The sequence below is a fragment of the Achromobacter sp. FW305-C-13 genome (genome assembly GCF_058783475.1).
In genome coordinates this window covers 1-57671 of sequence record NZ_JBYSYN010000007.1, presented here as the reverse complement: position 1 = coordinate 57671, position 57671 = coordinate 1, and the positions used below count along the sequence as shown (strand labels likewise).

Below are 57671 nucleotides of genomic sequence, written 5' to 3'. Positions count from 1 at the left end.
AAGGGCCGCATCTGGCCGGAAACCTACATGAAGCAGGGGCCGTACGAGATGTACACCCCCGCCGAACTGGCCTTCCAGAAGCGCTATGCCTTCGCGCAGCTGATCCGCAACGGCATCACCACCGCGTTGCCCATCGCGTCGCTGTTCTATCGCGTCTGGGGCGAGACTCGCGACGAATTCCTGTCGGCCGCCAACGCGGCGGGCGAACTGGGGCTGCGCGTGTACCTGGGGCCGGCGTACCGCAGCGGCCATACCTATGTGGATGGCGAGGGCAAGATCCGTTGCCATTACGACGAGGCGCGCGGCATGGCCGGCCTGGCCGAGGCCGTGGCGTTCTGCGACGAGATCGAAGGCCGCCACGACGGCCGCGTGCGCGCCATGCTGTCACCCGACCGCATCGAGACCTGCACGCCAGGCCTGTTGCGCGCATCGGCCGCTGCCGCGCGCGAGCGCGACATCCCGATCCGGCTGCATTGCTGCCAGTCGCGCCTGGAATACGACCTGGTGCTGGAGCAGCACGGCATGAGCCCGCCCGAGTGGCTGCAAAGCCTGGATTTCCTGTCCGAACGGGCCTTGCTGCCGCACGGCACCTACGTGTCCGGTTCGCGCCACATACAGCGGCCGGGGCGAGACATCGAAATCATCCGCGACGCGGGCGCCAGCATCGTGCATTGCCCGTTGGTGTCGGGACGCCACGGCGCAACGCTGGAGTCGTTCGCACGCTACCGCAAGATGGGGGTGAACATCGGCATGGGCACCGACACCTGGCCGCCCGACATGGTGTTGAACATGCAGGTGGGAATGATGCTGTGCCGGGTGGTCGAAGGCTCCACCGAAGCCGTGCGCTCGGAGGACTATTACGACGCCGCCACGGTCGGCGGCGCCGATGCCCTGGGCCGGCCCGACCTGGGCCGGCTGGCGGTGGGCGCCAAGGCCGACATCGTCGTGTTCGACTTCTCGCACGACCGCAACGGCCAGATGATCGACCCGATCCAGACGCTGATGGTCAGCGGCAGCGGGCGCGACGTGTCGCAGGTGATCATCGACGGCCGCTTCGTCATGGTGGATGGCCATATCGCGGGCTTTGACGCGCGCCTGGCGCAAGAGCAGGCGCAATCGCAGTTCGACGGCGTGATCGCGCGCTACCCCGACCGCACCTGGGGGCATCCCCCGGTCGACCAGATTTTCTCGTCCAGCTATCCGCGTCTCGCAAGGAGCCCGTCATGATGGCAATCCTACCGCGCCCGGCTGCGCCAACGGCCAACGCCGCACCCGCCTCGACCCCGACCTTGTCCGTGCGCGGGCTGTCGGTGGAATTCCCGACCCGCCACGGCATCCTGGTGGCCACGCGCGATATCAGTTTCGACATCCAGCCCGGCGAAATCCTGGGCATGGTGGGCGAGTCCGGCGCGGGCAAGTCCTTGACCGGCATGGCGGTGATCGGCCTGCTGGAGCCGCCCGGACGCCTGGGCAGCGGCGAGATCCACCTGGCGGGCAAGCGCATCGACAACCTGCCGCCCAAGGCGCGCCAGCGGCTGCGCGGCAAGGAAATCGGCGCGATCTTCCAGGATCCGCTGACTAGCCTGCACCCCTTGTTCACGGTCGGCGACCAACTGGTCGAAACCATCCGCCACCACGACAAGTGCTCCGCCGCCGCCGCGCGCGCCCGGGCGCTGGAACTGCTGTTGGCCGTGGGGATCCCGGCGGCCGACAAGCGCATCGACCACTATCCGCACCAGTTCTCGGGCGGCATGCGCCAGCGCGTGGTGATCGCGCTGGCCCTGGCGGCCCGGCCTGCGCTGATCATCGCGGACGAACCGACGACCGCGCTGGACGTGTCCGTGCAGGCGCAGATCACGGCGCTGTTGCGCCGGCTGTGCCGGGAACAAGGCACGTCGGTGCTGCTGGTGACTCACGACATGGGGGTGATCGCCGAGACCGCCGACCGTGTGGCCGTGATGTACGCCGGTCGCATCGTGGAAATCGGCCCGGTGTTGGACGTGCTGCGTCGTCCCGGCCACCCCTATACCCAGGGCCTGATGAATGCCATCCCGGGCCTGCGCCAGCGTGCCGCACGGCTGAACCAGATCGACGGCGCCATGCCGCGCCTGCACGCCATGCCCGACGGCTGTGCGTTCCATCCCCGCTGCGCCCAGGCCGGGCCACGCTGCGCGCAGACGCGCCCGCCGCTGGCCGCATCCCCCGCAGGCGCCACCGTCAGCGCCTGCTGGCTGCATCAAGGAGGAGTCGCTCATGCCGCGTAACGATGACCTGCTGCTGCGGGCCGAAGACCTGGCCTGCTGGTTCGACGTATCGCCGCCCTGGCTGGAACGCACGCTGTCGCGCCAGCCCGAGCAAACGCTGAAGGCGGTGGACGGCGTGTCCCTGGCGGTGCCGCGAGGCACCACGCTGAGCATCGTGGGCGAATCCGGCTGCGGCAAGTCCACGCTGGCCAAGCTGCTGGTGGGCCTGGTGGCCCCCACACGCGGCAAGCTGGAGTACGGCCGCAACCGCGCCGGCGGCGTGCTGCATCCCCAGATGATTTTCCAGGACCCCTATGCCAGCCTGAACCCGCGTTGGCGCGTGGGCAACATCGTGGCCGAACCGATCATCACGCTAGGCCTGCGTAGCACGCCCGCCGACACGCGGCGGCGGGTCGATGAACTGCTGGAACTGGTCGGCCTGTCCGCCAGCGACGCCGGCCGCTTCCCCCACGAGTTCTCGGGCGGCCAGCGCCAACGCATTTCGATCGCGCGCGCCTTGGCAACCGAAGCCGAGTTCCTGGTCTGTGACGAACCCACTTCCGCGCTGGACGTGTCGGTGCAGGCGCAGATCCTGAACCTGATGGGCGACCTGCAAAAGGAATTCGGCCTGACGTACGTGTTCATCAGCCACAATCTGTCAGTCGTGCGCCACGTGTCCGACAGCGTGGCGGTGATGTATTTGGGCAGGATCGTCGAGCAGGCGGCCGCCGACCAGTTGTTCGATTCGCCGCAGCATCCGTACACGCGGATGTTGCTGGACACGATTCCAGACCTGGAAGACCCCAGGCGCGACCGGGAACCGATGGGCGGCGAAGTGCCGAACCCGATCCAGCCGCCGGCGGGGTGCACGTTTCATCCCCGCTGTCCGGATGCCCGGCAAGAGTGCCGCGTGGAAGTGCCGGAGGTGAGCAGCGTGGGTGGGCGGCAGTTACGGTGTCATGCGGTGAGGTGGGAGAGGGGGGCGGTGGCGGCTTAGTTGTTGTGCTGCTGGGGAGGGTGTTCTTTTGACGCCTGGCACGTGGGTGGCCTGGGACGCGCGGGTCAACGATTGCGGTCCGGAGCCTTCGCTCCGGACTTCCCCGTCGTCATCCTCGTGGCGGCCTGCGGCCGCTGCCTTCGGATTCCCTCGGGCTTATCGACTCCCCGCGCCCCCCAGGCCACCCAAGCGCCAGACTCCAGCAGCTGTGCCCTGACGTCAGCCGGGGAGGGCAGCGTGCTTGGGGTTCCCACCAACGGCGGGTAGTGGTGGAAGATCTTGCGGGGCCGCTCCATGCCGGCCGCGCGGGCGGCCTCGTGGAGCTTACGCAGCGTCTTGCGTCGTGGCTATTTGCGCTGCGCGTGTGGGGTGGGGCTGTTGATCGTGTTCGTAGGATGGGTGGAGTGCGTTCGGGTAGGCCGACGAACGCCGGTGCGCGCCGCACGAAACCCATCATCGGCGCAGGTACATGTCATTGGAGTTCCCATGACAGGTATCGTCGATCATGACCGCATGATGGGTTTCGCGCGTTGGGCACTCTCATCCTGATGCCGGACTTGCCGCGCTACACCCATCCTACCGATGACGATGGGCCCGTCAGATGAGCGACAGTCTCCCCATTAGACGGGTGGCGCGCGTACAGACCGGGCCAAGCACGCGGCTGCCTGCCGCGCGCCACCCGTCGCTCCACCCCCAATGACTACGGGAACCCAAAGAAACCGACTCGTCACCCGCGCGCAAGCGACCACCGTGCGACGCACCACCAACGCGTATGCCGATTACGCCCGCCCGCGCGGGCGCAATCGGCGGGCCTCGCAGCACTCGTCAGTCATCCCACCCCTAGCAGCGGACCAATCCAAGACGCCGGCAGCCCGTCGGCGGGGGCGCCGTGGCTGCGAGCAACCTCGATGCGCCCGAGGGAATCTGAAGGGAAGGCCGTAGGCCTGGACGAAGATGACAACGGGGCAGTCCGGCGCCTGCGCGCCGGACCGCAATCGTGGGCGCGAGTGGCCATGGCGCCCCCGCCGATGGGCGACCGACGAAGCGCTCATCGGCCGCATAAAAAGCCGACCACGACCTACAAATCCCCCCCATCACTTCCCGTAAACCAAATCCCTCAACCCTAACGACAGTCCCGGCCAATAAGTAATCACCATCAAGCAAACGATCACGACACCCACAAACGGAATCAACGGCTTGATCAATCGCTCAAGCGGCAACTTCGCCACCGCGCACGCCGCGAAAAGATTCACCCCGAACGGCGGTGTGATCATCCCCAGTGCCAGGTTCACCACCATGATGATCCCGAAGTGCACCGGCTCCACTCCAAATTTGAGCGCCACCGGCAGCAGCAGCGGGGCCAGCACCACGATCGATGCCGACGTTTCGATGAACATCCCGATCACGAACAGCGCCGCGTTCACGCCCATCAGGAACGAGAACTTGGTATCGAAGATCTGCGACAGCCAGACGCCCAACGCATCCGGGATGCCTGCGCGGTTCAAGAGGAAGCTGAAAACGCCGGCGTTGGCGATCACGAACATGATCACGGCCGTGGACACCACCGACTTGTGCAGCGTCGCGGACAGTTGCTTGAATGTCAGGCGGCGGTAGATGAACTTGCCCACCACCACCGCGTACATCACCGCCACCACCGACGCTTCGGTCGGCGTGAAGACGCCGCCGTAGATGCCGCCCAGGATGATCACGGGCATCAAGAGCGCCAGCCAGGCGTTCTTGAACGCCGGCCACAGCGGCAGGCGGCCTTCGCCGTCGCGCTTGCCCAGGTTGTTGCGCTTGGCGTAGAACCACACGTAGAACATCAGCGCCACGCCGATCAGGATGCCGGGCATGACGCCGGCGATGAACAGTTCGCCGGTGGACGTATCGGTGGACACGGCATACAGGATCATCGGAATCGACGGCGGGATGATCACGCCGAGTTCCGCCGCACTGGCTTGCAATGACGCCGCGAACGGTGCCGGGTAGCCGTGCCGGATCATGGCCGGGATCAGGATCGCGCCCACGGCGAACGTCGTGGCCACGCTGGAACCGGCAACCGCCGCGAAGATCATGCAGGTCAACACGCAGGTGCAGGCCAGGCCGCCCTGGATGCCACCGACCACGCTCTTGGCGAATTCGACCATGCGTTCGGAAATGCCGCCGGCTTCCATCAGGTTGCCCGCCAGGATGAAGAAGGGAATGGCTACCAACGGGTACTTGTCCAACGCGGCGAACAGCTGCTGGGCGACGACCACCCAGGGCAAGCCCGCGGTGCCGACGCCCGCCAGGCTGGCCAGCCCGATCGACACGGCGACCGGCACGGACAGCCCGAAGAAAATCAGCATCGAGACAATCATTATTTGGGACATGGCGATATCTGCTGCTCAGGTTCTGTAAGGGGCGGCTTAGCCTTGCGCGTCGTTGCGCACGGGCACGTCTTCTTCTTCGCCGGCACACCAGCGGGCCAGCACGGCGATGGCGGCAAGCGTCGCGCCGACCGGGATCGCCAGATAGATCCACGAAATCGAAATATCCAGGCTGGGCACGGTCTGGAATCGCACGCGGTAGGTCATGTTGCCGCCGATCCAGGCCAAAAAGCCCAGGAAGCTGGCGCAGATCAATCCGATGATGGCCTCAAGCACACGGCGTTTCGTGCCGCCCAGCAGGTTGCGCAGCAGTTCCACGCTGATCATGGCGCCGTGGCGAAAGGCCAGGGCCACGCCCAGCAGCACGGTCCAGATCAGGAGGGCGCGGGTCAGCACCTCGCTCCAGTCGGCGGGCGAATGCAGCACGAAGCGGGCAATGACCTGATAGAACGCGGCGGCGGCGGCGGCCACCAGCAAAAGTTGGGCAAAGACCGAGACCAGTTTGAACAGGCCGCGGTCGAAAGCGCATAGCAAACGCATGATGAATCCCGGTAGCAAGGGGCGCAAAGGACTGAGGGGACGGCAAGCGGCGGGATATCGATCCCGCCGCAGGGCCGAACGGGGCGTGTGTCCCGGCTTACTTGGTGTCGCGGATCGAGTCGATCAGCTTCTTGTCGAACTTCTTGTAGTACTCGGGGTAGGCGGGCTCGACGGCGGCGGCAAACGCGGCGCGATCCACCTCGGACACCTGCATGCCTTCCTTCTTCAGCTGCTCGACGCCCGTCTTCTCGATGTTGTCCACGTAGCCGCGCATGGCCAGGGCGGAGTCCTTGCCTGCCTTGTCGAAGTTGGCCTTGTCGGCGGCCGACAGGCCGTCATAGACGTTGGCGGACATCAGCACCAGGGCGGGGCCGTACACGTGGCCCGTCAAGGACAGGTACTTCTGCATTTGCGACAGCTTGGCCGACGTGATCACCGACAGCGGGTTTTCCTGGCCGTCGATGGTGCCTTGTTGCAGGGCGGTGGCCACTTCAGGCCAGGCCATGGGCGTGGGCAGGATGCCGATCTGGCGGAAAGCCGTGATGTGGATAGGGTTTTCCGTGGTGCGGATTTTCAAGCCCTTGGCGTCGGCCGGCGTCTTGACCGGGCGCACGTTGTTGGTCAGGTGGCGAAAGCCCTGTTCGCCCCAGGCAAGCGCGACGATGCCCCGGCTGGGGAACTTGGCCAGCATGTCCTGGCCGATCTTGCTGTCCAGCACAGTGCGGGCGTGCTGCAGGTCGCGCAGCAGGAAGGGGATATCGAAAACCCCGGTTTCGGGAACAAAATTGAGGGTAGCGCCTGTCGAAACGATGGCCAGGTCGATGGTGCCGATCTGCAGGCCTTCGATCACCTCGCGTTCACCGCCCAAGGCGCTATTGGCGAATTGCTGTACCTTGTACTTGCCGCCGGAAGAGGCCTCGATGGACTTGGCCATTGCGTCGGCGCCCGCGCCGTAGTGCGACGAGGTCGACAGGGCGTAGGCCATCTTCAGGGTGGTCTGGGCTGCCGAGGGCAGCGAGGTGGCGGCCGCGCAGGCGGCCAGGATCGTGGCCGCAAGCCAGGATTTACGCATTGTCTTCTCCGGTTTTGGGTATCTTTATGGGCGGCTTTGCCTCCCGCCCCGGGATGATATCGGGATTCAGTTCCGTTTCAGACGGTTAGTTAACATAGATGAATGATGGATTTCCCTGATATGTCACAGGCCAAGCGCCCCGGTTTCTGGTCCACCCTGCGCCTGGGCGCCAGGATGATGATGCGCGACGCCCGGGCGGGCGAACTGCGCCTGTTGGTGCTGGCGCTGGTCGTGGCGGTGGCTGCGGTCACCAGCGTCGGCTTCCTGGCCGACCGCGTCGGACGGGCGCTGGAACGCGACGCCGGCCAGATGCTGGGCGCCGACTTGGTGCTGGACGCCGATGAACCCGTACCCGCCGCATTCCTGGATCAGGCGCGCGAGCGGGGCCTGAACTTGTCCAGCACCTGGCAGTTCCCGTCCATGGTCGGGGCGGGCGACGGCGCGCAACTGGCGGCCTTGAAGGCCGTGGAGCCGGGCTACCCCCTGCGCGGCGCCCTGCGCGTGGCCGAGGCCCCGTTTGCCGCGGATGCGCCCACCCGCGACATTCCGCCCGAGGGCGCGGTCTGGGTGGACGCCCAATTGCTGTCGCTGCTGAACCTGAAAGTGGGCGACACCCTGAACGTCGGCGACGCGCATCTGCGGATCGACCGCGTGATCACCTATGAGCCCGACCGCGGCATGCAGTTCGTCAATGTGGCGCCGCGCGTGCTGCTGCGCGCAAGCGACCTGCCGGCCACCGGCCTGATCGCGCCGGGCAGCCGCATCGGTTATGCCATGCTGGTTGCCGGCCAGCCCGACGCGGTGGCGGGATATTCGGCCTGGCTCAACCAGAATCTGAAGCGTGGCCAGAAGGTCGCCACGCTGGAGTCCGGCCGGCCGGAGGTGCGCCGCACGCTGGACCGCGCGCAGCGCTTCCTGTCGCTGGTGGCGCTGCTGGCCGTGCTGATTTCCGCGGTGGCGGTGGCGCTGGCCGCCGGCCGCTACATGACCCGGCACCGCGACGGGATCGCCGTCATGCGCTGCCTGGGCGCCGTGCAGTCGCAGGTCTCGCGCATGCTGACGCTCGAGTTCACGCTGGTCGGCCTGTTTTCGTCCGCGGCGGGTTGCCTCCTGGGTTATGCCGTGCACCAGGTGCTGGTGATGCTGCTGGGGTCGTTGATCGACACCCAGTTGCCCGCCCCGTCCGCCATTCCCGCCTTGCAGGGCCTGTTGACCGGGCTGTTGCTGCTGCTGGGGTTCGCCTTACCCGCCCTGGCACAGTTGCGCCATGTGCCGCCGGCGCGGGTGCTGCGGCGCGACGCCGACACGATCAGCGCCCGCAGCGCCTTCGGCTACGCGCTGGGCGCGACGGGCTTTGCCCTGTTGATCTGGTGGTTCGCCGGCGACGCCAAGCTGGGCGGCGTGGTGGCGGGCGGCTTTTTAGGCGCATTCGCCGTCTTCGCACTGGTGGCGTGGCTGTGCATCCTGGGCCTGGCTCGCGTGCGCGGCCTGGCCTCGGGGCTGCCCGCGTTGCGCTTTGCGCTGGCCGGGGTGGTGCGCCGGCGGGCGGCCACCATCACGCAGGTCTGCGCGCTGGCGGTCGGCCTGATGGCGCTGTTGCTGCTGACGATGACGCGCACCGACCTGATCCAGGGCTGGCAGCGCACCATGCCGCCGGACGCGCCCAACCGCTTCCTGATCAACGTGCAGCCGGACCAGCGCCAGGCCGTGACCGACGCGCTGACCCGCGAAGGCCTGGGCCGCATCACCTTGTCGCCGATGGTGCGCGGGCGGCTGATCGCCATCAACGGCACGCCTGTCGGACCGGACGACTACGAAGAGCCCCGCGCCAAGCGGCTGGTAGACCGCGAGTTCAACCTGTCCTATGGCGACGAGATGCCCTCGTCCAACAAGATCGAGCAAGGCCGCTGGCTGGCGCCCGGGTCGTCCGAGGTATCGCTGGAGTCGGGCCTGGCCAAGACGCTGGGCCTGAAACTGGGCGACAAGATGACCTTCGACGTGGCCGGCCAGCAGGTCGAGGCGGCCGTCTCCAGCACCCGGCGCGTGGATTGGGATACGATGCGCGTGAATTTTTTCGCCATCCTGACCCCGGCGGCGCTCGCCGACATGCCCCAAAGCTGGATCACTTCCTTCTACCTGCCGCCTGAAAAGGCGGCGGTGCTGCCCGCGCTGGTGCGCGAGTTCCCGAACCTGACCGTGTTCGACGTGGGCGCCATCCTGCAGCAATTGCAGTCCGTGCTGAATGAAGTGGGCAAGGCGGTCCAACTGCTGTTCCTGTTCACCCTGGCGGCCGGCGTGCTGGTGCTGTCGGCGGCGCTGACGGCCACCCGCGACGAGCGCATGCGCGAAGCCGCGGTGCTGCGGGCGCTGGGCGCCACGCGCAGCCAGCTGGCGCGCTCGCAGCGCATCGAACTGTGGGCCGTGGGCGGCCTGGCAGGCCTGCTGGCAGCCGCCGGGGCCACCGCCATCGCTTGGGTTTTATCAACCCAGGTGTTCGACTTCACCATTACCCTCAGCCTCTGGCCGTGGCTGGCGGGTATCGGCGCGGGTATGCTGGGCGCCTGGGCGGGCGGCGCCCTGGCCCTGCGCGGCGTGTTGCGTACGCCGCCGCTCGTCACCCTTCGAGAAACTTGATGACGTCCCGCGTCCAAACCATTACTGAACCCGTGGAAAATACCCGCAGCGTTTTTGACCTTCTTGGCGGCGAGCCCGGCGTGCGTGCGCTGGTCGACCGTTTTTACGACCTGATGGACATGGAGCCCGACCTGAAGGAGCTCCGCGCCGCCCACGGTCCCAGCCTGGACCAGGCGCGCGACAAGCTGTTCTGGTTCCTGTGCGGCTACTTCGGCGGCCCTGACCACTATATTGAACGCTTCGGCCACCCCCGCCTGCGCGCCCGCCACCTGCCGTTCTCGATCGGCCAGATCGAGCGCGATCAATGGGTGACCTGCATCGGACGCGCCATGGAAGACCAGGGTATCGCCCCGCCGCTGGTGGAGCGGTTGCTGGAATCCTTCTACGGCGTGGCCGATTGGATGCGCAACCGTGAAGGCTGACGATACCCGCGGAGGCGCCCAGCGCCAGGCCTGGCCCGCGCCGCTTGCCGGCGCCATGCTCAGCGACGCGTCGCGCCTGGCCGGATCGGGCCCCGAGATCTTCAACCCGGCGCATTACGGTGACCGGGCCCGCCCCGTGGACGCCGGCGGCCGCCAGGCGGCCTGGTTCGTGCAGGGGCAGGGCTGGCAGGGCGTGCTGCGGCGCTACCGCCGCGGCGGCATGATCGCCCGCGTCAGCCGTGACGCCTATCTCTGGAACGGTGAAGACCGCACCCGCAGTTTCCGCGAATACCGGCTGCTGGCCGCCATGCGCGCGCAGGGCCTGGCCGTGCCGGCGCCGCTGGCCGCCGCCTACTGGCGCCAGGGCCCCATCTACCGGGCGGCCATCGTGGTGGAACGGATCCCCGGCGTGCGGCCCTTGGCCCATGCGCTGGCCGAGCCGCTCTGGGGCGCGGTGGCAGAGGCCATCGTCCGCATGCACCGCGCGGGCGTCTGGCACGCTGACCTGAACGCCTTCAACATCCTGATCGGGGGCGACGGCCAGGTCTGGCTGATCGATTTCGACCGCGGCACCCTCGGTTCCCTGTCGGAGCGGCAGCGCCAAGGCAACCTGGACCGCCTGCGCCGGTCGCTCGTCAAAGTGGCGGGCGAAGAGGGCGACCGCTTCTGGATGAAGCTGCGCGACAGTTACTGGACCGCCTGGGGTATCGGCGTCCAGCCCTGATCCGGGCAAGGCGCCTATTTGCCGCCATCGGCCCCTAATTGCGTCGACCCGCCCCCAAAGTTGGGCGGGCGACCGCTAAAAGGCTTTATGATTTCGCCTTTTGGTAGTCCTGTCATACACGGCATATAGCAAAGGGGGCTCGTAATGGAACTAAGGGCGGGAATGCGCTGGGCGCTAGGCGCGGTGTTGGTCGCGGCATCGGCATCGTCGGCGGTCGCGCAGAACAAGGTCGTCAACGTCTACAACTGGGCCGAATACACGGCTCCGGACACCATTCCGGGTTTCGAAAAGGAAACCGGCATCAAGGTCCGCTATGACGTCTACGACAGCAACGACACGTTGCAGGCCAAACTGCTGGCCGGCAAGTCGGGTTACGACGTCGTTGTCCCGTCCACCCATTACGCCTCGCGCCAGATCGAGGCCGGCCTGTTCCAGAAGCTAGACAAGTCCAAGATCCCGAACTGGAAGTACCTGGACCCGGAAGTGATGGCGCTGGTGGCGACCGTCGATCCCGGCAACGAGTACGCGCTTCCCTGGGGCTATGGCACGAACGGCCTGGGCTACAACGTCACCAAGGTCAAGCAGATCATGGGCGACAACGTCGATCTGGCCAATTGGGACATGATCTTCAAGCCCGAAAACGCCGCCAAGCTGAAAGAGTGCGGCATTTCGATGCTGGACGAAGCCGCGCAGGTGTTCCCCGCGGTGCTGAAGTACTTGGGCAAGGATCCCAACAGCACCAACCCGGACGACTACAAGGCTGCGCTGGATGTCCTGAAGCAGATCCGCCCGTACATCCGCCAGTTCAGCTCGTCGGGCTATATCGACGAACTGGCCGTGGGCGACCTGTGCATGGTCTACGGCTTTTCGGGCGACGTCATGATCGCCCGCAAGCGCGCGCAAGAAGCCAAGAAGACGTATGAAGTGAACTACTTCATCCCGAAGGGCGGCGCGCCGGCGTGGTTCGACCTGATGGTCATTCCGAAGGATGCCCCGCATCCCGAAGAGGCCCTGGCGTTCATCAATTACATCGAGACGCCGAAGGTGCATGCGGCCATCACCAACACCATGTTCTACCCCAACGCCAACAAAGAGGCGCGGCAGTACGTGGTGAAGGACGTGGCCGACAACCCCATGATCTACCCCCCGGCGGAAGTCTCCAAGACCCTGTACGTGATCAAGGCGCTGCCCTTGAACGTGCAACGCCTGCAAAACCGGATGTGGTCCGAGCTGAAGTCTGGAAGATAAGTCATCATGAGCGATAGCCGTTACTCGGCGCCGCATACGGTAGACCCGGACGAATTCGTCCGGGTCTCCGATGTGGTCAAGATTTTTGGCGATGTGGTCGCCGTGCGTTCCGTCAACCTGTCCGTCAAGCGCAACGAAATCTTCGCGCTGCTGGGAAGCTCCGGCAGCGGCAAGTCCACCTTGCTGCGCATGCTGGCCGGTTTCGAGGAAGCGACCTCCGGGCAGATACTCCTGGACGGCGAAGACATCACCAGCGTGCCGCCGTACCGGCGCCCCGTGAACATGATGTTCCAGTCCTATGCGCTGTTCCCGCACATGACGGTCGAAGCCAACGTGGCGTTCGGCCTGAAGCAGGAAGGCGTGGACCGCGCCGAAATCCACGACCGCGTGTTCGAAGCCCTGGACCTGGTTCAGATGGCAGGCTATTCGCGCCGCAAGCCCAACCAGCTGTCGGGTGGCCAGCAGCAGCGCGTGGCGCTGGCGCGCAGCCTGGTCAAGCGGCCCAAGCTGCTGCTGCTGGACGAGCCCATGTCGGCGCTGGACAAGCAGATCCGCCAGAAGACGCAGATCGAGCTCGTGAAGATCCTGGAGCAGGTCGGCGTGACCTGCATCATGGTCACCCACGACCAGGAAGAGGCCATGACCATGGCGCACCGCCTGGCCGTCATGACCGAAGGGCAAATCGTCCAGTGCGGCACGCCGCAGGACGTCTACGCATTCCCGAATTCCCGCTTCGTGGCCAGCTTCATCGGGTCGACCAACATGTTCACCGGCACCATCGTCGTCGATGAACCCGACCACGTGGCGATCGAATGCGCGGAGCTCACGCGTCCGCTGTTCGTGAACCACGGCGTCTCCGAACCGCTGGGCATGGAAGTGCACGTGTCCATCCGGCCCGAACGCCTGGTGGTGTCGCGCGAGCAGCCCGAAGGCGAATACAACTGGGCCCACGGCATGGTCAGCCACATGGCCTGGATGGGCAGCTACGCGCTTTATCAGATCCGCCTGGATTCCGGCAAGACGGTCGAGGCCAGCGTGCCCAGCCTGCTGCTGGCCCAGATGGACGCCCCGGGCATCGACGAAGAGATCTTCGTCAGCTGGGACGCCGACAGCGCGACGGTGCTGGCGTCATGATGCGGTTTTCGCCCCGCGACTGGTTGCCCTCGGGCCGGGCGCTGGCGGTGGTGCCGCCGTTCGCCTGGCTGGTGCTGTTCCTGCTGCTGCCCTTCCTGCTGGTGCTGAAGATCAGCTTTGCCGAGGTGACCTTCGGCATCCCGCCCTATACGGCGCTGGCGGAGTTCAAGGACGAGGCGGTGCAGTTCAGCCTGCACCTGCGCGGCTATATCCTGCTGTTCACCGACAGCCTGTATTTCAAGACCTACCTGAGCTCGGTGAAGATTGCCGGGATCACCACGCTGATCTGCGTGCTGATCGGCTACCCCATCGCGTACTACATCGCCCGGTCCTCGCCCCGCGTGCGCAACCTGTTGCTGCTGGGCGTGATCCTGCCGTTCTGGACGTCGCTGCTGTTGCGCGTGTACGCCTGGGTCGGAATTCTGCGCAACGATGGCCTGCTGAACAACCTGCTGCAAAGCCTGGGGCTGATTTCCAGTCCGCTGGAAATCTACCGCACCGATGTCGCGGTCTACATCGGCATGGTCTATGCGTACCTGCCGTTCTTCATCCTGCCGCTGTATGCGACGCTGGTGAAGATGGACCTGCGCCTGCTGGAAGCCGCCTACGACCTGGGCGCCAAGCCCTGGCAGGCGTTCTGGCAGATCACCGTGCCGCTGTCGCGCCAGGGCGTGATCGCCGGGGCGATGCTGGTGTTCATTCCGGCCGTGGGCGAATACGTGATCCCCGAAATGCTGGGGGGCGCCAATACGTTGATGATGGGCCGCGTCATGTGGAACGAATTCTTCAATAATGCCGACTGGCCGATGGCTTCGGCGGTGACCTGCGTGATGGTCCTGCTGCTGCTCGTGCCGCTGGTCTACTTCCAGTACAACCAGGTCAAGCAGCAGGAACAGGCAGGCGGAGGCCGCAAATGAAGGGCCCCAACAAGACATTGCGCGCCGTGGTGCTGGGGCTGGGGTACTTCTTCCTGTATGTGCCCATCGTCAGCCTGATGGTGTTTTCGTTCAACGAATCGCCCACCGTCACGTCGTGGGCGGGCTTTTCCTTCCGCTGGTACCACGCGCTGTTCAATGATGACGCGCTGCTGCGGTCGGCCTGGCTGTCGTTTCGCATCGCGGCGATGACGGCGACGGCGGCCGTCATCATCGGCACCTGGGCCGGTTATGTGCTGGGCCGCATGGGGCGCTTTCGCGGGTTCTCGCTGTACGTGGGCATGTTGAGCGCGCCGCTGGTCATTCCCGAAGTCGTGCTGGGCATTTCGCTGCTGCTGATGTTTGTCGAACTGCGCGGCAGCCTGGGCTGGCCGGCGGAAAACGGCATCTTCACGATCTGGGTGGGGCACGTGACGCTGTGCATGGCGTTCGTAGCGGTCGTCATCCAGACCCGCATCCGCGACCTGGACCGGTCGCTGGAAGAGGCGGCGCTGGACCTGGGCGCCACGCCCATCACCGTGTTCTTCAAGATCACGCTGCCGCTGATCGCGCCGGCGCTGGCCTCGGCCTGGCTGCTGTCCTTCACGCTGTCGCTCGATGACGTCGTCTTGGCGTCGTTCCTGTCCGGCCCCAGTTCCAGCACGCTGCCGATGGAAGTGTTCTCGCGCGTGCGCCTGGGCCTGAAACCCGAGATCAACGCGCTGGCCACTTTGTTCATCCTGGCGGTGGGCACCTGCGTGATCCTGGCCAACCGCCTGCAATGGCGCAAGGAGTCCGAATCCAAATGAAGCAACAAACCACCCTGTATGGCCTGACCAAGTGCAGCACGTGCATCAAGGCGCGCGACTGGTTGTCGGAGCACGGCGTCGAGCACGCCTTCGTCGACTACCGCGACGATCCCGTGCCGGCTGCCACGCTGAAGGCGTGGTCGGAAAAAGTCGGCGGCTGGGAAAAGCTGGTCAACCGCGCGTCGATGACGTGGCGCAACCTGCCCGAAGACAGCAAGACCGCGCACACCGATGCCCAGTGGAGCAAGCTGATCGCGGAATATCCCGCGCTGGTGCGCCGCCCCGTCACGGTGACGCCGGACGGCGAGGTCACCGTGGGTTTCAGCGAAAAGCGCTACGGCGAACGGTTCGCCTGACGCGACGTCCGCAGCGATGGCATCCCCCATCCAGGCATCGGGCAACGCCGGTTCGGCGTTGCCCGATGCCTTTTTTGACCGCGACGCGTCCGAACTCGCACGCGATCTGCTGGGCAAGGTCATCCGCCATCGTGTGGACGGCCTGTGGCTGGCGGTGCGCATCATCGAGACCGAAGCCTACTACCTGGAAGAAAAGGGCAGCCACGCCTCGCTGGGCTACACCCACAAGCGCCGCGCCCTGTTCATGGATGGCGGCGTCATCTACATGTATTACGCGCGCGGCGGCGATTCACTGAACTTCAGCGCCGCCGGCCCCGGCAACGCCGTGCTGATCAAATCCGGCCATCCCTGGACGGACGCACGCTCCGGCCCCGAGGCCCTGGCGCGGATGCAGCAGCTCAATCCCGACGCGCAAGGCCAGCCACGCCCGCCGTCGCGCCTGTGCGCCGGGCAGACGCTGCTGTGCCGCTCGTTAGGGTTGAAAGTGCCGGAGTGGGACGCGCGCCGTTTCGATCCGGACGCGCTCTATGTCGAGGATGTGGGCGATTCCCCCCAGGCCTTGATCTGCACCACGCGCCTGGGCATCCCGCCCGGGCGGGACGAGCATCTGCATTACCGCTATGTAGATCCTGGCTACGCCGCGGTCTGCACGCGCAACCCGTTGCGGCGGGGGCAACGCGCCGGACATGACTACGTATGGGTGGACCGCCAGGGCATCGTGCTGCCCGAAGACCCGCGGCCAAACGCGCGCTAGGCGCCGCCCGTGTCCTGGATGCGCTCGAGCAGAGCGTCCCGCATTTCCTTGTACTTGCGCGCGATGCGCTTGCGGTTCAGCGACTTGCTCCACGCGTAGAGCGGGATCAGCGGCAGTACGCCGAATCCGTCGATCAGGTACAGGCCCTGCTTGCCGTCGGCGTTCTGGCCACAGGCGATATTGCTGGCCGACACGTCATGCAGCACGACGTGGGCGTCCGCCAGATCCGCAAAGAATTCGTCCAGCTGTCCGAAAAAACCGTCGTCAACCAGACCTTGCCGGGCCAGATCGGCTACCGTCGGGGCGATATTGCCCGCCGGGTCGGTGATCTTCTCGACTAGCAGGCCCAGCCCCAGCGTGGTCTGCGCCACGCCCAGGATGCGTGCCATGGGCACCTGCCACACGCCGGAGGGGCGGGTGGTCGTGGTGACGTATTCCGACAGTTCGTTCAGATAGACGCGGTAGGCGCTTTCCCGCTGGTACTGCTTGTACCAGCGCTTGAATGGCCGGGCTTCGAGGTAGACGGCACGGGCGCGCATGTCCATCACTTTGACGAGCAAAGACGGCGCGTGGGGGTGCTGGAAAATGTGGCGGTCGCCGCCCGTCGCAAGCGGACGCTCGGCGTTCAGATCCAGTGGTCCGAAAACCGACTGGAACGACACCGCGGGTCGACAGGAGGGAAGATCAGCGGGATTCAAATGAGATCAGGCGAGGGTTCAGAGTGGGAGAAGTTTAATCCCGTTGCGCACCCGCAGCGCCGAAGCAGGGGGCAAACTAATGTCGTTTGGTTACAACGCCGCGTTGATGCGTCCTACAATTCCGCCTTTGGAGAGGCCTCTTTTGAACGACATTCTGCTTTGGATTGCTGCCGGTGGTGCGGTATTAGCTTGCTTGGCTGCCGTGCTGGCGTGGCTGCGGCCTCCGGCCCGCGACGCCCGGCTGGACGCGCTGCTGGAAGGACTGGAACGCACCGAGCGCGCGCTGCGCGCCGACATCACCGAAGGCCAGCGCGGCTTGCGCAGCGAATTCGCGGAATCCACCCGCGCGTTGCGGCTGGAGTTGTCGCAATCGCATGGCGACCTGCGCGCCGGATTGTCGCGCGACGCCCAGGCCTCGCGCGCGGAATCGGCCGAGTCCCTGGCGCGTTTCGCCGCCGGATTCGGCGAGCAGCTGCAGGGGCTGATCCAGATCAATGAACGCCGCCTCATGGAGGTACGCGCCACGGTCGACCAGCGCCTGCAATCGTTGCAGACGGACAACAGCGCGAAGCTCGACGAGATGCGCCGCACCGTGGATGAAAAGCTCCATGCCACGCTGGAGCAGCGCCTGGGCGAGTCCTTCAAACTGGTGTCGGACCGGCTGGAGGCCGTGCACAAAGGCCTGGGCGAGATGCAGGCCCTGGCGGCCGGCGTGGGCGACCTGAAGCGGGTGCTGACCAACGTGAAGTCGCGCGGCACCTGGGGCGAAGTGCAACTGGCCCGGCTGATCGAAGACAACATGACGCCCGACCAGTACGCCAGCAATATCAAGCCGGTGCCGGGCAGCGACGCCGTCGTCGAGTTCGCCATCCGCCTGCCGGGCCGGGGTGACGGCGGCGAGCCGGTCTGGCTGCCGATCGACGCGAAATTCCCCAAGGAAGAGTACGAGCGCCTGATGGATGCCCAAGAAGCCGCAGACGTCGAAGGCGTGAAGGCGGCCGGTGCCGCCCTGGGCCGGGCGGTCGAAGTGCAGGCAAGGCTGATCGCCAGCAAGTACGTCGCGCCGCCCCATACGACCGACTTCGCCATCATGTTCCTGCCGACGGAAAGCCTGTATGCCGAAGTGCTGCGGCGGCCGGGCCTGCTGGACAAGCTGCATGATCTGCGCATCAACGTGGCCGGCCCCAGCAACCTGGCTGCCTTGCTCAACAGCTTGCAGATGGGATTTCGCACGCTGGCCATCGAGCAGCGCTCGTCCGAAGTCTGGCAGGTGCTGCGCGCGGTCAAGACCGAATTCGGCAAGTTCGGAGAAGCGCTGGCCAGCGTCAAGAAGACGCTCGACACGGCCAGCAACAAGATCGGCCAGACCGAAGTGCGCACCCGCGCGATGCTCCGGAACCTGAAAAGCGTCGAAGCCCTGCCCGAGGCGGAAGCGTTGCGGTTATTGGGGGCAGGGACGGATGCCGAAGCGGAAGGCGATGCCGATATCGACGTGAACGAAGACGCGGACGCCCCGCGCACGCCCGCCAGCGGCGCAATCTGATCCGTCTGCCCGGCCTGGGCAGTTGTGGTCGAAGCGGGGAAGGTCGCCCTGCGAGCTTGTTGCCCACGCGGACTGTCGATATCCTGGCATGTGCGGCATGTTGCCGTCGAACCCTGGAGCATCGCAAGCATGAGCACCGCTGAACGCCATGATTCCTCTTCCCTCGACGCGACGGCGCTGGGCGCCGATATCGCCCAAGGGGTTACGACCGCGCTTGCTGCGATGCAGCAGGCCGTGGACCGGGTGGCGGCGCGCAATCCCTCGATCAACGCGGCCTGCGGCATGCAGCCCGAAACCGGCCTGCGCCTGGCCCAGGCGCTGGACGACGAACTGGCGGCGCTGACGCCCGACCAGCGCGTGGCGCAATTGCAAAGCCGGCCCTTTTTGGGCGTACCGACCTTGCTGAAGGACCTGGGCACGGCGGCGTTGGGCTTGCCCAGCGCGATGGGCTCGGTGCTGTACGGCCATGTCGACTGGAATGTCGACGCCGAAATCGTCAAACGCTACCGCCGCGCAGGGCTGATCCCGTTCGGCCGCACCACCAGCGCTGAACTGGGTTTAAGCCCCACCACCGAATCGCCAGCCTACGGCCGCCCCACGCAGAACCCCTGGAAGGCCGGGCACAGCGCTGGGGGATCCAGCGGCGGCGCGGGCGCGGCGCTGGCCAGCGGCATGGTGCGGATCGCGCACGGCAGCGATGGCGGCGGTTCCATTCGCATCCCGGCCTCGTGCTGCGGCGTGCTGGGCCTGAAGCCGTCCCGGGGGATGATGCCGCTGGGGCCGCTCAAGGGCGAAGGCTGGGGCGGCCTGGCGACCGAACACATGATGACCCTGTCTGTGCGCGATTGCGCCGCGTCGCTGGATATCAGCGCGGGGGCCGACGTCGGCGCGCCTTATGCGGCGCCGGCGATACCGGCACAGTCCTACCGCGCCGTGGTGGCGCGGGTCTCGGCCGATCCCCACGCGGCCACGCGCCGCCGCATCGCATTCATCAACACCACGTACGAAGGCGGCGCGATCCATCCCGAAGTGGCTGCCGCCGTGGATGAGGCCGCGCGGCTCTTTGCCGGGCTGGGCCACGAGCTGGTGCAGGCAGCGCCGCCGGTAGGCTCCGAAGAAGTGCTGTCCCCGATGCTGCCGCTGATCGCCAGCGCCGCAGCCAACGCCATCGACACCTTTGTGGCGGCGCGGGGGCGCCGGCTGGCGGCCGACGAATTACAGCCCACCACCCTGGGCGCGCGCGAGTACGCCCGCGCCATTTCCGGCGCGCAATACGTGGCCTGCGTGGATACCTGCCACGAAATCACACGCCGCATCGGACGCTTCCTGCATCGGGACGGCACTCTGGGCTACGACCTGTTCCTCAGCCCCGTTTTGGCGCAACCGCCGGCGCCCATTGGCCGCTATGCCATGGACAACGCCGACTACCTGGCCTACCGTCTGGGCAAGAAGGGCGTGATCGGCTATTCGCCGTTCGCGCCTCTTGCCAACCTGACCGGCATGCCCGCAATCTCCATTCCGTTTGCCGTGTCGTCCGATGGATTGCCGATCGGCATCCAGGTCATGGGCCCGCTGGGCAGCGAAGCCTTGCTGCTGGAACTGGCGGCGCAGGTCGAGGCCTTGCGGCCCTGGGCGCTGGTGGCACCCATGGCCAGATAGCGGAGTTTCCACGGAGCAGCCATGTCATCGTTCGCGACGCATACCGTACAGAACCAGGTTCCGCCCCTGGAAGACTATTCCCTGTACGACACCGACCCCGCGTTACGCGAGGCGGTGCGGCGCGAGGGGGCTGACAACTGGGCGGGCGACCTGGCCGCGCATGGCGCCTGGCTGGGGCGCGCGCAGACGCTGGCCGCCGGCGCCGAGGCCAACCGCTGTCCTCCCAGGCTGGTCAGCTACGACCCGGGCGGCCACCGGATCGATCACGTGGAGTTCCATCCCGCCTGGAACCTGCTGATGGGCGGCATCCTGGCCCGCGGCCTGCACAGCCGCGCCTGGGCCCAGCCGGTGCCCGGCGCGCAGGTGGCGCGGGCCGCCGCCTACCTGATGCAGGGGCAGGTGGAAGCCGGCACGCTGTGCCCCACCACCATGACGTTTGCCGCAGTACCGCTACTGCAGCGCGAGCCAGCGGGCGCCATCGACTTTGCCGGCCAATGGCTGCCCGCCCTGTATTCGCGTGAGTTCGACGCGGCCGACGCGCCGCTGTCCGCCAAGCGCAGCGCATTGATCGGGATGGGGCTGACCGAAAAACAGGGCGGTTCGGATTTGCGCGCGGTCAGCACCCGCGCCGTGCCCCTGGGCGCGCCGGGCCGCGGCAACGCCTACGAGCTGGTGGGCCACAAATGGTTTTTCTCCGTGCCGCAGGCAGACGCGCACCTGGTGCTGGCGCAAACCGATGAAGGGCTGAGCTGCTTCTTCGTGCCGCGCTGGATTCCGGATGGTCCGCGCAACGCCATCCGCGTGCGCCGTCTGAAAGACAAGCTGGGCAACCGCAGCAACGCCAGCGGGGAAGTGGAATTCGAAGGCGCATGGGGCGTCATGGTGGGCGAATCCGGGCGGGGCCTGGCCGTGCTGCTGGAAATGGCCGCGACGACCCGGCTGGACTGCGTGCTGGGCAGCGCCGCGCTGCTCAGGCAGGCACTGGTGCAGTCCCTGCATCACGCGCAGCATCGCCAGGCCTTCGGCAAACCGTTGATCGAGCAGCCGCTGATGCGCAACGTGCTGGCCGACCTGGCGCTGGAAAGTGAAGCGGCCATGGTGCTGGCGCTGCGGCTGGCGCGGGCGGTGGACGCGCGCGCTGATGCCCCGGCGCGTGCCCTGGTGCGCGTGGGCACGCCCGCGGCCAAATTGTGGATCTGCAAGCGCGCCATCCATGCAGTGGCGGAATGCATGGAGGTCTGGGGTGGCAACGGCTACGTGGAAGAGGGGCCGATGCCGCGGATCTATCGCGAAACGCCGGTCAATTCCATCTGGGAGGGGTCTGGCAACGTCATGGCGCTGGACGTGCTGCGCGCCTTGCAGCGCGAGCCCGAGGCCCTGCCCGCGCTGGAGCAGGAATTCGCGCTGGCAGCCGGGCGGCATCGCGCCTTCGACGAGGCCGTGGCGCGCTGGCGAGCCTTGCTGGCCGATCAGGCGCAAGCGGAATTCCAGGCACGCCGTGTCGCGGGCGGGCTGGCGCGGCTGTGGCAGGCCGCCTTGCTGATCCAGCACGCGCCCGAACCCGTCGCGCAGGCGTTTGTCGCCAGCCGCCTGCACGCGGACGGCTGCATTTTCGGGGAACTGGCGGCCGGCGCCGACACTCAGGCGATCCTGTCGCGGGCCTGGCCTGCGGTCGCATGCTAAATTTCCTGGCTTGACCAACCTTCCCGTAGTCTTCTCCGCCATGCTCTCCCAACAAGAACTCAAGCAACAAGCCGCCGACGCCGCCCTGGAATTCGTTGAACAGGTCGCCGGCCCGGACGCCATCATCGGCGTGGGCACCGGCTCCACGGCCGATCTGTTCATCGATGGCCTGGCGCGTTTCAAGGGTCGCATCGCCGGCACGGTCGCCAGCTCGGAGCGCAGCGCGGCCCGCCTGGCCGGCCACGGCCTGAAGGTGCTGGACCTGAACGACGTGAAGACCATGCCGATCTACGTGGACGGCGCCGATGAAATCGACGCCAATCTGCACATGATCAAGGGCGGGGGCGGCGCGCAGACGCGCGAAAAGATCGTGGCGTCGGTCGCCGAGCGTTTCATCTGCATCGTCGACGAATCCAAGCTGGTCCAGACCCTGGGCAAGTTCCCGCTGCCGCTGGAAGTCATTCCGATGGCGCGCGAGTCGGTGGCCCGCGCCCTGGCGGCCATGGGCGGCCAGCCGCGCTTGCGCGAAGGCTTCGTCACCGATAACGGCAACATCATCCTGGACGTGGCGGGCCTGGCCATCACTGACGCGCCGGCGTTCGAAGCCCGTGTGAACAATCTGCCGGGCGTTGTCACCTGCGGCCTGTTTGCGCTGGCCGGCGCCGACGTGGCGCTGTTGGCTACCCAGAACGGCATCCGTCGCCTGGACCGCGCCGCGTAAGCGTCCCTGTCCCCGCGCGGTCTGCGTGTTGCCCCGTTTGCCCGCCTTGCGGGCGGCGGGGGCTCGATTCATAATCTTGTCACACTTGGGTCATAACCTTGCCGGTTGTGCAGGCCCATCTCGTAATTCTCTTATTTCGGGGCAATGCAATGAGATCAACCACGCAGGGAGCCCGGATGACGGAGCATACAAACAAGCAGTTCGACGCCGATCTGGAAAGCGTCCGTTCGCAGTTCTTGCAAATGGGCGGCTTGGTGGAAGCCATGATCCAGGAAGCGATCGACGCGCTGGCCACCGGCGACCTGTCGCTGGTGGAGAAGGTCCGTGAGCGGGAAAAGGAAGTCAACCGCCACGAAGTCGAAATCGACGAAAGCATCAGCCGCATCCTGGCCCGGCATCAGCCTACCGCCATCGACCTGCGCATGCTGATGGCCGTGTCCAAGATGCTGACCGACATGGAGCGTTCCGGCGACGAGGCCGAAAAGGTCGCGACTGTTGCCCGCCGCATCCACGAAGCCGAACTGCGCCACATCCCGGTGATCGAACTGCGCCACATGGCCGCCAATGTGCGCACCATGCTGCATCAGGCGCTGGACGCGTTCGCCCGCCTTGACCCGATCCAGGCCGCCGCCGTCGTGCGCAGCGACAAGGAAGTGGACAAGGAATGGAAGGGGGCCTTGCGCCACCTGATCACCTACATGATCGAAGACCCGCGCACCATCTCGCGCGCCATCGACATGATCTTTATTGCGCGCGCGCTGGAACGCATCGGCGACCACGCCAAGAACATGTCCGAACGCGTGATCTACATGGTCAAGGGCGCCGACGTGCGTCACACCGGCGTGAAGAACACCGAGCGCCTGGCGCGCGGTGAAGACGGTTCGGAAGACGACGAGCAGTAGCCGGGCCTCTATGCCCCAGGCCGCCATCGGCGGCCGCTGACAAACCCCAGTGCAGCATGCCCTGGGGTTTTTTCTTTGCCTGATCGGGGTTGCCGCCTGCGCCGACTACAGTGGCAGCGTAGCGCCCTGGCACAGGCGTGGGTCCGGCACGCCGGGCTTGCCGGCGTCGACACGGCCGGCCAGGCGACGCCCGAACGCCGGTAGCGCGGGGGCGCTGATTTCCAGGTCGTACCAGCCTTCACAGCCGGCGTATTTAAGTTCCAGCGCCCCGCCTGCCTGCACGTGCGCCATGGCGCGCCAGCCGTCACCCATGTGCGACTCCACCTTCACGGGTTGCGGCGTGTCGCTGTGATTGATCAGGCGCAGGCGCAGGCCCGAGGTGACGGGAACGAACTGCGCCTCCAGCATGCCGGCATCCCGCGCATCGCCCCGGAATTGACGATGGAAGCCGTCCGGCCCCAAGAGCCACAGGTCATAAGCGCCATGCTCGCCCAGGCGCCAGCCGTCATCCAGCCGCGCGCCGTGGCCTACGGTGTAGCGACGGGGCGCATGCGCCAGGTCCAGGCGGTCGTATACATGCAGCACGGCGCCCGCGCTGCCGGAATTGCGCAAGGTCAGGCGGTAGTGCTCGCCGTCGGCCGTCATGCGGCCCACGGCTTCCAGCGCGTAGGGCAGCGGGCAGGCGTGGCGGTTGCTGTCGGGATGAAGCGAACCCCGGTCGCCGGCAAAGTCGAACGCGGAGGTCAGGTCGCCGGCGACGGCGCGGCGCCACGGGCTGATATTGGGTTCGGCGACGCCGAAGCGAGCCTCCAGGAAGCGGATCACCGAGGTGTGGTCGAACACCTGCGAATTGACCCAGCCGCCGCGGCTCCAGGGGGACACCACCAGCATCGGCACGCGCGGGCCCAGGCCGAAGCCGCGGCCGTGCAGGCTGGCGGGATCCTCGTTGGACGCGGCGCTGGGGCCGTGGCGGGTGTCGTGGTATTCGCCATCCAGCTCCACCGTGGACAGTCCGCCCGAGCAGCTGTCGGTATGGCGGGCGGGCGGCGCGGGCGGCGGCATGTGATCGAAGAAGCAGTCGTTCTCGTCGTAGGTGACGAGGAACACGCAGCGGCTCCAGGTCTCCGGGTTGCGGGTCAGGATGTCCAGCACGCGCTCGGTGTATGCGCCGCCTTGGCGGGGCGACGACACTTCGGGATGTTCGGAATCAGCAGTGGGCGCGATGATCCAGGACACCTGGGGCAACGTGCCCGCGTCGACGTCGCGGGCCAGGTCATCCAGCGTATAGGTGGACAGGCCGCGGTCGCGCAAGGGGGCATCGGCCGCGCCGCTGGCGAACTGGCGGCGGTACTGCCTGAAGCCGGCCAGCGGGTTGTCGTGGAAGTTGTCCGCCATGTCCTGGTAGACGCGCCAGTCCACGCCGGCGGCTTGCAGGCGTTCGGGGTAGGTGGTCCAGGCGTAGCCTTCATCGGGCGAGCCCAGGCGATCGAAAGTGTTGACCAGCGCGGGGCCGCCGGCCTGGCCCTGCGGATCATTGGTGCCCGTCCACAGGAACAGCCGGTTGGGATTGGTGCCGGCGTGCAATGAGCAATGGTAGGCGTCGCACACGGTGAAGGCGTTGGCCAGCGCCGTCTGGAAGGGGACGTCGTCGCCGGTGTAGGCGCCCAGTCCCAGGCGGCTCTTGGCGGACAGCCATTGATCCATGCGGCCGTCATTCCATGCGCGCTGTGCATCGTCCCAGGTGTGCGGCGTGATGTAGCCCACCGGCGTGTTGCTGGCATATTGCGTGCGCAACGCATAGGGGCGGCAGCTTGCCTCGCCATCCGACTGCGTCAGCACGTTGCCGGCCGCCGTGGGCGCCGGGTGCGGGTCCGCGAAACCGCGCACGCCGGGCAGCGTGCCGAAATAATGGTCGAACGACCGGTTCTCCTGCATCAGGACGACGACATGCCGCACGTCGTGAAGCGTACCGGTCTTGCGGTCTGGGGCAATCGCCAGCGCGCGCGCGATGGACGGCGGCGGATCCGCGGGATGGGGCAAGCGCGATTCTTCTCTCATGACAGCATTAATACGGCCAACAATGTTCGAATCTTAAGCGCAGCAGGCACTGCCGTCTTGATGATGTGCGGGCAGTCCCTGAAAACGCGAAGCCCCTCGCTGGCGAGGGGCTTCGGTGGGGCGCGCCGGATGCCGTCTGGCATGGTCGGCGACGCGGATCAGGCCGAGGGCGGGACGTAGCCGTGGGCTTCTACCGTACCGTCTTCGAACAGGAAGCGTTCCATCTGTTCTTTCAGGTACTTGCGCGCGCGGGCGTCGGCCAGGTTCAGGCGGTTTTCGTTGACCAGGCGGGTCTGGATGGCCTTCCATTCTTCCCAAGCTTCCTTGGAAATGCTCTGCCAGATCTTCGTGCCGAGCTCGCCGGGGTAGGGAGGAAAGTCCAGCCCCTCGGCTTCACGCTTCAATTTCACACAGTTGACGATACGGGACATGGTTCGCTGCCGAAAAGATGGATAACGGCGTATTTTAGCGGGCTTGGCGTCCGGAGGGCGCCAAGCCCCTTCGAGCCCTGCGGTCAGGGCCCGTGGCGGCGGTTACAGCTTCTTGATGAAGACCATGCTGTTGCGCGAACGGTTGTAGTTGTTCTGCTTTTCGCGGGGCAGGTCGGTGACGCCGCCCTGCACGAATCCGCGCTTGATGAACCAGTGCGACGTACGGGTGGTCAGCACGAACAAGCGCTTGGCGCCGGTGGCCCGGGCGCGGGACTCCATATGGCGCAGCAGAATTTCACCTTCGCCGGAGCCCTGCCATTCCGGGTGCACGATCAGGCAGGCCATTTCGGCCATATGTTCGTCGGCGAACGTATGCAGGGCGGCGCAGCCGTAGATCACGCCGTCGTGCTCCAGCACCGTGAAATTCTCCACGTCGCGTTCGATCACGCTGCGCGGGCGCGGCACCAGGGTGCCGTCGGCTTCCAGCGGTTCGATCAGGCTCAGGATGGCGCCCACGTCGTCGATCGTGGCGGCGCGCAGATCGTCCAGCGTGTCTTCCACCACCATGGTGCCCACGCCGTCGTGGGTGAAGATCTCGAGCAGCACGCTGCCGTCCAGCGCGAACGGCAGCAGGTGGGCGCGGGCCACGCCGCGTTTGACCGCCAGCGACGCGTATTGCAGGAAGGCGTGGGTTTCTTCGTCCAGTTCGCCGCCGGCCAGCAGCGCGTCGGCGTCCACACGGGCCAGTTCGGTGTCCAGCGTACCGTCGTCGTTCAGCACGCCTTGCGAGGTGGACAGGAAGATCAGCTTCTCGGCGCGCAGCGCCACGGCGACGCTGGTGGCCAAGTCTTCCATGGCCAGGTTGAACGCGTCGCCCGTGGGCGAGAAGCCCAGCGGCGACAGCAGCACCACCGACGAGCCCTTCTCGATGGCGAACTTCAGTGCCTCGGTGTCGATCTTGCGCACCTGGCCGGTGTGCTTGTAGTCCACCCCGTCCAGCACGCCGGTGGGACGCGCCGTCACGAAATTGCCTGAAATGACGCGGATGTGTGCGTGCGACATCGGCGTGTTGGGCAGCCCCTGGCTGAAGGCGGCTTCGATGTCCAGGCGGATCTCGCCCGCGGCTTCCTTGGCGCATTCCAGCGCGGCGGCGTCGGTGGGGGACAGGCCGCGGTCGAACTGCTGCGTGAAACCCTTCAGGCGCAGCTGCTCATTGACCTGCGGGCGCGAGCCATGCACCAGCACCAGCCGGATTCCCAGCGACGACAGCAAGGACAGGTCCTGCACCAGCGTATTCAGCGCGCCGGCCTGCACCAGTTCGCCACCGAACGCCACCACGAATGTCTTGCCTCGGAATGCATGCACATAGGGCGCCACGTCTCGAAACCATCGGACGAACTGGGCGGGTGCGAATTCTGGGGCTTCTAGGGCGGAGACGGTGTCTGGTTCCAGGTCGGGCATGATGGACGGAGGGATTCCTGAGAGTCGGTAAAAACGCGGCGCTTTGCCGCGCCATAGCGCCGTCCGGTGACGGCGTGGCGAAATTATATGGCCGTCGGGGGCGGGCGCAGCCGGAAAATCAGCGCTTATTTCGTACCCGATTTCTACCGCGTCCGGCGGGCAAGCGGGCAGGGAAGCCATAGAAATTTATAATGCCCGGCTAACCGGACTATCGTACATGCCTGAATCCTCCCGCCCGCGGGCGCCCAAGACGGCTTCCCCGGGGGCTCCGGCCGCCGCGGCCGACGCCGCCCGTGCGGCCAAACGGGCGCCGCGCCCCGAGCGTCCCGAGCGCCCCATCCCTGCCGTGACCTACCCCGAAGACCTGCCCGTCAGCGCGCGGCGGCCGGAGATCGCACGCGCGATCGCCGGCCACCAGGTCGTGATCGTCAGCGGGGAAACCGGCTCGGGCAAGACCACCCAGTTGCCCAAGATCTGCCTGGAACTGGGCCGCGGCCGCCAGAAGATGATCGGCCATACCCAGCCGCGCCGCCTGGCCGCGACCTCGGTGGCCAAGCGCATCGCCGAGGAGCTCAATACGCCGATGGGCGAAGTGGTGGGCTACCAGGTGCGGTTCAACGACCGCACCGGCCCCAACGCGTCCATCAAGCTGATGACCGACGGCATCCTGCTGGCCGAGTCGCAGCGCGATCCGCTTTTGCGCCGCTACGACACGATCATCATCGACGAGGCGCATGAACGCAGCCTGAACATCGATTTCCTGCTGGGCTACCTGAAGCAGCTGCTGCCGCGGCGCCCGGACCTGAAGCTGATCATCACGTCGGCCACCATCGACGCCGAGCGCTTTGCCCGCCATTTCGCCGCATCCGAAGACAAGCCCGCGCCGGTGATCGAGGTATCGGGCCGCCTGTACCCGGTCGAAGTCCGCTACCGCCCGGTGCGCGAGGAACTGGCCGAGGACGAGGCCGCGCCCGCGGCCAAGCCCGGCCGCGACCGCGAGCGCATGTCGGGCGACGAAGAACGCGACCTGATCGACGCCATCGTGGACGCCGTGGACGAATGCGCCCGGCACGGCCCGGGCGACGTGCTGGTGTTCCTGCCCGGCGAACGCGAAATCCGCGAATCCGCCGAAGCCCTGCGCAAGCGGCACCCCGCCGGCACCGAGGTGCTGCCGCTGTACGCACGCCTGTCGCAGGCCGAGCAGGAACAGATCTTCCATCCGCGCACCAACGCGCGGCGCATCGTGCTGGCCACCAACGTGGCCGAAACGTCGCTGACGGTGCCGGGCATCCGCTTCGTGGTCGACAGCGGGTTGGCGCGCATCAAGCGCTATTCCTGGCGCAACAAGGTCGAGCAACTGCGGATCGAACCGATCAGCCGCGCCTCGGCCAACCAGCGCGCCGGCCGTTGCGGCCGGGTGGGGCCGGGCCTGTGCATCCGTCTGTACGACGAGCTGGACTTCAACAACCGCGCCGCCTTCACCGATCCGGAAGTGCTGCGCTCGTCGCTGGCCTCCGTCATCCTGCGGATGAAGTCGCTGAAGCTGGACGATATCGAGCAGTTCCCCTTCGTCGAGGCGCCGCCCGGGCGCGCGGTGGCCGACGGCTACCACCTGCTGCAGGAGCTGGGCGCGATCGAACTGGCGTCCGCATCGGACGATGAGGGCGAGGCCTCGCGGACCGGCGCGTCGTTCGTACTGACCGAGACGGGGCACGAATTGGCCAAGCTGCCGGTGGATCCGCGTATCGGCCGCATGATCCTGGCCGCGCGCGAACACCTGTGCCTGTCCGAAATGCTGATCATCGCATCGGCCCTGTCGGTGCAGGACGCGCGCGATCGCCCCATGCAGGAACGCGAGGCTGCGGAAGCGGCGCACGCCAAGTTCGCCGACGACAAGTCGGAATTCATTTCCTTCCTGAAACTGTGGCGCTGGTATGGCGAACAGGTGCAGCACAAGGCGTCCCAGCGCAAACTCGTGAACCTGCTGCGGCAGAATTTCCTGTCGCCGATCCGGCTGCGCGAATGGCACGACGTGCACACCCAGTTGTCCGCGCTGGTGGGCGAGCAGGGCTGGCGCGTCAATCAGGCGGAAGCCACCTACGAACAGCTGCATCTGGCGCTGTTGTCCGGCCTGTTGGGCAATATCGGCTTCAAGAGCGACGAGGGCGGCCATTACCAGGGCGCTCGCGAAATCCGCTTCCATATCCACCCGGGTTCGCGCCTGGTGAAGAAGGCGGGACGCTGGATCATGGCGGCCGAACTGGTCGAAACCACACGGCTGTACGCGCGCTGCGTCGCCCGGATCGATCCGGTGTGGCTGGAAAAAGTGGGCGCCCACCTGATCCGCAAGAACTGGTCGGACCCGCGCTGGGAAAAGAAGGCCGGGCAGGTCGTGGCCAACGAGCGCGCCACGCTGTACGGGCTGACCATCTACACGGGCCGCCGCATCCACTACGGCCGCGTGAACCCGACCCATGCGCGAGAACTGTTCATCCGCCAGGCGCTAGTGCCCGGCGAGATCGACACGCGGCTGCCCTTCGTGGCGCACAACCGCAAGCTGATTGCCGGCATCGAAAAGCTGGAGCATCAGACGCGCCGCCCGGACATCCTGGTGGACGACGAACTGATCTTCGCCTTCTACGACCGCCAGTTGCCTGCAGACATTTCCCAGACGGCGTCACTGGAAAAGTGGGTGTCCAGCCTGGACAAGGCGGCCGCCGCCAAGCTGATGCTGACCCGCGACGAGCTGATGCGGCACGAAGCCGCCGGCGTCACGACCGATGTCTTCCCCAAGAAGGTGGAATGGCAAGGCGTGTCGATGGCGCTGGACTACCACTTCGAACCCGGTTCGCCGCGTGACGGCGTGACGCTGTCGGTGCCGCTGTTCGCGCTGAACCAGATCGACCCTGACCGCTGCGAGTGGCTGGTGCCGGGCATGCTGAAGGAAAAGGTGCACCTGCTGCTGAAGTCGCTGCCGCAAAAGCTGCGCCGCCATTGCGTGCCGCTGCCCGACTATGCCGCCGGCTTCTACGAGCGCTGGTTCGAACGGCAGGCTGACCCGCAGCAAGGCCTGGTGGATGCCATCATCGCCGATATGTGGGACCAGGTGCAGGTGCGTCCGGCCGTGGGCGATTTCAAGCTTGAAACCTTGCCCGCCCACCTGTTCATGAATTTCCGCGTGGTCGACGAACATGGCCGCATGCTGGCCGCCGGGCGCAACCTGGCGCAGTTGCGGGCCGAATTCGGCAAGCAGGCGCAGGCCACTTTCCAGCAACTGGCGGCCAGCGATACGCAGGTTGCCCAGGCGCTGGCGCACGAGAACCTGACGACATGGTCGTTCGGCCCCTTGCCGGAGATCATGGAGATCAAGCGGCGCGGCCAGTCCGTCATCGGCTATCCAGCCCTGGTGGACCGGGGCACGCATTGCGACCTGGACGTGTTCGACGACCCGGACGAGGCGCGCAAGCACCATCGCGCGGGCCTGTTGAAACTCTTCCGGCTGGGGCTGCGCGAGCAGGTCAAGTTCCTGGAAAAGAACCTGGCGGACCTGACCAAGATCAGCATGCTGTACATGACGCTGGGCACGCAGGAAGAACTGCGCGACCAGATCATCGATTGCGCGCTGGGGCAGGCGTGCCTGGCCGAGCCGTGGCCGGTGAACGAGCAGCAATTCGACGCGCGCCGCACTGAAGGCAAGGGCCGTCTGGGCCTGCTGGCGCAGGAAGTGGCCAGGCTGGCCGGCGCGGTGCTGACGGAATACGCGGCGCTGCAACGCAAGCTGCCGCAGGCCAAGCCGCATGCGGCCGCCTACGCGGACCTGCAGCAGCAGATCGGCGCGCTGATGCCGAAGATGTTCATCCGCGACACGCCTTATTCGCAACTTTCACACTATCCGCGCTACCTGAAGGCGGCAGTGGCCCGCATTGACAAGTTACGGGCGGACCCGGGACGCGACGCAAAACTGGTCACGGAAATGGCGCCGCTGGTGACGCAGTATCAGCGGGCGAGGGCGGCATTGAAGGGCGCGCCGGATCCGCGGCTGGACGAGTTCCGGTGGTTGCTGGAGGAACTGCGAGTGGCGTTGTTTGCGCAGGAACTTCGGACGCCGATGCCGGTGTCGGTCAAGCGGTTGATGAAGAGTTGGGAGTCTTTGAAGCGGTGACGCGTTGACGGTGGGGGGTGGCGTTTCGTGCTGCTTGTTTCGTGTGTGGCGCGTGGTGCTTCGTAGGCCGCTGGTCGGCGGGGCGGCCTGACTGCGCGCGCCCACGATTGCGGTCCGGAGCCTTCGCTCCGGACTCTCCCGTCGTCATCTTCGTCCTCGCCTTCGGCGACTCCTTCAGATTCCCTCGGGCGCATCAAGGTTGCGTGCAGTCAGGCCGCCCCGCCGACCACCTGCCGCCGTCTTGGCCTGGCGCGCCGCCAGGTCCAGGATCCTGGACGAGTCTTACGGTGCCCGCCGATTGCGGCCGCGCGGGCGGCCGTAATCGGCATACGCATCTTCAGGTTCTGTTGGCCCTGTCGTTTCTCTGGCAGATCCGTCGATATCGTCAATCGTAGGATGGGTGAAGCGCGGCAATTCGGACACAAGAGCCGGGCTGCCCATCGCGCGCAACCCATCGCTCCATCCCCCGGTGCAAGACACCGCGCAACCCATCACCCCACCCCCCCGACGCAAGACACCGCGTAAGCCCCCAAAGGCCGCCCGCGCGGCCGGCCGGGGGCGGGCCCCGCAAGATATTCCTCACCCTCTCCATCCGGGGCAAGAACCCTAAGCACCCGGTCCTCCCCCACTGACGTGAGATTGCACCTGACCGAGCCTGGTGTGGCGGGGGCCTGGGGGGCGCGGGGCGTCGATAAGCCCAAGGGAATCCGAAGGCAGTTGCCGCAGGCAACAACGAGGATGACGCAGGGGCAGTCCGGAGCGAAGGCTCCGGACCGCAATCGTTGCCCCGCGCCCCCCAGGCTCCCGCCAGGCCAGGCGTCTCAAGAACGCCACCAAGCAACACCCCAAACCCCAAAAACCCACAAAACCCCTAATTCAGACCGCCGTCATCTCGTTATGCTCCAATTCGCTGGCCTCTCCCCTTGCGCCCTGGAACATCCCCGATATGTTCGAGTTATTCAGCCCCCGGACCCGCCCGAAAACGGGCTCTCGCTCCACCCCTAACCGCTGGGATTGGGCGCTATTGCCCCTGGTGCTGGGGATCCTGGCCTTGATGGCTTACGGCGCCTCTCAAATGAGCCGCCCGTTCGCGTTGGGCGAGGAACTGCCGATCTCTTTGGATCCGGCCTATCTGCCGTATTACCTCTTGCGCACCATCCTTCGGATGTTCACGGCGCTGGGCTTTTCCCTGCTGTTCAGCTTCGTCTTCGCCGCCATCGCCGCCAAGTACCGGACGGCCGAAAAAGCGATGATCCCCATGCTGGATATCCTGCAGTCCGTCCCGATCCTGGGTTTCCAGGCCATCGCCATCGCCCCGTTCATCGCGCTGTTCCCTGGCAACCTGCTGGGTGTGGAATGCGCGGCGATCTTTGCGATCTTCACCTCGCAGGCCTGGAACATGGCCTTCAGCCTGTATCAATCCATGCGCACGGTGCCGGCCGAACTGAACGAAGCCGCCCGGATCTTCCGGCTGTCGGGCTGGCAGCGGTTCTGGCGGCTGGAACTGCCCTATGCCACGCCCGGGCTGCTGTGGAACATGATGATGTCCATGTCGGGCGGCTGGTTCTTCCTGGTGGCCGCCGAAGCCATCTCGGTGGCCGGGCAAGACATCAAGCTGCCCGGCATCGGCTCCTACATCGCCGTCGCGATCCAGGCCGAGGATGGCCGCGCCATCGCCTGGGCCATCGGCGCCATGATGGCGGGCATCCTGCTGTATGACCAGCTCTTCTTCCGGCCGCTGCTGGCCTGGGCCGACAAGTTCCGGTTCGAGGAATCGCAAGGCGACGCCGCGCAGCAGTCGTGGTTGCTGGACTGGACGCGGCGCAGCCGCTGGATGCAGGCGGTGTCGAACGCGTTCTGGGCGTGCATGCGCCGTGCGCTGGGGTGGTTCAGCGTGCCGTATGACGGCACCTCCATCCGGGCGCGGGCGAAGGTGCCCGATCCGCGCTGGACCCGCGTCTGGGACGCCTTGCTTGCGGCCGCGGCCCTGTTGGCGACGTACAAGCTGGTGGTGTTCGTCCATCAGGACGTGGGCTGGGGCGAGGTGCTGCACGTGCTGGGCCTGGGTGGCATCACGATGGTCCGGGTCATGCTGCTGATAGCGCTGGCCTCGGTCGTCTGGGTGCCGGTCGCGGTATGGATCGGGTTGCGTCCCCGATATTCGCAGCGCGTGCAGGCCGTCGCGCAGTTCCTGGCCGCGTTCCCGGTGAACCTGCTGTTCCCCGCCGTGGTCTACGTCATGGTGGCCTGGCAGCTCAACCCGAACATCTGGCTCAGCCCGCTGATCATCTTTGGCACCCAGTGGTACATCCTGTTCAACGTCGTGGCGGGCGCGTCCACCATCCCCAACGAACTGCGGCTGGCGGCCGACAACCTGGGGCTCAAAGGCTGGTTGCGCTGGCGCCGGGTGTATCTGCCCGCCGTCTTCCCCAGCTTCATCACCGGCGCCATCACCGCCAGCGGCGGGTCGTGGAACGCCAGCATCGTGGCCGAGTATGTGTCCTGGGGCAAGACATCGCTGGTCGCCGACGGCCTGGGCAGCTACATCAAGCAGATGACCGAGCAAGGCGATTTCCACCGCATCGCGCTGGGCATTGGCGTGATGTGCGTGTTCGTGATGCTGTTGAACCGATTTTTCTGGCGCAAGCTGTATCTGCTGGCCGAAGACCGCGGCCGCTAGGAGTAGACATGAACCCCAACGTCCTGATCGAATTGCACGACGTCGGCAAATCGTTCCGCGCCGCCGACGGCACTGCGCGGCATGTGCTGGAGCACGTGGATTTCACGCTGAAAGAAGGCGAAATCGTCGCCTTGCTAGGCAAGTCCGGATCGGGCAAATCCACCTTGCTGCGCATCATGGCCGGCCTGGTCAACGCCGACCAGGGCACGGTAACCTACCGCGGCCAGCCGGTGTATGGCCCGGCGTCGGGCATCGCGATGGTGTTCCAGTCGTTTGCCCTGTTTCCGTGGTTGACCGCCCAGCAGAACGTCGAATTGGGCCTGGAGGCCCAGGGCGTGCCGGCGGCCGAGCGCGCCAAGCGGGCCGACGCCGTGCTGGACCTGATCGGCCTGGGCGGTTTCGGTGGCGCCTTGCCGCGTGAATTGTCGGGCGGCATGCGCCAGCGGGTGGGCATTGCGCGCGCACTGGTCATGAACCCCGACGTGCTGCTGATGGACGAGGCGTTCTCGGCCCTGGACGTGCTGACGGGCGAGACCTTGCGCGACGACATGCTGGAGCTCTGGGACGAAAGCCGCATCTCCACCAAGGGCATCCTGATCGTGTCGCACAACATCGAGGAAGCGGTGATGATGGCTGATCGCATCATCGTGTTCGACAGTGACCCGGGGCGCGTCCGCAGCCAGGTGCTGATCGGTCTGCCGCGGCCGCGCGACGCGGATTCGCCGCAGGTGCGGGCGCTGATCGACGAGGTCTACGCGTTGATGACCATGCGGCCTGCGCACGGCGTGCCCACACCGCGCCAGCAAGGGCTGGGTTACCGGTTTCCGCAGACCGAGGTCGAGCGCATGGAAGGTGTGCTGGACGTCCTGGCCGAAGCGCCGTTCAATGGCCGCGCCGACTTGCCCAAGCTGGCCGAAGAGGCCGAGATCTCGGATGACGACCTGCTGCCGGCCTGCGAAGCGCTGGGGTTGTTCGGCCTGGCCCAGATCGACCGCGGCGACATCTTCCTGACGCCGCTCGGCCAGCGCTACGTGCACGCCGAGCAAGGGCAGAAGCAAGCCATCTTCGGCCGCCAGCTGCTGGCGCACGTGCCGCTGGCCGCGCATATCCGCCACAGCCTGGAGCAAGAACCCACGGGCGCCTTGCCCGAAAAGGACTTCCTGGATTCGCTGGAGGAATTCCTGAAGCCCGACGAGGCCGAACGGGTTCTGAAGATTGCGGTGGAATGGGGCCGGTACGGCGAGATATACGGCTACGACTACCACACGGGGCTGTTGACGCTGCCCGTGCGCGAAGCGGCCTGAGAAGCGGGGCAGGGACGCCCGGGGCGGAGGCCCCCGGGCGCTGTCCACGGGATTACAGGGCGATGAAGCCGATGACGACCAGGGCGATCAGGCCGAACTTGGTGGCCTTGTAGACCGTCCGGTTCCAGGCCTTGAAGGCCTTGCGCTTCTGGTCGATGACCCAGTGCGCGTGCGTCAGCTTGTTGATGGCGCCGGTCTGGTCGCCGCCGTCGTTGGGTGAGCTCGCGGCCGACATGACCACCCGGCCGAACCAGCGGTTGAACGCCTCCGCCCAGCGCCATTTCAACGGACGTTCCACATCGCAGAACAGGATGATCCGGTTCTGGTCGGTGTGGTTGTAGGCTTCGTGCACATACGTTTCGTCGAACACCACGCTTTCGCCGTCGCGCCAGCTATAGGATTCGCCGTCGACGATGATGTGGCAGCGGTCGTCGTTGGGCGTCACCAGGCCCAGGTGATAGCGCAGCGATCCGGCAAACGGGTCTCGGTGCGGGTTCAACTGGCCGCCCGGCGGCAGTTCGGCGAACATCGCGGCCTTGACCTTGGGCAGGGTCTTCAGGATGGCGACCGTCTTGGGGCACAGTTCCTCGGCCGACGGGTGGCGGGCGTCATACCACTTCAGGTAGAAGCGCTTCCAGCCGTATTTGAAGAAGGAATTGAATCCGATGTCGTTATGGGCGTCGGCGGCCTTGATGCGGCGCAGTTCGGCCATTTGCACGGCTTCTTCGCGGATGGTCTCCCAGTGGTCGTCCAGCACCTTGAGTTCGGCGATTTCGCTCGTCGTCAGGTAGGGCGTGGACGGCACGCGGGAGGCCAGCACCATGAAGGCGTTGATCGGGGCCAGCAGCACCGAGTGGTCCAGCATTTGCCGGCCCAGCGGCAGTTTGACTCGGCCTCGGAAGTGGGCAAACAGGATGGCGGCCAGCCAGATCCCGGGTATTAGCCATTTCATACGTAATCGTTGTCCTGCGACAGTTGGGTCATGTCTACCTAGTATTGTTACACAAGGTCCGTGGCGCGCCGTTTGCGGAATCTCAGGCGCATCGGCTTGGACCGGGATCACTAGGTACAATTCCCGCTATGTCCGAAGCCGTAACAACCCCGACCCCCTTTGTGCATCTCCGCGTCCACTCCGAGTTCTCGGTGGTGGACGGCATCGTGCGCATCTCCGACCTCATCAAGCGCGTCGCCAAGCTGGGCCAGCCAGCCGTGGCGCTGACCGATCTGTCGAACCTTTTCGGCCTGATCAAATTCTATAAGGGCGCGCGAGGCGCAGGGGTAAAACCCATCGCCGGCTGCGATGTCTGGCTGACCAACGACGACGATCCGGCCAAGCCGTTCCGGCTGTTGTTGCTGGTGCGCAACCATCAGGGTTACCTGAACCTGTGCGAATTGCTGTCCAAGGCTTTCCTGACGAACCAGGGCAAGGGCCGGGCGGAAATCCGCCGCGAATGGCTGCAAGGCCAGGAAGGGCTGATCGCGCTGTCAGGGGGACGTATGGGCGACGTAGGCCAGGCGCTGGACGCCGGCAACGCCGTATCGGCGCTGGCGCTGGCGCGGCAATGGGCGCACCTGTTCCCGGGCAGCTATTACATCGAATTGCAGCGCGCGGGCATGGACGGCGACGAAGCCTACACGCAGGCGGCCATGCGGCTGGCGGGCGAAGCCGGCCTGCCGGTCGTGGCCACGCACCCCGTGCAATTCCTGGACGAATACGAATTCCAGGCGCACGAGGCCCGCGTCTGCATCGCCGAAGGTGAAATCCTGGCGAACCCGCGCCGCGTGCGCCGGTTCACCAAAGAACAATACCTGCTCAGCTCCGAGGAAATGGCGCGGCGTTTCTCCGACGTGCCCTCGGCGCTGGCCAACACGGTCGAAATCGCCAAGCGCTGCAACCTGAGCCTGGTGCTGGGCAAGCCGCGCCTGCCCAACTTCCCCACGCCCGACGGCGTGACGCTGGATGACTACCTGGTCCAGTTGTCGGAAGAGGGCCTGGAAAAGCGCATGGCGTTCCTGTTCCCCAACGAGGCCGAACGCGAGTCCAAGCGCGAGCAGTACTACGAACGCCTGCGCTGGGAATGCAAGACCATCATCCAGATGGGTTTCCCGGGCTACTTCCTGATCGTGCAGGACTTCATCAACTGGGGCAAGAACAACGGCGTGCCGGTGGGGCCGGGGCGGGGGTCGGGCGCAGGTTCGCTCGTGGCCTACGCGCTGGGCATCACCGACCTGGACCCGATCCGCTATGACTTGCTGTTCGAGCGCTTCCTGAATCCCGAGCGGGTCTCCATGCCCGACTTCGATATCGACTTCTGCCAGGACAACCGCGAACGGGTCATCGACTACGTCAAGGAAAAGTACGGCCGCGCCGCCGTGAGCCAGATCGCCACCTTCGGTACGCTGGGCGCGAAAGCCGTGGTCCGCGACGCCGGCCGCGTGCTGGACATGCCCTACATGTTCTGCGACGGCCTGTCCAAGCTGATCCCGTTCAACCCGATGGATCCCTGGACGCTCGAACGCACCCTCAAGGACGAACCCGCCTTCAAGGACCGCTACGAGCAGGAAGAAGAAGTGCGCGCGCTGGTCGACCTGGCCAAACCGCTGGAAGGCCTGACCCGCAACATCGGCATGCACGCCGGCGGCGTGCTCATCGCGCCGGGCAAGCTCACCGATTTCTGCCCGCTGTATTGCCAGCCGGGGCAGGAAAACAGCGCGGTCTCGCAATTCGACAAGGACGACGTCGAAGCCGCCGGCCTGGTGAAGTTCGACTTCCTGGGTTTGCGCAACTTGACCATCCTGGACTGGGCCGTGCGCTATGTGCGCCAGTTCAACGAGGACAAGCGCGACTTCGACGTCATGGCGCTGGAGCTTGACGATCCGGCCGCCTACAAGATCCTGTGCGACGCCAACACCACCGCCGTGTTCCAGCTGGAATCGCGCGGCATGAAGGAACTGCTGAAAAAGCTGCGGCCGAACACCTTCGAAGACATCATCGCCATGCTGGCCCTGTATCGTCCCGGGCCGCTGGAATCGGGCATGGTGGACGACTTCGTCAACCGCAAGCACGGCCGCGCTGCAGTGGACTACTTCCACAACGACCTGGAAAGCACCCTGAAGAGCACCTACGGGGTCATCGTCTACCAGGAACAGGTGATGCTGATCTCGCAGATCATCGGGGGCTACTCGCTGGGCGGCGCCGACCTGCTGCGCCGCGCCATGGGCAAGAAAAAGCCCGAGGAAATGGCCAAGCACCGTGAACTGTTCGAGCAAGGCGCCAAGGAAAAGGGCCACGATCCCGACCTGGCGGTCAAACTGTTCGACCTGATGGAAAAGTTCGCGGGCTACGGCTTCAACAAGTCGCACTCGGCCGCCTACGCGCTGATCTCGTACCAGACCGCCTGGCTCAAGGCCTATCACCCGACGGAATTCCTGGCCGCCACCATGTCGTCCGATATGGACGACACGGACAAGGTCCAGATCTTCTGCCGCGACGCCCAGGACAACGGCGTCGAGGTGCTGCCGCCTGACGTCAATTTCTCGGGCTTCCGGTTTGAGCCGGTGGCCGACAAGCACACCGAAAAGGGCAAGCCGCCCCGCACCATGCGCTACGGCCTGGGGGCGGTCAAAGGTACCGGCCAGGGCGCAGTCGAAGACATCCTGCGCGCGCGCAAGGAAGGCGGCCCGTTCCTGAACCTGTTCGACTTCTGCCGCCGTGTAGGCAAGCAGGCCGTCAACCGCCGCACCATCGAAGCCCTGATCAAGGCGGGCGCGTTCGACACCATCGAACCGAACCGCGCGGCGATGCTGGCTTCCGTGCCCACGGCCATGGAAGCCGCCGAGCAGGCAGCCCGCAGCGCCAACCAGGCCTCGCTGTTCGGCGACGACAGCGGCGACGTGGTCGCCGGCGAACTGGCCAAGGTGGCTCCCTGGGACCTGCACAAGAAGCTGACGGAAGAAAAGTCCGCGCTGGGCTACTACTACAGCGGCCACCTCTTCGACGCGTGGCGCGACGAAGTGCGCCGCATCGTGCCGATGCAGCTGGCGCGAGTCGAACCGCAGCGGGACCTGCAGTGGATGTGCGGAGTGCTGGCCAGCGTGCGCGTCATGATGACCCGCCGCGGCAAGATGGTGTTCGCCGTGCTGGACGACGGCACCGCGCAGGTGGAAATCTCGGTATTCAACGAGCTCTACGAAAAGCACCGCAACCGCCTGCGCGAAGACCAACTGGTCATTGTCCAGGGCAAGGTCAGCAACGACGACTATTCCGGCGGCATGCGCATCGTGGCCGAACAGCTGTACGACCTGCAGCTGGCCCGCGAAGCGCGCGCCAAGTCCCTGCGGGTCAAGCTCAACGGGACGGCCGACGCGGCGCGTCTGCGCCAGATGCTGAACCCGTTCCGGGCCGAACCCGAAAACGGCATCCCCGGCGTGCCGGTCGATATCGTCTACACCAAGAACAATTTCCTGTGCACGGTCAGGCTGGGCGAAGAGTGGCGGGTCCGCATGGCGGACACGCTACTCGAGAACCTGAATGCCTGGACCAAGCCCGACGGAGTAGAGGTCACCTATTGATGCGAAAACTGCGTATCGTGCATTCGGAAGCCGCCACCAGCTTTGGCGGTCAGGAAGGGCGGATCTTCAAGGAAATGACGGCCATGCGTGCGCGTGGCCACCATATCGAAGCCATCTGCCAGCCTAGGGCCCTGCTGGTCGAACGCCTTACGGATGCCGGCTTTACCGTGCATAAGGTCGACATGGACGGGCCGGTGAATTACCTGAAGGGCGTGGCTGCCGTGCGCGGCATCCTGAAGGAAGGGCGCTTCGATGTGCTCAACACCCACAGCCGGCGCGATACGGTCATCGCAGCGCTGGCCGCCAGATTGGCGGGCACCCCGCTGATCGTGCGAACCCGCCATCTGTCGAACAAGGTGGGATCGATGTGGTCCTACACCTGTCTGCCGCACAGGGTCACGACGGTCAGTGATCATGTGCGTAAATACCTGATCGAGCGCGGCGTGCCGGCCAACAAGGTGGCCACCGTCTACTCGCCCATCGTGCTGCCGCCGCCGGTCGAACGTTCGACCTTGCGCGATGAACTCGCCCTGGCGGATGACGATATCGTCGTGGGCTGCGTGGCGGTCATGCGCGCCACGAAAGGCCACAAGGACCTGATCGACGCGATCGTGCCGCTGATGGCAAGCCGGCCCAAGCTGCACCTGGTGTTCGTCGGCGGCGGCTCGCCGGTCTTCGAGCAGACCCAGGACTACGTGGCCACCCTGGGCCTGCAAGACCGCATCCATCTGATGGGCATGCGGCGCGACGTGCCCAATCTGCTGGCGGGCTTTGACGTGTTCGCGCTGGCTACGCAACAGGAAGCGTCCGGCACCGTCTATGTCGAAGCGCAGGCCAGCGGCCTGCCGGTGATCGGCACCGATGTGGGCGGCGTGTCCGAGATGTTTCGCAACGGCGATACCGGCATCCTGGTGCCGCCCAAGAATCCCCAGGCGCTCACCGACGCCTTGCAGCGCCTGATTGATGACCCGGCCCTGCGCCGTCGCATGGGCGACGCCGGCCGCAAAATGGTCTGGGAAGAAGCTGTGTTTTCGCCCGCCCGCCTGGCCGAAACCACCGAAGCCGTCTACTTGAAGTGGCTGGCGGAGCGCGCGGCATGAATGCGCCCAACGTCCCCGTGCTGATGTACCACCATGTCACCCCTGCGGGCGGCATGATCGCAGCCACGCCGGACGTGTTCGAGGCCCAGGTTTCGCGCCTGGCGCGGGCCGGCTACCAATCGCTGTCCGCCGCCCAGTTCGCCGCTTACCTGGCGGGCGGCGCGGCGCCCGAGCGTTCCGTGCTGATCACTTTCGACGACGGCTACCTGAACAACTGGGTGCACGCGCATCCCGTGCTGGCGCGCTACGGCATGCGCGCCGTGCTGTTCACCATTACCGGCTGGATCGGCGACGGCCCCGTGCGTCCGCACGCGGGGCAGGGCGGCCCGTTGCCCGCCACGCCCGACCACGACGCCTGCAAACAATTGGTGGCGGCCGGTCGCGCCGATGACGCCATGCTGCGCTGGAGCGAGATCGAAGCCATGCAGGCCGCGGGCACGTTCGAATTCCATTCCCATACGCATACCCACACCCGCTGGGACAAGGTCTGCGGCGCCGACGTGGACGCCAAGCGCGACCATATCGCGCAGGAACTGCACGATTCCCGCGATACCCTCGTGCGCCGCCTCGGATCCGTCAGCGACCATCTCTGCTGGCCCCAAGGCTATTTCGATGCGGATTACGTCGCCGCCGCCCGGCAGGCGGGCTTTGCGCACTTGTACACTACCGACCCTTTCGGACAGAACACCCCCGGCGCGGACCCCGAGCACATCTACCGTTTCGCGGTGCGCAACCAGGGCGGAACCTGGCTGAACCGGCGCATCTGGCTGTCGCGCGACCCGTTCTGGGGGCCGCGCTACCACGCCTGGAAAGCCTGGAAAAAGCGTCTTAGGAATCGCGGATGAAGCTATCAGTCATCATCATCACCAAGAACGAAGCGGCGAATATCGCCGCCTGCCTTAAGTCCGTGTCCTTCGCCGACGAATTCATCGTGGTGGATTCGGGCAGCACCGATGGCACCGTCGAATTGGCGCAGGCGCTGGGCGCACGCGTTGAAATCACGCCCGACTGGCCGGGCTTCGGTCCTCAGAAGAACCGCGCGCTGGATTTGGCGACGGGTGACTGGGTGCTGTCCATCGACGCCGACGAGCGTGTCACGCCCGAGCTGGCCCGCGAAATCCAGGACGTGCTGGCGAACCCGCGCGCCGACGCCTACGAGATCGCCCGGCTATCGAATTTCTGCGGCAAGGACATCCGCCACAGCGGCTGGTGGCCCGATTACGTGCTGCGCCTCTTCAAGCGCGGCACGGCACGCTTCACCGATGCCGCCGTGCACGAGCGCGTGGTGCCGGCCAATGGCCAGCCCCTGAAGTTGCAGGGCTATTTCAATCATTATCCGTACGACAACCTGGATGCGCTGATCAACAAGGTCAACCGCTACTCGTCGGACGCGGCGGCGATGATGTATGCCAAGGGGCGCCGCACCTCGGTCTTCGGCGCCTTGGGTCACGGCTTCTGGACCTTCGTGCGCATCTATCTCATCCGCCGCGGCTTCCTGGACGGCAGGCACGGCCTGGTGCTGGCGGTGACGGCGGCGGCAGGCAGTTTCTTCCGCTATTCCAAGCTGATGTTCCTGGCCGAGAAGCAGAAGTGAAGATCCTGTACACGAACTTCCACGCCGGCAACGGCGGGGGGCACGTCACCTACATCATCAACCTGGCGAAGGCCCTGGCCCGCGATCACGAGATCACCGTGGCGGCGCCCGCCACCAGCCGGCTGCACCGCTACGCTCGCGCCATTCCGGGTGTGACCGTGGTCGACATGCAATACACGACGCGCCCGTCCTCCTGGTTCAAGGACCGCTCGCAGCTGCGCCGCCTGATCAAGGCCGGGCGCTTTGACATCATCCATGTCAACGGATCGGCCGACCACAAGCAAGTGATGCTGGCGACGCTGGGCATGGCCCGCCGGCCGCGCATCGTGTTCACCAAGCACAACGACCATCCGCTCTCGAGCTTCGGCCACAAGCTACGCGTCGCCCTGGCGACTGACCACGGCATTGCCGTCAGCGACTACGTCCATGGCCTGATGCAGCGTTCGCCCTACAGCAAGCGCCCAATCACCACCATCCGGCACGGCATCGACACGAACTTCTTCGCTCCCCCTCCGCCGGAAAGCCTGGACAAGCTGCGCGCGCTGATCTTCGGCCCGTCCTGGCAGGGCAAGCTGCTGCTGGGCAGCGCCGGCGGTACCGATTACGACAAGGGCTGGCTGGACCTGGTGGCCGCCGTTGCTGCCTTGCCGCCCGCCGACAAGGCGCGCGTGCTGCTGATGGTGGCGGGCGATCCGCCGTCCGAGGCTAAACTGGCCCGCGTGCGAGAGCTGGGCATGATCGATCAGGTCCGCTTCCCCGGGCTGCTCGACGACGTACGCGCTGCGCTGGCGTCCTGCCATGCCGGCTTCGTGCTGTCCTACCGCGAAGCACTTTCCTTCGCGTGCCGCGAGATCATGGGCTTGGGGCTTCCCGCGCTGGTGACCGACGTGGGCGGGCTGCCCGAGAACGTGACCGACGGCGTGGACGGCTGGATCGTGCCGGTGCGCGACGTGCCAGCCATGACGGCCAAGCTGCGGTTCATGCTGGACCATCCGGACACGGTACGCGCCATGGGCGCCCGTGCCCGTGAAACCAGTCTGCGCGACTTCAATCTGGACCGTTTCGCTGCCGCCACAGTAGATGTCTACCAGCGTACGCTGGATGGACGCCGGGCTCTATAATCCGGCCTATGTCTATCCCTATTCTCATGTACCACCAGATCGGCGAGCCCAACCCCAAGGGCACGCCGTTTCGCGGGTTGACCGTACATCCCGACAGCTTCGCCCGCCAGATGCGCTGGATGCGCCGCCTTGGCTACCGTGGCCTGTCGATGCGCGACGTCATGCCCTATGTGCGCGGCGAGCGTCAGGGCAAGGTGTTCGGCGTCACGTTCGACGACGGCTACCGCAATGTGCATCGCAACGCGATGCCGGTGCTGAGCGAACTCGGCTTTACCGCCACTAATTATTTTGTTGCGCGTCAGTTCGACGGCAGCAACGTCTGGGACCATGCAAAGGGCATTCCCTTTTCGGCCCTGATGACCGTGCAGGAAATGCGTGAATGGGCGCAGGCCGGCAACGAGGTCGGCTCGCATACGCTGGACCATGTGCATTTGCCCGAAATGTCGCCTGAAGAAGCCCGTCGCCAGATCGTCGAATCCAAGGACGAACTGGAACAGGCGCTGGGCGCGCCCGTCACGGCTTTCTGTTATCCCTATGGCGACCACGGACCCGAGCACCGCGTCATGGTGCGTGAGGCCGGCTATGACAACGCCACGCTGACCCAGCGCGGCCTGGCGGCGGCGTCCGACGATCCGTTCGGACTGCCCCGGGTGACGGTGGCGCGTTCCACCAATATCGTCCGCTTCCTGCAGAAGTGCCTGACCCGGTATGAAGACACGCGCCGGCGCCGCTGAGCGGCGGCTTCGCATTGCGCTGTTGGTCGACCGCTTCGGCAATCGCTTCGGAGGCGCGGAGGCCTATGGCGTGGAGCTGATGCGCGTCCTGGGCCAGCGCCACGATATCTCCATCGTGGCGCGTGACTTCGACAGCGACCTGCCGTTCCGTTTCCTGCCGGTGCGCTTTCCCGGCTGGCTGCCTAGCTGGATGCGCGTGCTGTATTTCGCGTGGCGGGCCGATCGGCTGACGCGCGGGAAATTCGACATCGTGCATTCGCATATGAACGGCTGGGCCGGAGAGATCCAGGTCATGCACGTGACGCCAGTGCGCTACAACCGCGTCACCCGCGTCCGGCCGCTGTCGCGCGTGACGGCCTGGCTGAGCCCGCGGCTGGCCACCTACCTGCTGCTGGAAAAGCTGCGCGTCCGTGGTGCGCCCGCCCGGCGCGTGGTGGCCGTGTCCGGCTTGATCATGGATCAGCTTCACCGCAGTTACGGCCAGCAGTTGACGGTGGACATCATCGCGCCCGGCGTCAAATTGCCGTCGGCCGAAGAGGCCAACGGCCGTGATGCCACCCGCGCTCGCCTGGGCTGGGACGCCGGAACGGTCGGTTGCCTGCTGGTGGCCCGCAATCCTCTGCGAAAAGGGCTGCCGGCCTTGCTGGACGCGCTGGCGCAGTTGCCGGCCCATTACAAGCTGCTGGTCGTGGGGGCGGATGAGCCCACCCGCGACCGGGTCCGTGCTGCCAGCGGCATCGCCCATCGCGTCACGCTGGTCGATCCGACGCCCGAGGTGGCCCAGTATTTCAGTGCGGCGGACATCTACGCGCATCCCACGCTGAACGACAGCTACGGCATGGCGCCCCTGGAGGCCATGTCGCACGGCCTGCCGGTGGTCGTCAGTTCGCCGGCGTACTGCGGCTTTGCGCAGTATCTTTCCGCCGGCAAGGACGCGCTGATCCTGCAAGATCCGCGCGACGGCGCCCAGTTGGCGCAAGCGCTGGAACGGCTGGGCTCGGAACCTGAGCTACGGGCGGCATTGACCGAACGCGGCCTGGAAATCGCCCGCGATCAAAGCTGGGAAACGGTTGCCTCAAGATATGAGGAGCTGTACGAAAAGGTGCTGGAAGCGCGCAGCTGAGCCGGTGAGCGGTGTGGGTCTCCCCACGCCGCGCGGACCTTAATGCCCTGGCGCGGTCGCCCGTTCCAGGTCCGCCAGCCATCGGACCGCGTGTTCGCGGTCGGGGCCGCACATATCTTGCTGGGGTTGCAATCCGCCGCAGAAATCCGGCCGGGACGGCTGGCCGAAGATCGCGCAGCGCATGTCCGGCAGCAGCTGGATACAGGGCACGCCCGCCGGCTTGCCCTCGGGCATCCCCGGAATCGGCCGGGTGATCGACGGGGCGATGCAACAGGCGCCGCAGCCCGCCCGGCAGTCCAGGGCAGGCGCAGCCGTCAGGCTCATACCCATCCGCGCAGCCAATATACGAACAGGCCGGCGTATTCCTTGATGATGGAGCGGCTGGCGTCGAAGGTGCGCTGGTCGGGTATCCACAGCGATAGCGAACCATCCGTGGGCGCCACGATCTGCGGCGGCGCAGGGGCGGCAATGGCTTCCACGCCTTGCTTGGAGAAGGCCGCCATCGCGCGCGGCATGTGCAGCGCCGAGGTCACCAGCAGTACCTTGCCGATACCGCGCGACTTCAACGTATCCTCGGTCAGGGCAGCGTTTTCGTAGGTGGTGCGGCTGGAGTTTTCCAGGATCAGGGCGGTTTCAGGCACGCCTTGCTGGCGGATGGCATGCGCCATGCCGCGGGCCTCGCTGACGTCGCCTTCCAGGGCCCCGCCCGACAGCACAACCTTGGGCGCGCGGCCGGCCAGGTAAAGCTGGGCCGCCGTGTCCACACGCACCACGGCGGTCTCCTTGTCATAGGGCAGGAACCAGTTGGCCCGGCCGTTGGCCGTATTGCCGCCCAGCACCACGATGGCGTCAGCCGTGGGCGAAGCCGCCGGAGGCAGGTGCGGATAGCGGCTTTCCAGTGCGCCGCCCAGCCACAGCGAGGTCGCCGGCAGTGACCACGCCAGGGCCCACAGCAAGCCCGCGGCAATAATGGCGCCGCCGGTCTTGCGCAGCCGGAACAGGCCCAGCACCAGACCGATGACGACCAGGGTCACGCACAGGTTGTAAGGAATGATCAGATTCGTGAGGTAGCTGGAAAAGGTCATGTCAAAACTATCCTGATTACTTCGTCCCGCCCAGCAGGGTAATGGCCTGCTGTTCAACTTCTTCGACGGACGGCCAAGCCAGCTCCGATCCCACGCATACCGCCCGGGGGGACCACGGACCGGTGCGTCCGGGGCGGGTCACGCCAAACAGCGCGAGTTCCCGGGCAGATGCCGCCGCCGCGACGTGCGAGACACCGGAATCGTTACAAATCACCAGCGCCGCCCGGGCCGTCAACGCGGCAAAGGCGCCCAGCGACAAGGGGGGGAGCAACTGCGCCGTGGGGGCATTGCGCCGTGCCTCGTCGGTTTCGGCCGGAGGGGGGCACATTACCACGGTATGGCCGCATGCCTGTAAGGCGCGGGTCAGTGTATCGAATCCCGGCCAAACCTTGATCTTGCCCTTGTGCAGGCCGGTAGCCGTCGGGGCGATCAATACAAAGCGCTGGGCGGTGAGCCCGGCGGCCAGCAGCGCCTTGTCGGCGGTTTCCTGATGGGCGGGCGTCAGCGGCAGGTCCAGGGTGGGGCCCGGCTGGGCGGGGCCGGACGGCAGCCCCCAGCGGGTCAGGGCCTCGCGGGTAAGGTGATGCCAGGACTGCACGGCGTGCAGCGACTCGTCGGGCTTGGCGACGGGCCAGCGCAAGAGGAAGCTGCGGCCGTCGTCCCGGTAACCGGCCGAAGGCAGGCCCGCCAGCCGGAAGACCAGTGCGCTGGACAGGGAATCCGGCAGCAGCAAGCCGCGGGCGCGGCGGCCAAGGGCGCCCAGGCTGCGCCGGTGGGCGCTGACGGCAGCCCGATCGGGGCCAACCTTGCCGCGCATGGGAACAAAATCCTGCTTGGCCACGCCATCGAGCAGGTCGCGGGCCCAAGGGCGGGCGCAGATCACCAGGGGCAGGCCACTGGCCTCCAGGGCGCGCAGGCTGGGCAAACTCATGCAAACGTCGCCCACCCAATTGGGTAACCGGACGTACAAGCAACTGATTTCGGACATGGGTGGGTGAAGGGCGATAGGGGCTGAAATGAGGGTGGGCGGTACAGCGCGGCGGCGCGTAGCCGGTACAATCCCGGGCACAATTGTATAAAAGCGAGTGTTCCCTTTGAATTCTGCCGCACGCAACGCACCCGCGGATTCCAACCCCGTCAAGTCTGAACTCTGGAGCCGGATCTACAGCCGCGTGGGTTCTTACTGGAAGGGCTTGCTGCTGGCTGTCCTGCTGATGGCGGGCGCGGCGGCCACGCAACCCGTTCTGGCCGTCATTATGAAGCCCTTGCTGGACGGCGGCTTTTCCGGGGCCAAACCCTATTATGTCTGGGCCTTGCCGCTAGCGGTCGTGGGTCTGATCCTGCTGCGTGGGATCTGCAACTTCTTCAGCGACTACCTGCTGGCCTGGGTGGCCAATAATGTGTTGCTGGGCATGCGCCGCGACATGTTCGAACGGCTGCTCGGCCTGCCCGATTCGGACTTCAAGCGCGGCGACACCGGCCGGCTGCTCAACCGTTTCACGATCGACGCCGGCAACGTCACCGGCTACGCCACCGACGTCATCACGGTGCTGGTGCGCGAAACCCTGGTGGTGGTGGCCCTGATTTGCGTGCTGCTCTACATGTCGTGGGTGCTGACGCTGATCATCCTGATCATGCTGCCGGTATCGGTGCTGATCTCGCGCTTCTTCATCAAGCGCCTGCGCCGCATCAACCGCGACACCGTCAACATGAACGCCGAGCTGACCCGCGTGGTCGGCGAAGGCATCGACGGCCAGCGCGTCATCAAGCTGTTCGACGGTTACGAAGTCGAACGCAGCCGTTTTGATTTCGTCAGCCGCCGCCTTCGCCGCTTCGCCATGCGCACCGCTACGGCGGACGCGGCCTTGACGCCGCTGACGCAGGTCTGCATCTCCATTTCGGTCGGCGCGGTCATCGCCGTCGCGCTCAGTCAGGCCAACAGCGGAGCCCTCACCGTCGGCAGCTTCGCTTCCTTCATGGCCGCGCTGGCGCAGATTTTCGACCCTATCAAGCGCCTGACCAACATCGCCGCCCGCATGCAGAAGATGCTGGTGTCGGCGGAAAGCGTGTTCACGCTGATCGACCAGACGCCCGAGAACGACACCGGCACGAAGGAACTCGCCGAACCGGTGCGCGGCAAGGTGGAGTTCCGCCACGTCAAGCATCGCTTCCCCGACGCCGACCGCGACACGGTCAACGACATCTCCTTCGTCGTCGAACCCGGCCAGACCGTCGCCCTGGTGGGCCGGTCCGGCAGCGGCAAGACAACGCTCGTCAACATGCTGCCGCGCTTCGTGCTGGCCGACAGCGGGTCGATCCTGGTGGACGATACCCCCATCAATGACCTGACCTTGCGCAGCCTGCGCTCGCACCTGTCGCTCGTTAGTCAGGACGTGGTGCTGTTCGACGACACCATCGCCGCCAACGTCGGCTATGGCGCGTTGGGCAAATCCAGCGAACAGAAGGTGCGCGACGCCCTGGCGGCCGCCAACCTGCTGGAATTCGTGGAAGGCCTGCCGCAGGGCATCAATACCCCGGTGGGCGAGAACGCCGCGCGCCTGTCGGGCGGCCAGCGTCAGCGCCTGGCGATCGCCCGCGCGCTGATCAAGAACGCGCCCATCCTGATCCTGGACGAAGCCACGTCCGCCCTGGACAACGAGTCCGAACGTCAGGTGCAGGCCTCGCTGGAACGCCTGATGAAGGGCCGTACCACGCTGGTCATCGCGCACCGCCTGTCCACCGTCCAGAATGCCGACCGCATCATCGTGCTGGACGCCGGCAAGATCGTCGAACAAGGCCCGCACTCCGAGCTGCTGGCCGCCAATGGCCTGTACGCCTCGCTCTACAAGATGCAGTTCCGCGACGACTGATCGCAAACCGACCCCCTTCCAACCGCCACAACTCGTGGCGGTTTTTTTGTCTACAGCCTGCCGTAGTTCCGGATTGCCAATCCCCCGGATTGCCGGAAAATGAAGCAGGCCCCCGCCGTACAACCTGGAGCGCCACATGGCTCTGCCTACCGAAGGCAATCAACTCGTCAACGTCGTCGTCTTGCTGGGCGCGGCCGTCATCGCCGTTCCGATATTCAAGCGGCTGGGGCTGGGATCCGTGCTGGGCTACCTCGCGGCGGGCCTGGCCATTGGTCCGTTCGGGATCGGTTTCTTCTCTGATCCGAAATCCATTCTGCACGTGGCAGAACTCGGCGTGGTGATGTTCCTCTTCATCATCGGGCTGGAAATGCAGCCTTCGCGCCTGTGGAAGCTGCGCGCCGAAATCTTTGGCCTGGGCGTGGCCCAGGTGTTGACGTGCGGCGCGCTGCTGACAGGGGTCGGCCTGTTGGCCGGCCTGTCTGGCCCCGCCGCCTTCATGGCCGCGATGGGGTTCGTGCTGTCGTCCACGGCCATCGTGATGCAGATCCTGGGTGAGCGCGGCGACAGCGCAACCGGGCAGGGCCAGCGCATCGTTTCTATCCTGCTGCTGGAAGACCTGGCGATCGTGCCGTTGCTGGCGCTTGTCGCCTTGCTGGCGCCGGCGGGCGGGGCCGAACGGGGCGATCCCTGGACGCAGTCCGCGATTGCGGTGGGATGCATCCTGGCGCTGTTGGCGGCGGGCCGCTGGCTGCTGAACCCGCTGTTCCGGCTATTGGCTGCCGCCCATGCCCGCGAAGTCATGACGGCGGCCGCTTTGCTGGTCGTGCTGGGAGCAGCACTATTGATGGAATTGGGCGGCCTGTCGATGGCGATGGGCGCCTTCCTGGCCGGCGTCCTGTTGTCGGAGTCCACGTTCCGCCACCAATTGGAGGCCGAGGTCGAGCCCTTTCGCGGGATCTTGCTCGGCCTGTTCTTCCTGGGCGTGGGCATGTCGCTCGACCTGTCCGCCGTGGCCCGGGAATGGCCGCTGATCTTGGCGGCCGTGCTGGTGTTCATGCTGGTCAAGTCCGTGGGCGTGTACGTGGTGGCGCGGCTGCTGCGCGCCTCCCACGCCGAAGCCATGACCCGCACCGCGCTGCTGGCCCAGGGCGGCGAATTCGCCTTCGTGCTCTATGGCGCGGCGGCGGCAGCCGGTATTTTCGATGCGCATACCGGTGCGGTGCTGACAGCCGTCGTCATCATTTCGATGGCGCTGACTCCGCTGTGCGTGCTGGCGTTGCGTTGGTTGCTGCCCAAGCCCACTCCCTCCATGGACGACGTAGATGTCGCCAAGGATCTGGATGGCTGCGCCTTGATCGTCGGTTTCGGCCGGTTCGGGCAGATCGTCACCCAGGCGATGCTGGCCCGCGACCTGACGGTTTCCATCCTGGATACCGACACCGACGCGATCCGGGCGGCGGCCAAGTGGGGGGTCAAGGTCTATTACGGGGACGGAACACGTATCGACATGCTGCGTACCGCCGGCGCCGAACATGCGTGCGCCATCCTGATCTGCATCGACAATCCCCAGGCCGTGAATCACATGGTCAAGTTGATCAAGTCCGAATTCCCGCTGGTCCGGGTGGTGGTGCGCGCCTACGACCGGATCCATTCCCTGGCGCTCGCCAAGGAAGGCGTGGACTACCAGGTGCGCGAGACCCTGGAATCCGCCCTGGTGTTCGGCGAAGCCGCGTTACGGGTCATTGGCGTCCCGCCTGACGAGGCAGCGGAGGTGGTGGAAGACGTCCGCCGCCGCGACACCGAGCGTTTCGACCTGGAAGTGGCAGGTGGCTTGTTTGCCGGCCGTTCGCTGCTGTACGGCAACATGACGGGCCCCGCGGACGGCAGGAACGACAAGCCGGACCGCGAAGCTGCCGAGGCCGCCGCTAACCCATTGGCATGACAGTCTTATTTCGCGCGCTATATTTCCGCATCTTTGCATTACTTTACGTATCATTTCACGCGCAAACCCGAAAGACTGGGGTAGTCTCAATTGCACTGACTCTTCACTGATGAAGAGCATTTGCCAGGGGGCTGCCATGCTGCAATCGGATCGTAGTTTCACGACGCCGCACGCTGTGGGTGTTGAGCTTGCCCGGCGCCAGGCGCGGGCCTTGCAGTGCGGGTTTTCGGCCGGTGCCATGCGCCAGCTGATGTCGTCCACCGGCGGGGCTGGCCCTGCCTGGGCGATCAGCGCGCATCGCGAGACCGACAGGGTGCGGGGCGTCCGAGCCTTCCCCTTCCGCATCGCCGCCACGGCGGTGTCGTAAGGGCAGCTCCGGACGCGAGGCGTCCGGAGTTCAGGCTTGCGCCATCGCTGTGCGGCGTTTGCCAGCCGATTTAGCCAGGTAAAGCGCCCGGTCCGCCGCATGCAGGACGGCCGCCGTATCGGCGCCATGGCGGGGAATCAACGCGATACCGACGCTGCCGCCAATGAAAATCGGATTTTCCTGTTCCAGATCATAGGGCTGCGAGACGGACTGCACGATCCGCTCGCCCACCGCCTGCGCCTCGCAGTCGGGGGTTTGGCGGATCAGCAGCACGAATTCGTCTCCGCCGATACGTGCCGCCACGGCGTCGTCTGGAATCAGCGCCAACAGACGTTCTGATACTTGCTTGAGCAGCGCATCGCCCGCGGCATGCCCATAGGTGTCGTTCACCGCCTTGAATCCGTCCAGATCCAGATACAGCACGGCGAATTCCCGGTGTCCCGGACGGGCCTCGGCCACCGCCTGATCCAGCGCCTGAAAGAGTCCATGGCGGTTCAGCAGGCCGGTCAGCGAATCCTGGCGCGCATGCTGCTCGTTTTCGCGCTCGGCCAGCATGGTCGACACCAGCATGCCGTTCAGCCGGTAAGACGCCATCGACATGGACGTCATGTAAAGCGGTACCTGAACCAGCACCAACCAGAAAATCGGCTCTTGGGTGAACAGAGCGCCCAGCGCGCAAGGTCCGACGCTCAACGCCACCATGACCGCCGACATCCGTGGCGCGCCGAAATTGCGGACGCAAATGCCACCCACCATCGACGCAGCGGACAGGCACGCCACGGTCGCCGCGATCCAGTCGCCGCTGATCAAACTGATGAACGTGCCGTATCCCACGCTCGACGCCCACAGCAGCGCCAGCACCACATACAGGTCGGTGGGTGTGGGCAGGTTTGCGGATGCCGCTTTGCGGGCGTTTACCAGCACCTTGATCCGCGACAGGCACACCAGCAACTCCAGCGCGAGCCACAACAGGAATGCCGGTTCAGGGTGGCGGAAGGTGATCAGGGCGGCCACCAGCAACGTGTTGATGATGCCGCCAAAGAAGATGGGCAGCGACCCGAACAGCCCGCCGATCAGCGCCACGCGGATATCCGCCGGCACACCCCCTCCGGGGTTGACCAGCCACTGGGTGACCTGCCAGCGGGGCAGGCTGTAAATGCGATCGTCGTGGGTCATAGGAGCGACATCGTAGCTGGGCGGCGCGGGCGATGCACGGGTTATGCGCGGGTCTGCCAGCCGTGATCTTGCGCAGGGCGTGGGGTAGCGGCATTATCTTGCCGGATAGGCCGCCAAAGACACCCGCCACGACATCCGACCGTCATCGTGAAGGAGCGCCGCATTGAAGTCGCGTGGATTTTTGCATCGCACCCTGTACGCGCTGGCCGGGTTGGTCGCAATCGGCATCTGTGCGGCTGCGGTGGCATTGCTGTGGATCGACAGGCGCCTGACCTGGGAATCTGCCTATACGGCAGGCCATAACCTGACCGGCGTGCTGGCGGCCGACATCAGCCGAACCCTGCATGGGTACGACCTGTCGCTGCAAGGCGTAGTCGAACGGCTGCGCGAACCCGGCATCGAGCTCGTCAAAGGCGAAGCCCTGCACCGCTTCCTGTTCGACCGTTCGTCCTCGGCGGAATACCTGGGCGCCATCGGCGTGCTCGACGAAAACGGCTACGTGCGTTATGCCTCGGTAGACATCATTCCCTCGGAGCGGAATTTTTCCGACTGGGACTACTTCCAGGTTCACCGCGACGCCGATGACGTCGGTATGTACGTGAGCCGTCCGTACCGCAGCCCCTTGCGCGGCGGAGACGAGAGCATCGCCATCAGTCGGCGGATTTCCCGTCCGGACGGCAGCTTCGCGGGCGTCGTTGTCGGTTCGCTACGGCTGGCGTACTTCCGCGACCGCTTCGGCAGCTTGTCGATCGGCGAACGCGACGCCATCACGGTTTTCCGCAATGACGGCGTGGTGCTGGTCCGCAATCCCTACTCGCTGTCGGACATGGGCCGCGAATTCGATTTCCCTCAGGATTTTCAGCAATTCCTCATCCGCCGCGAGGGGGCGTTCGTGGGCACCTTGTCGCCGGACGGCGTCAAGCGCTTGCACACGTTCGAGAAGATCGACAATACGCCGCTGGTCATCAACGTCGCGCTGGCGGTGGACGACATCCTCGCACCCTGGGTCCGGCGCGCCGCGCTGGTCGTTCCGGTCACGCTGGCGCTCTTCCTGTCGGTCATGGCGCAGATCGTGCTGTTCCGGCGCGAGATGCGTTTAAGGCGTGCTTTCGAGATGCAGCTGGAAATACAGGCGCAGACCGACGGCCTGACCGGCATCCCCAATCGCCGCACGTTCGATGAAACGCTGGCCCGCGAATGGCAGGCCGCACGGCGCGACAGCCAACCGTTGTCGCTGCTGTTCCTGGATGCCGACCGCTTCAAGCTCTACAACGATCGCTATGGCCATCAGGAAGGCGACGAACTGCTCAAGCGGGTCGCGTCGACGTTAAAGAAAAATGCCCGCCGTCCGCGCGACCTGGCCGCGCGCTACGGGGGCGAAGAGTTCGTGGTGCTGTTGCCGAACACCAGCGGGCAACGTGCGATGAGCATCGCGGAGACGATCCGGCGCGCAATTGCCGAACTGCGCGTCCCGCACCAGGACAATGAGGGCGGTATGGTCACGGTCAGCATCGGCGTCGCTACCGCGATTCCCAAGGCGGAGGACGAGGCATCCGCCTTGGTTGAAGCCGCCGACGCCGCGGTCTACCAGGCCAAGAAAACCGGCCGCAACCGGGTGGTCTCGATCTGATCGTCGGCGGGCGGGCATGCCGTCAATCAGCGGCCCAGCATCACGGCTTGCATGCGCGTGTTGGCCTGTTGCAGGTTTTTCGCCTGGGCATTCAGGTCTTGCAGCAGCTGATTCAGCTCGGCTTGCACGGCCGGATCCTGCACCTTCACGATAGAGCCCGAAATCTCGATCTGCGCCTTATGGGCATCGACATAATCGGCGATCTTCAAGCTGCTGTCGAACGTGGCGTTCAACTGCGGCAACACATCGCGGAACGTATCGGCCGGCAGGCTCACGGTCTTGTCATAGGCTTTGTCGTACATGGCCTTCAGGTCGTCGGGTTGCTTCAACTGCGCACGCGCAGCGTCGGCTTTCGCTTTCTGTTCCTTCAATGCCGCACCCATGTCGTTGATGGACGTCTGCACGTTCTTCAGGTCATCGCGGCGCGTCAAGATATCGTTCAGCGAACGCACGGCGCCCTTCTGCATGATGCCCGACAGGGGCTTGACCGATGCGTCCATGCTGGAATTGAAGTCGGTGATCACGGCGTAGTGCGCCGCGTAATCGCCAAAGGACTTCTTCTCTTCATCCGTCAACGTGGGCACGCGCACGCCGGGTTTGTCGACGATGCGGGTTTGCAGGAACTGCGTGAATGCCGCGCGCTGTTCAGGCTCCTTGTTGCCGCAGGCCGCCAGCACCAGCGGCAACGCTGCGACCAGCACCAGGAACGGACGGAATAGGGACTTCATTGCATTGACCTCCGAAAGCATAAGAAAAAAGCGCCAGGCGAGGCGATACCCCGCAAAGCGCCCGCAGCTTATCGGCTACCTCTTCGCGCCGCCATCGGTTTCAAACTTCATTTCAAACGAATTGTTAAGACACACAATCCATACAGATCGCGTTGAAAAGAAGTCGGCAACCTGCTATCGCGCGAGAGGGGCAATGCGAATCGCAACGGTCTATGCGACCAGTTGATGCGCCACCATCAGGCGCGCATCAAACCCATCGCAAGCGTGAAAGGCTAGACGAGGATGATGTCGTATTTCTCTTGCGAGTACGTGCTCTCCACTTCGAGCGACACGCGCTTGCCCACGAAGTCGCCCAGCATCGCCAAGTGTTGGCTTTCCTCTTCCAGGAACAGGTCCACCACGTCTTGCGAGGCAAGAATGCGGAATTCCTTGGGGTTGAACTGGCGGGCCTCGCGCAGGATCTCCCGCAGGATCTCATAGCAGACCGTGCGCGGTGTGCGCACATTGCCGCGCGATTCGCACATGGGGCAGGGCTCGCACAGCTGATGCGCCAGCGAATCTCGCGTGCGCTTACGCGTCATCTCCACCAGGCCCAATTGCGTAAAGCCGTTGACGGTCATGCGCGTACGGTCGCGTGACAGGGCCTTCTTGAGTTCGGCCAGAACCGTATCGCGATGCTCCTGTTCTTCCATGTCGATGAAGTCCAGGATGACGATCCCGCCCAGGTTGCGCAGCCGAAGCTGGCGGGCAATGGCCTGGGCCGCCTCCAGATTGGTCTTGAAGATGGTGTCGTCGAAATTGCGTCCGCCCACGAAGCCACCGGTATTGACGTCCACCGTGGTCAGCGCTTCGGTCTGGTCGATGATCAGGTAACCGCCGGATTTCAGGTCCACGCGGCGAGACAGCGCGCGCGCGATCTCATCATCCACGTTGGCGGTATCGAACAGCGGTCGTTCGCCGCTGTAGTGCTGGATCCGGTCCACCACCGACGGCGTGTAAATGCGTGCCCATTCCAGCATGGCCGCGCTGGTCGTGCGCGAGTCCACCAGAATGGTGCCCGTGCCCGGGCCCACCATGTCGCGCAGGACCCGTTGCGCCAGCGTCAGGTCCTGGTGAAGCAGGGCGGGGGCGGGCTGGGTGCGGGCCGCGGCCTGAACGCTCGCCCAAAGCTTCCTCAGGTATTCCAGGTCGGCCGTCAGTTCCTCGTCGTTGGCGCCCTCGGCCTGGGTGCGGACGATAAATCCGCCTTTTTCCTCGGCCGGCATCAACGCCTGCACGCGTTCCCGCAGCTGGATGCGCTCGGACTCGGAATCGATCTTCTGCGAAATACCGATGTGCGGATCATGCGGTAGATACACGAGCATCCGCCCGGCCATGCTGATCTGGGTCGACAGGCGCGCACCCTTGGTGCCCAAGGGGTCCTTGACCACCTGGACCATGATGGTCTGTCCCTCAAACAGCAGCTTTTCGATGGGCGTGGGCGTCAGGCCCTGGCTGCGCTCACTCCGGTTTTCGCGCAGGTCCGCGATATGGATGAAGGCCGCACGTTCCAGTCCGATGTCGATGAAAGCGCTTTGCATGCCAGGCAGCACACGAACCACCCGCCCCAGATAGATATTGCCGACATGGCCCCGCTGGATGCTGCGTTCCACGTGCAGCTCCTGGACGGACCCCAGCTCGACCAGCGCAACGCGGGTTTCAAAGGGGGTGACGTTGATCAGGATATCTTCGCTCAGGGCGATGGCTGGGGGCATAGCGTGTTCGTCTCCAATTAGGTGCGGCGTACAGGCGAATAGTAAACGTACCCCAAGGGGAGGCAAGCCGGGCGGGGCAACTATATATAGAGAGGCAGGCAAATCCCGGCCTCTATATATAGAGGGAGGCAGATCCTCACAGTCGCCCGCGCAATGTCCTGGCAATTTTCTTTCTCGCCCCGCATGACAGCCCCAAAACTTGTGCTATAGTCTCGCTCCTTCGCAGTTCAGACGTTTTTGAACTGCGAGGCCAAGCAAGCACAACAGGCGAAACCGGGGCAACCCAGCCAAGCCTGCCGCGAAGAGTTCAGAAATGAGCGCCAGCGGTTATTGCAAGGATTGCAGCAAATCAGGCAA

General features: G+C 65.7%; 45 protein-coding genes (1 of these 45 running past the window's edge). 31 read left to right on the top strand and 14 right to left on the bottom strand.

The window, feature by feature from the left end; genetic code table 11:
* The 3 genes in view from AC3WMU_RS29340 to AC3WMU_RS29330 are tightly spaced (each overlapping or abutting the next) and all read left to right on the top strand, a layout consistent with a single transcriptional unit that may run on beyond the window.
* Positions 1 to 1227, top strand: the 3' portion of a protein-coding gene (locus tag AC3WMU_RS29340; RefSeq protein WP_492283366.1) for an amidohydrolase family protein. 261 nt of this gene lie to the left of the window's left edge; 1227 of the gene's 1488 nt are visible here — the last part of the coding sequence; its start codon lies off the left edge, out of view; the stop codon is at positions 1225 to 1227.
* Positions 1224 to 2264 carry an ABC transporter ATP-binding protein gene (locus AC3WMU_RS29335; RefSeq protein ID WP_006224907.1) on the top strand — a complete coding sequence of 347 codons (1041 nt, stop codon included), beginning with the start codon at positions 1224 to 1226 and terminating at the stop codon, positions 2262 to 2264. Before AC3WMU_RS29340 ends, AC3WMU_RS29335 begins: the two co-directional genes overlap by 4 nt.
* Entirely contained in the window at positions 2254 to 3240 is a 987-nt protein-coding gene (locus tag AC3WMU_RS29330) for an ABC transporter ATP-binding protein (protein ID WP_492283365.1), read from the top strand. Before AC3WMU_RS29335 ends, AC3WMU_RS29330 begins: the two co-directional genes overlap by 11 nt.
* Before the next feature lie 1094 nt (positions 3241 to 4334).
* Here AC3WMU_RS29330 and AC3WMU_RS29325 read toward each other — a convergent pair.
* The 3 genes from AC3WMU_RS29325 to AC3WMU_RS29315 all read right to left on the bottom strand — a co-directional run bounded on the left by AC3WMU_RS29325 (position 4335) and on the right by AC3WMU_RS29315 (position 7221).
* Complete coding sequence (locus AC3WMU_RS29325) at positions 4335 to 5612, bottom strand: TRAP transporter large permease (RefSeq protein WP_006224905.1); 1278 nt, start codon at positions 5610 to 5612, stop codon at positions 4335 to 4337.
* 36 nt (positions 5613 to 5648) lie between these two features.
* The gene (locus tag AC3WMU_RS29320) at positions 5649 to 6149 is read right to left on the bottom strand and encodes a TRAP transporter small permease (protein WP_006224904.1); all 501 of its coding nucleotides are present in this window, start codon (positions 6147 to 6149) and stop codon (positions 5649 to 5651) included.
* A gap of 97 nt (positions 6150 to 6246) precedes the next feature.
* Entirely contained in the window at positions 6247 to 7221 is a 975-nt protein-coding gene (locus tag AC3WMU_RS29315; RefSeq protein WP_006224903.1) for a TRAP transporter substrate-binding protein, read from the bottom strand.
* Positions 7222 to 7323: 102 nt separating this feature from the next.
* Between AC3WMU_RS29315 and AC3WMU_RS29310 the strand changes: the two genes are divergently transcribed.
* From AC3WMU_RS29310 to AC3WMU_RS29270, 9 genes are all read left to right on the top strand, one after another.
* Positions 7324 to 9855, top strand: coding sequence for an ABC transporter permease (locus tag AC3WMU_RS29310; protein WP_492283364.1), 2532 nt, complete (start codon positions 7324 to 7326; stop codon positions 9853 to 9855).
* Positions 9855 to 10277, top strand: coding sequence for a group II truncated hemoglobin (locus tag AC3WMU_RS29305; protein ID WP_167390155.1), 423 nt, complete (start codon positions 9855 to 9857; stop codon positions 10275 to 10277). The genes AC3WMU_RS29310 and AC3WMU_RS29305 overlap by 1 nt, the downstream gene beginning before the upstream one ends.
* Entirely contained in the window at positions 10267 to 11001 is a 735-nt protein-coding gene (locus AC3WMU_RS29300) for a 3-deoxy-D-manno-octulosonic acid kinase (RefSeq protein WP_006224900.1), read from the top strand. The genes AC3WMU_RS29305 and AC3WMU_RS29300 overlap by 11 nt, the downstream gene beginning before the upstream one ends.
* A 144-nt stretch (positions 11002 to 11145) precedes the next feature.
* Positions 11146 to 12249, top strand: a complete 1104-nt coding sequence (locus tag AC3WMU_RS29295) for a polyamine ABC transporter substrate-binding protein (RefSeq protein ID WP_492283363.1) — start codon at positions 11146 to 11148, stop codon at positions 12247 to 12249.
* Between the two features lie 6 nt (positions 12250 to 12255).
* Positions 12256 to 13383, top strand: a complete 1128-nt coding sequence (locus AC3WMU_RS29290) for an ABC transporter ATP-binding protein (protein WP_006224898.1) — start codon at positions 12256 to 12258, stop codon at positions 13381 to 13383.
* Complete coding sequence (locus AC3WMU_RS29285; protein ID WP_035213161.1) at positions 13380 to 14300, top strand: ABC transporter permease subunit; 921 nt, start codon at positions 13380 to 13382, stop codon at positions 14298 to 14300. Before AC3WMU_RS29290 ends, AC3WMU_RS29285 begins: the two co-directional genes overlap by 4 nt.
* A complete protein-coding gene (locus tag AC3WMU_RS29280; RefSeq protein WP_006224896.1) occupies positions 14297 to 15106 on the top strand; it encodes an ABC transporter permease subunit in 810 nt (269 codons plus the stop codon). Before AC3WMU_RS29285 ends, AC3WMU_RS29280 begins: the two co-directional genes overlap by 4 nt.
* Entirely contained in the window at positions 15103 to 15462 is a 360-nt protein-coding gene (locus tag AC3WMU_RS29275; protein ID WP_492283362.1) for a Spx/MgsR family RNA polymerase-binding regulatory protein, read from the top strand. Before AC3WMU_RS29280 ends, AC3WMU_RS29275 begins: the two co-directional genes overlap by 4 nt.
* Positions 15463 to 15478: 16 nt before the next feature.
* Positions 15479 to 16216: a DNA-3-methyladenine glycosylase gene (locus AC3WMU_RS29270; protein WP_454676418.1), complete on the top strand. Its 738-nt coding sequence runs from the start codon at positions 15479 to 15481 to the stop codon at positions 16214 to 16216.
* Here AC3WMU_RS29270 and AC3WMU_RS29265 read toward each other — a convergent pair.
* Positions 16213 to 16914, bottom strand: coding sequence for a PhoP regulatory network YrbL family protein (locus AC3WMU_RS29265; protein ID WP_052017874.1), 702 nt, complete (start codon positions 16912 to 16914; stop codon positions 16213 to 16215). The genes AC3WMU_RS29270 and AC3WMU_RS29265 overlap by 4 nt on opposite strands.
* 106 nt (positions 16915 to 17020) lie before the next feature.
* On the opposite strand from AC3WMU_RS29265, the gene AC3WMU_RS29260 reads away from it, so the two are divergent.
* From AC3WMU_RS29260 to phoU, 5 genes are all read left to right on the top strand, one after another.
* Positions 17021 to 18457: a DNA recombination protein RmuC gene (locus AC3WMU_RS29260; protein ID WP_492283361.1), complete on the top strand. Its 1437-nt coding sequence runs from the start codon at positions 17021 to 17023 to the stop codon at positions 18455 to 18457.
* A gap of 129 nt (positions 18458 to 18586) precedes the next feature.
* Positions 18587 to 20116: an amidase gene (locus tag AC3WMU_RS29255; protein ID WP_492283360.1), complete on the top strand. Its 1530-nt coding sequence runs from the start codon at positions 18587 to 18589 to the stop codon at positions 20114 to 20116.
* A gap of 21 nt (positions 20117 to 20137) precedes the next feature.
* Complete coding sequence (locus AC3WMU_RS29250) at positions 20138 to 21799, top strand: isovaleryl-CoA dehydrogenase (protein WP_492283359.1); 1662 nt, start codon at positions 20138 to 20140, stop codon at positions 21797 to 21799.
* A gap of 40 nt (positions 21800 to 21839) precedes the next feature.
* Complete coding sequence (gene rpiA / locus AC3WMU_RS29245; protein ID WP_492283358.1) at positions 21840 to 22520, top strand: ribose-5-phosphate isomerase RpiA; 681 nt, start codon at positions 21840 to 21842, stop codon at positions 22518 to 22520.
* A gap of 176 nt (positions 22521 to 22696) precedes the next feature.
* On the top strand, positions 22697 to 23422 hold the full coding sequence (phoU, locus tag AC3WMU_RS29240; RefSeq protein ID WP_006224888.1) for a phosphate signaling complex protein PhoU: 726 nt from the start codon (positions 22697 to 22699) through the stop codon (positions 23420 to 23422).
* A gap of 105 nt (positions 23423 to 23527) precedes the next feature.
* Here the strand turns inward: phoU and AC3WMU_RS29235 are convergent, their stop codons facing one another.
* From AC3WMU_RS29235 to argA, 3 genes are all read right to left on the bottom strand, one after another.
* The gene (locus AC3WMU_RS29235) at positions 23528 to 25480 is read right to left on the bottom strand and encodes a phosphocholine-specific phospholipase C (RefSeq protein WP_492283357.1); all 1953 of its coding nucleotides are present in this window, start codon (positions 25478 to 25480) and stop codon (positions 23528 to 23530) included.
* Between the two features lie 158 nt (positions 25481 to 25638).
* A complete protein-coding gene (locus AC3WMU_RS29230) occupies positions 25639 to 25911 on the bottom strand; it encodes an oxidative damage protection protein (protein WP_006218476.1) in 273 nt (90 codons plus the stop codon).
* A 102-nt stretch (positions 25912 to 26013) separates the two neighbouring features.
* Positions 26014 to 27372: an amino-acid N-acetyltransferase gene (gene argA / locus AC3WMU_RS29225; protein WP_006224886.1), complete on the bottom strand. Its 1359-nt coding sequence runs from the start codon at positions 27370 to 27372 to the stop codon at positions 26014 to 26016.
* Between the two features lie 217 nt (positions 27373 to 27589).
* Here argA and hrpA point away from each other — a divergent pair, with 217 nt between their 5' ends.
* The 3 genes from hrpA (at position 27590) to AC3WMU_RS29210 (ending at position 35518) form a co-directional block, all read left to right on the top strand.
* Positions 27590 to 31534 carry an ATP-dependent RNA helicase HrpA gene (hrpA, locus tag AC3WMU_RS29220; protein ID WP_492283356.1) on the top strand — a complete coding sequence of 1315 codons (3945 nt, stop codon included), beginning with the start codon at positions 27590 to 27592 and terminating at the stop codon, positions 31532 to 31534.
* Positions 31535 to 32480: 946 nt separating this feature from the next.
* Positions 32481 to 34214, top strand: coding sequence for an ABC transporter permease (locus AC3WMU_RS29215; protein ID WP_088591600.1), 1734 nt, complete (start codon positions 32481 to 32483; stop codon positions 34212 to 34214).
* Positions 34215 to 34222: 8 nt separating this feature from the next.
* The gene (locus tag AC3WMU_RS29210; RefSeq protein WP_006224883.1) at positions 34223 to 35518 is read left to right on the top strand and encodes an ABC transporter ATP-binding protein; all 1296 of its coding nucleotides are present in this window, start codon (positions 34223 to 34225) and stop codon (positions 35516 to 35518) included.
* 52 nt (positions 35519 to 35570) lie between these two features.
* On the opposite strand, the gene lpxO is transcribed toward AC3WMU_RS29210, so the two are convergent.
* Entirely contained in the window at positions 35571 to 36470 is a 900-nt protein-coding gene (gene lpxO / locus AC3WMU_RS29205) for a lipid A hydroxylase LpxO (protein ID WP_006224882.1), read from the bottom strand.
* Between the two features lie 128 nt (positions 36471 to 36598).
* Between lpxO and dnaE the strand changes: the two genes are divergently transcribed.
* From dnaE to AC3WMU_RS29170, 7 genes are read left to right on the top strand one after another with little or no spacing between them, the layout of a single operon-like run.
* Positions 36599 to 40090: a DNA polymerase III subunit alpha gene (gene dnaE / locus AC3WMU_RS29200; RefSeq protein WP_492283355.1), complete on the top strand. Its 3492-nt coding sequence runs from the start codon at positions 36599 to 36601 to the stop codon at positions 40088 to 40090.
* Complete coding sequence (locus AC3WMU_RS29195; RefSeq protein ID WP_006224880.1) at positions 40090 to 41190, top strand: glycosyltransferase family 4 protein; 1101 nt, start codon at positions 40090 to 40092, stop codon at positions 41188 to 41190. Before dnaE ends, AC3WMU_RS29195 begins: the two co-directional genes overlap by 1 nt.
* On the top strand, positions 41187 to 42035 hold the full coding sequence (locus AC3WMU_RS29190) for a polysaccharide deacetylase family protein (RefSeq protein WP_492283354.1): 849 nt from the start codon (positions 41187 to 41189) through the stop codon (positions 42033 to 42035). The genes AC3WMU_RS29195 and AC3WMU_RS29190 overlap by 4 nt, the downstream gene beginning before the upstream one ends.
* A complete protein-coding gene (locus AC3WMU_RS29185) occupies positions 42032 to 42784 on the top strand; it encodes a glycosyltransferase family 2 protein (protein ID WP_006224878.1) in 753 nt (250 codons plus the stop codon). Before AC3WMU_RS29190 ends, AC3WMU_RS29185 begins: the two co-directional genes overlap by 4 nt.
* Positions 42781 to 43905, top strand: coding sequence for a glycosyltransferase (locus AC3WMU_RS29180; RefSeq protein WP_006224877.1), 1125 nt, complete (start codon positions 42781 to 42783; stop codon positions 43903 to 43905). The genes AC3WMU_RS29185 and AC3WMU_RS29180 overlap by 4 nt, the downstream gene beginning before the upstream one ends.
* Positions 43906 to 43913: 8 nt before the next feature.
* Positions 43914 to 44639 (top strand): polysaccharide deacetylase family protein, encoded by a 726-nt coding sequence (locus AC3WMU_RS29175; protein ID WP_006224876.1) that lies wholly within the window; start codon positions 43914 to 43916, stop codon positions 44637 to 44639.
* Positions 44614 to 45762, top strand: coding sequence for a glycosyltransferase family 4 protein (locus AC3WMU_RS29170; protein WP_454676423.1), 1149 nt, complete (start codon positions 44614 to 44616; stop codon positions 45760 to 45762). The genes AC3WMU_RS29175 and AC3WMU_RS29170 overlap by 26 nt, the downstream gene beginning before the upstream one ends.
* Before the next feature lie 39 nt (positions 45763 to 45801).
* Here AC3WMU_RS29170 and AC3WMU_RS29165 read toward each other — a convergent pair whose 3' ends face one another.
* From AC3WMU_RS29165 to AC3WMU_RS29155, 3 genes are read right to left on the bottom strand one after another with little or no spacing between them, the layout of a single operon-like run.
* Complete coding sequence (locus AC3WMU_RS29165; protein ID WP_454676424.1) at positions 45802 to 46086, bottom strand: YkgJ family cysteine cluster protein; 285 nt, start codon at positions 46084 to 46086, stop codon at positions 45802 to 45804.
* Positions 46083 to 46847, bottom strand: coding sequence for a YdcF family protein (locus AC3WMU_RS29160; RefSeq protein ID WP_006224873.1), 765 nt, complete (start codon positions 46845 to 46847; stop codon positions 46083 to 46085). The genes AC3WMU_RS29165 and AC3WMU_RS29160 overlap by 4 nt, the downstream gene beginning before the upstream one ends.
* 16 nt (positions 46848 to 46863) lie before the next feature.
* Entirely contained in the window at positions 46864 to 47835 is a 972-nt protein-coding gene (locus AC3WMU_RS29155) for a glycosyltransferase family 9 protein (RefSeq protein WP_006224872.1), read from the bottom strand.
* Between the two features lie 106 nt (positions 47836 to 47941).
* On the opposite strand from AC3WMU_RS29155, the gene msbA reads away from it, so the two are divergent.
* The 3 genes from msbA (at position 47942) to AC3WMU_RS29140 (ending at position 52026) form a co-directional block, all read left to right on the top strand.
* Entirely contained in the window at positions 47942 to 49717 is a 1776-nt protein-coding gene (gene msbA / locus AC3WMU_RS29150) for a lipid A export permease/ATP-binding protein MsbA (protein ID WP_006224871.1), read from the top strand.
* Between the two features lie 136 nt (positions 49718 to 49853).
* Positions 49854 to 51659, top strand: coding sequence for a monovalent cation:proton antiporter-2 (CPA2) family protein (locus tag AC3WMU_RS29145; RefSeq protein WP_492283353.1), 1806 nt, complete (start codon positions 49854 to 49856; stop codon positions 51657 to 51659).
* 136 nt (positions 51660 to 51795) lie between these two features.
* On the top strand, positions 51796 to 52026 hold the full coding sequence (locus tag AC3WMU_RS29140) for a hypothetical protein (RefSeq protein WP_088591601.1): 231 nt from the start codon (positions 51796 to 51798) through the stop codon (positions 52024 to 52026).
* A 30-nt stretch (positions 52027 to 52056) separates the two neighbouring features.
* Here AC3WMU_RS29140 and AC3WMU_RS29135 read toward each other — a convergent pair whose 3' ends face one another.
* Positions 52057 to 53202 carry a GGDEF domain-containing protein gene (locus AC3WMU_RS29135; protein ID WP_492283352.1) on the bottom strand — a complete coding sequence of 382 codons (1146 nt, stop codon included), beginning with the start codon at positions 53200 to 53202 and terminating at the stop codon, positions 52057 to 52059.
* 163 nt (positions 53203 to 53365) lie between these two features.
* On the opposite strand from AC3WMU_RS29135, the gene AC3WMU_RS29130 reads away from it, so the two are divergent.
* Positions 53366 to 54832, top strand: a complete 1467-nt coding sequence (locus AC3WMU_RS29130; RefSeq protein ID WP_006224867.1) for a sensor domain-containing diguanylate cyclase — start codon at positions 53366 to 53368, stop codon at positions 54830 to 54832.
* 26 nt (positions 54833 to 54858) lie between these two features.
* Here AC3WMU_RS29130 and AC3WMU_RS29125 read toward each other — a convergent pair whose 3' ends face one another.
* Both AC3WMU_RS29125 and rng read right to left on the bottom strand, forming a co-directional pair.
* Positions 54859 to 55560: a DUF3053 domain-containing protein gene (locus AC3WMU_RS29125; RefSeq protein WP_280030058.1), complete on the bottom strand. Its 702-nt coding sequence runs from the start codon at positions 55558 to 55560 to the stop codon at positions 54859 to 54861.
* A gap of 272 nt (positions 55561 to 55832) precedes the next feature.
* Positions 55833 to 57296: a ribonuclease G gene (rng, locus tag AC3WMU_RS29120; RefSeq protein ID WP_035213236.1), complete on the bottom strand. Its 1464-nt coding sequence runs from the start codon at positions 57294 to 57296 to the stop codon at positions 55833 to 55835.
* Between the last annotated feature and the right edge of the window lie 375 nt (positions 57297 to 57671).

Bases quoted from the DNA above. Each gene is read 5' to 3' on its own strand.
- AC3WMU_RS29315 (WP_006224903.1), bottom strand. From the start codon at position 7,221: ATGCGTAAATCCTGGCTTGCGGCCACGATCCTGGCCGCCTGCGCGGCC.
- AC3WMU_RS29260 (WP_492283361.1), top strand. From the start codon at position 17,021: ATGCGTCCTACAATTCCGCCTTTGGAGAGGCCTCTTTTGAACGACATT.
- hrpA (WP_492283356.1), top strand. From the start codon at position 27,590: ATGCCTGAATCCTCCCGCCCGCGGGCGCCCAAGACGGCTTCCCCGGGG.
- AC3WMU_RS29270 (WP_454676418.1), top strand. From the start codon at position 15,479: ATGGCATCCCCCATCCAGGCATCGGGCAACGCCGGTTCGGCGTTGCCC.
- AC3WMU_RS29335 (WP_006224907.1), top strand. From the start codon at position 1,224: ATGATGGCAATCCTACCGCGCCCGGCTGCGCCAACGGCCAACGCCGCA.
- AC3WMU_RS29320 (WP_006224904.1), bottom strand. From the start codon at position 6,149: ATGCGTTTGCTATGCGCTTTCGACCGCGGCCTGTTCAAACTGGTCTCG.
- AC3WMU_RS29190 (WP_492283354.1), top strand. From the start codon at position 41,187: ATGAATGCGCCCAACGTCCCCGTGCTGATGTACCACCATGTCACCCCT.
- AC3WMU_RS29215 (WP_088591600.1), top strand. From the start codon at position 32,481: ATGTTCGAGTTATTCAGCCCCCGGACCCGCCCGAAAACGGGCTCTCGC.
- AC3WMU_RS29325 (WP_006224905.1), bottom strand. From the start codon at position 5,612: ATGTCCCAAATAATGATTGTCTCGATGCTGATTTTCTTCGGGCTGTCC.
- AC3WMU_RS29170 (WP_454676423.1), top strand. From the start codon at position 44,614: ATGAAGACACGCGCCGGCGCCGCTGAGCGGCGGCTTCGCATTGCGCTG.
- AC3WMU_RS29280 (WP_006224896.1), top strand. From the start codon at position 14,297: ATGAAGGGCCCCAACAAGACATTGCGCGCCGTGGTGCTGGGGCTGGGG.
- AC3WMU_RS29145 (WP_492283353.1), top strand. From the start codon at position 49,854: ATGGCTCTGCCTACCGAAGGCAATCAACTCGTCAACGTCGTCGTCTTG.
- AC3WMU_RS29160 (WP_006224873.1), bottom strand. From the start codon at position 46,847: ATGACCTTTTCCAGCTACCTCACGAATCTGATCATTCCTTACAACCTG.
- AC3WMU_RS29135 (WP_492283352.1), bottom strand. From the start codon at position 53,202: ATGACCCACGACGATCGCATTTACAGCCTGCCCCGCTGGCAGGTCACC.
- AC3WMU_RS29125 (WP_280030058.1), bottom strand. From the start codon at position 55,560: ATGAAGTCCCTATTCCGTCCGTTCCTGGTGCTGGTCGCAGCGTTGCCG.
- AC3WMU_RS29275 (WP_492283362.1), top strand. From the start codon at position 15,103: ATGAAGCAACAAACCACCCTGTATGGCCTGACCAAGTGCAGCACGTGC.
- AC3WMU_RS29140 (WP_088591601.1), top strand. From the start codon at position 51,796: ATGCTGCAATCGGATCGTAGTTTCACGACGCCGCACGCTGTGGGTGTT.
- AC3WMU_RS29230 (WP_006218476.1), bottom strand. From the start codon at position 25,911: ATGTCCCGTATCGTCAACTGTGTGAAATTGAAGCGTGAAGCCGAGGGG.
- argA (WP_006224886.1), bottom strand. From the start codon at position 27,372: ATGCCCGACCTGGAACCAGACACCGTCTCCGCCCTAGAAGCCCCAGAA.
- AC3WMU_RS29330 (WP_492283365.1), top strand. From the start codon at position 2,254: ATGCCGCGTAACGATGACCTGCTGCTGCGGGCCGAAGACCTGGCCTGC.
- AC3WMU_RS29295 (WP_492283363.1), top strand. From the start codon at position 11,146: ATGGAACTAAGGGCGGGAATGCGCTGGGCGCTAGGCGCGGTGTTGGTC.
- AC3WMU_RS29305 (WP_167390155.1), top strand. From the start codon at position 9,855: ATGACGTCCCGCGTCCAAACCATTACTGAACCCGTGGAAAATACCCGC.
- phoU (WP_006224888.1), top strand. From the start codon at position 22,697: ATGACGGAGCATACAAACAAGCAGTTCGACGCCGATCTGGAAAGCGTC.
- AC3WMU_RS29195 (WP_006224880.1), top strand. From the start codon at position 40,090: ATGCGAAAACTGCGTATCGTGCATTCGGAAGCCGCCACCAGCTTTGGC.
- AC3WMU_RS29165 (WP_454676424.1), bottom strand. From the start codon at position 46,086: ATGAGCCTGACGGCTGCGCCTGCCCTGGACTGCCGGGCGGGCTGCGGC.
- AC3WMU_RS29185 (WP_006224878.1), top strand. From the start codon at position 42,032: ATGAAGCTATCAGTCATCATCATCACCAAGAACGAAGCGGCGAATATC.
- AC3WMU_RS29155 (WP_006224872.1), bottom strand. From the start codon at position 47,835: ATGTCCGAAATCAGTTGCTTGTACGTCCGGTTACCCAATTGGGTGGGC.
- dnaE (WP_492283355.1), top strand. From the start codon at position 36,599: ATGTCCGAAGCCGTAACAACCCCGACCCCCTTTGTGCATCTCCGCGTC.
- AC3WMU_RS29210 (WP_006224883.1), top strand. From the start codon at position 34,223: ATGAACCCCAACGTCCTGATCGAATTGCACGACGTCGGCAAATCGTTC.
- AC3WMU_RS29235 (WP_492283357.1), bottom strand. From the start codon at position 25,480: ATGAGAGAAGAATCGCGCTTGCCCCATCCCGCGGATCCGCCGCCGTCC.
- AC3WMU_RS29310 (WP_492283364.1), top strand. From the start codon at position 7,324: ATGATGGATTTCCCTGATATGTCACAGGCCAAGCGCCCCGGTTTCTGG.
- AC3WMU_RS29285 (WP_035213161.1), top strand. From the start codon at position 13,380: ATGATGCGGTTTTCGCCCCGCGACTGGTTGCCCTCGGGCCGGGCGCTG.
- rpiA (WP_492283358.1), top strand. From the start codon at position 21,840: ATGCTCTCCCAACAAGAACTCAAGCAACAAGCCGCCGACGCCGCCCTG.
- AC3WMU_RS29255 (WP_492283360.1), top strand. From the start codon at position 18,587: ATGAGCACCGCTGAACGCCATGATTCCTCTTCCCTCGACGCGACGGCG.
- AC3WMU_RS29250 (WP_492283359.1), top strand. From the start codon at position 20,138: ATGTCATCGTTCGCGACGCATACCGTACAGAACCAGGTTCCGCCCCTG.
- AC3WMU_RS29290 (WP_006224898.1), top strand. From the start codon at position 12,256: ATGAGCGATAGCCGTTACTCGGCGCCGCATACGGTAGACCCGGACGAA.
- AC3WMU_RS29175 (WP_006224876.1), top strand. From the start codon at position 43,914: ATGTCTATCCCTATTCTCATGTACCACCAGATCGGCGAGCCCAACCCC.
- lpxO (WP_006224882.1), bottom strand. From the start codon at position 36,470: ATGAAATGGCTAATACCCGGGATCTGGCTGGCCGCCATCCTGTTTGCC.